Origin of the sequence: Halocatena halophila, from assembly GCA_027563145.1 — an archaeon.
Lineage (GTDB): Archaea > Halobacteriota > Halobacteria > Halobacteriales > Haloarculaceae > Halocatena > Halocatena halophila.
In genome coordinates, this window is sequence record CP071306.1 from 170457 (window position 1) to 227368 (window position 56912).

The window sequence follows — 56912 nt, forward strand, 5'->3', positions numbered from 1 at the left end:
GGCGATCGTTTCGATGATTCGTCGAACACCGGCTTTGGCGGCCCGATATGGGCCATCGCCCTCTCCACCCTCTAGCGAGGCGCGCGCAGAGACGGCAACGATCGACCCGTTCGTCCGTTGTAAACTCGGAATGGCGTGTTTTGCCGCCAGAAACAGCGTCCTCAGGTTGACGGCGAACAGTTGTTCGAAGGTGTCGATACTGGTTTCCTGAATTGGTGTTCCTCCCTGCCACATGCCAGCGATCGAACAGAGTGCGTCGAACTCGCCGTGGTCATCTTTCATTGTTTCGTACGCCTGAACAACGGATGATTCGTCAGTAAAATCGGCCTGGTAGAACTGCGCGCGCTTTGGAAGCGCATCAACGTCATTCTCCTCAACGATGTCGGTTGCACAAACAGTCGCACCAGCAGCCGTAAACTGCTCGACAACGGCCGTTCCGAGGGTGCCAGCCGCTCCTGTGACGACCACCACTTCGTCGGTGAAATCCAATTCGACGGATCGCGCCATATGTTTCTCTCAATCTATCGCAGAATAAATCTAGGGCGACAATGAACTGTTTGTGAGTCCGTAGCGCTGTGGATCGAGCGCTTCGATCGGCCCGAGCGTTCGCAATCGCGGGTGTCCAGCCCAGAGCACTGCGAGTCCAATCATTGCGATTCCTCCACCTGCGATGACGGTCTGGACGCCCCAGAGTTCACCGAGAAGGCCCCCACTAAGCGAGCCGATCGGCATCGCTATCACAGAGGCCGATCCCATGATCGAACTCACGCGACCGACCAACGGTTCGGGGACGTGCGTCTGGACGATAGCGCTGAGAAGCACGTTGGTGATGCCGGCCGGCACCAGCGAACAACAAAAGAGCACCACCGTCGCTGGCAGCCAGTGGATCGCAACGCCGGCCAGCCAGCAACAGCCCCCGAACGTGAATCCGACGACGATCAGTCGCGAGAGCGAGAACCGTTTCGCCGGTTCAGCGGACAGCGCACCGAGCAATAGCCCACTGGTGAGCCCAGCGAGCAATAGCCCGTACGCGCTCGATCCACCAACGCCGTCGGCGAACGCTGGCAGGACGGCCATCGCGGCCGCTAACAGACCGTTGACGAACGCTGCAACCCCAATGAACGCCACGAGCACCGTTCCCCGCACGTAGTTCAACCCGTCCAACAGGCGGGTCCGATACGACGGCTGTTCGCCGGTGCTCGAAGGGGCCTCGTCCGCGGGTGGGATCGAAAGCGAGCCGAACAGCAGGCCAGTTCCGAGAAACGAGAGCACGTCGAAGACGAACGCCGTGATCGGTGAAAAAATCGCGATCAGCACGCCGCCAAGCGCAGAGAACGCTGCGTCCGTCCCCTGGTAGGCCGTCGAAAACGCCGAGTTTGCGCTGACGAGCTCATCTTCGGCGACAATCCGTGGGAGTGCAGCGCTCTGTGCGGGATACACGAACTGACTCGCCATCGCCACGATCGGCATTACCACCAGCACCACCGTAATCGTCAGCTGGCCGGTCCAGTACACGATCGGAATCACCAGCACGACGAGCCCCTGGAACAGCTGGCTCCAAACGAGCACCCGACGAAGCGACCACCGATCCACCAGCGGCCCGGTCAGAAACTGCAGTGCCTGTGGAAACAGCGTCAAAAACCCCGCCAGGCCGGTGTACACCACAGAGCCGCCGAGATCATACACCAACGCCATCGCTCCAATGTAGTAGAGGCTGTCGCCCGCGTTCGATAGCAATCGACCGATGAACAGCCGCCGGAACGTCACGTTCTGAAACAGAGCTCGCATATGCCGACGGTCAGTCCACAGCGCAAAAGATGTTAGCAGAATATCATTTCTGTAATAGACTAGACCGAACCATGCTTCTGTTGGATTTGTTGGGTATTCCTGTGGGTCACTCGGCGTGAGTCGTCCCGTCGGCCTCGATCGTGACGTCGAGTTGCTCGTCCGCGATGGCAAATCGAGTCCGAGCAGTCAGTGGATCGGTCTCGACGATCGTCGTGGTGGTGTCACAGACCAGTGGGAGCTCAATCAATGGTGTTCGAACGAGATCGACCCCGTGGTCGTGGAAGAATCCGACGACGGCTGGTTCGAATACGAGAAATTCGCTGATCGACGTGAGGAGCGTGCGCCCACACCGATCGCAGCGACACTCGACGAACGGCCCCTCGAAATCGACGAGGGTGGTGTCGTTCGTGAGTGCAACGGTGAGCGTTCCCGCACAGTTCAGACAGAGCGAGCCAACGGCCGCACGGAGCTGTGCACGCAGCCAGCCGTCGATGCCGTTGAGCAGCTCGTCATCATCGCGCACGCGTAGCATTCCCGGCGGTAGCGGGAATGTGATCTCTGCTGTGAACGACTCACACTCCGGACAGCCGATCGAGAGCTGCTCATCGTCATAAATAACCGGAATCGATCCGCCACAGTCCGGACACGGCGCGTTGAGTGTGAACTCGCGGCGTCCGCCCCGATCGTGGTAGACGCCACGCAAAACCGCACCGACCAATCGATTGCCTGCGGTCGTGAGTGAGTACGTGCCCCCGTTGGACTTTCTGATGAAGGTGCCGACGAGACGTTTTAGATGGTAGTTGAACTGGCCGCTGTCGGCCACGTCCACGCGCGCTCTGAGCTCGCCGAAGCTGAGCCCATCCCCCCCAGTGTCAGAAAGCACTTGGAGGATCGAAAGGCGGGTTCCGTCGCTCACCAGCGCGAACGCCTCATCTGCATCCATGGCCGTCTGAGTCATTTCACGGGACAAGCACGAGCTTGCCGAGGAAACTTTCTTCGAGCACGTCTCGCTGGGCGGCATCTGCATCCTCGAACGTGTAGCTCCGCTCGATCTGTGGAACCACATCGCCACTGTCGAGCAGTGCCGCCACCCGTTCGAGGATCGCACTCATATCGGGCGCGTTGAACAGCGTCATGAACTGATATCGAACGTCCTTGTTCTTTGCCGTGTTAACCGATGTGAGCGAGGCTTCGTTGGTAGCATTGCCGATGCAGACCACGCGAACGCCGTTTGCACCAACGTCGGCATCGAACTGGAGATACTCGTCGACGAACGTCTCTAGAATCACATCTGGCGCGCCAACGTCGGTGATCGCGCCGGCGAGATCGTCGCGGTCGTAACTGAACACGTGATCGGCTCCGAGCGATTCGAGTCGATCGTGATACGGTTCACGCGCGGTCGCGAGCACGCGAGCGCCCATCGACGCCGCAAGCTGCACCGCAACATGACCGACGCCACCATTTGCTCCCTGGATCAACACCGTTTCAGTCGCCGTGAGCGCCGCGTGATCGACGAGTGCACGCCAGGCCGTTCCGACGACGACGCCGGCAGCAGCCCCCGTCTCGAAGGAGACGCCATCCGGCAACATTGCCACCTGATCGACTGGCACAACGACTTCCTCGGCGTAGCTTCCGGATCCATCACCACCGAGTCCGGTGGCAAACACGCGATCGCCGGACTCGAACGCCGTTACCCCCGCTCCGACCGCAACAACCTCGCCGGCAAGATCTGTGCCAGGAATTGCCGGCAACTCCGGAACCGCGTACTCCCCGCTCCGGAAGTAGGTGTCGACCGGATTGACGCCGGCCGCACGGACCGACACCAGCACCGTTCCGGCCGAGGGCGTCGGTGACTCGATCGACTCACACTGTAACACCGATGGACTGCCGTGCTCGTGAAATTGAACTGCACGCATACTCGGACAATCGGCTGCTACGATATAACAAATTGGGACAGATCCAACTGCATTCACAGCGAACAAACCGACGATCGACCGGGTAGCGAGTTCCTTCCCAGGAAGGCGTCGAATCCTTCATGAAAAAACACCATGTCCAACGACAAATGGACTGGATTTATGCACACGACGACCGACCCAGTATATGATGAAGCTTCATGAGCATCAGGCGAAGGGAGTGTTCGCAGAAGCGGGCATTCCGACGCCGTCCTCACAGCTCGCAACGAGCGTCGAGGAAGCCGTCGATGCGGCCGATTCGATCGGATATCCCGTCGCCATCAAAGCGCAGGTCCACGTCGGTGGACGCGGAAAAGCAGGCGGGATCAAACTCGCAGAAGACGAAGCCGAGGCCCGTTCGGCGGCAGATGCGATTCTCGGAATGGATCTGAAGGGACTCACTGTCGAGTCCGTACTAATTGAAGAAGCCGTTGATTTCACCAACGAACTGTATGTTGGCGTCACGATGGACCGGTCCGCTGGAAAGCCAGTGGCAATGGTGTCGGCCCGGGGCGGCGTTGACATCGAGGAGGTCGCTGCGGAAGCCCCCGAGGCGATCGTTCGCGAACACATCGATCCGGCGTTTGGCATGCATCCGTATCAAGCACGCCAGGCGGCGTTCAAGGCCGGACTTGGCGAGGTAGCAACCGACGTTGCGCGCGTCCTTTCGACGCTGTACGATCTCTGGGCTGCAAAAGACGCAACCTCGATTGAGGTCAACCCGCTGATGGTCACGGCGGATAACGAGATTATTGCTGCAGACGCCGTGATGAATATTGACGACGACGCGCTCTTCCGACACGACGATCTCGAAGCGATGGAAGACGAGGCCGCTAACGACGATCTCGAACGGAAGGCCAACCAGTACGGCTTCGATTACGTTCGACTGTCGGGTAACGTGGGCATCATCGGCAACGGTGCCGGCCTCGTGATGACCACACTCGACATCGTGGATTACTACGGTGGTGCGCCGGCAAACTTCCTCGACATCGGCGGTGGCGCGAAAGCAGAGCGAGTTGCCAACGCGCTCGACATGGTGTTCTCCGATGAGAACGTCGATTCTATCGTCTTCAACATCTTCGGTGGCATCACTCGCGGCGACGAGGTGGCCAAAGGAATCAACGAAGCGCTCGAACAGTTCGAGACGATTCCAAAGCCTGTCACCGTACGACTTGCGGGCACCAACGCCAGCGAAGGCAGAGAAATCCTGAACACGGAACTGGTCACCGTCGAGGAAACGCTCGAATCGGCCGTCCAGGACGCCGTCGAAAACGCAGAGGGGACAAACTAATGAGTGTACTCGTAGACGATGACACGCGCGTCGTAGTACAGGGAATCACCGGTGGGGAAGGAAGTTTCCACGCCCAGCAGATGATCGAGTACGGCACGAACGTCGTGGCAGGAGCGGTCCCAGGCCGCGGCGGTGAGACCGTCCATGACGTGCCAGTGTACGACACGCTCGAAACTGCAACGACCGAACACGACGCCAACGCTGTCGTCGTGTTCGTTCCACCCGCCTTTGCTGGGGATGCGATGTTCGAAGCGCTTGACACTGACGTTGATCTTGTCGTCTCCATCACTGAAGGTGTTCCACAACAGGACATGGCACGGGTCTACCGCCGCCTTGGCGAGACTGATACCCGACTCATCGGCCCGAACTGTCCGGGGATCATTACGCCTGGACAGGCTAAACTCGGCATTCTTCCGGGCAACATCTTCGAATCGGGCAACGTTGGACTCGTCTCGCGCTCGGGGACGCTCACCTACCAGGTTGTCGATAATCTCACTCAGCGTGGGATCGGGCAGTCGACCGCCATTGGTATTGGTGGCGACCCGATCATCGGCACGGATTTCATCGACGCGCTGGCGTTGTTCGAGAACGATCCCGCCACGGACGCCATCGTGATGTGTGGCGAGATCGGCGGCGAAGACGAAGAAGCAGCCGCTTCGTACATCGATAAAAACGTTTCCACCCCGGTTGTCGGCTTCATTGCCGGTCGAACCGCACCGCCTGGCAAACGGATGGGCCACGCCGGAGCGATCGTCAGCGGCTCTGGAACGGGCACAGCAGAAAGCAAAATTGCGGCACTCGACGACGCTGGCGTTCCCGTCGGCGATACGCCGTCCGCTGTGGCTGATTTCGTCGAAGAAACGCTTTGAGCCGACGCTATTATTTTGTCTGTCGTACTGTTGGTGTGCGATTTAGTCCGCAATAATCGTCGTTCAAATATCCTCTCCTCTCCGACAGGCGGTCGTATCGAACGGAACAGGAGCCTACGTGCTCGTTGGCCGATGGATAATGTGTGGCTCGGTGACAGTCTCCGGTTCGGGGTCGTCCGCACTTATGACAATCGCAACGTCGACTTCAGTGGAGACCTCCCGGTCGGTATCGACGTGCTCTGCGTGGCAAGTGAGATACACCTCGGCAATCTCACCGTCGTCGATTTCTGTCTCCCAGTCGAGATCGTACTCGCCGCTCCCCTCAATGAACTGCTGTGGGGACAGAGTCTCGTGAAAATCGCTGATATCATCGATGTCGGCGAGGTTGTCGACGTGAACGTGGTCGACCACCGTCGATCCAACAACCTGGTTGAGACAGGTCTCGGCCAGATCGTCGACCGTTTCGAGAAACCCGGTCACCCGGTCTTCCCAGAGCCACTCTGCCGACTCTTTGTCGCCCGATTCCTGCTCGTCCGTATCATACCCGTCTGCCTCCGTCGATTGCATGCGTACACTCACCCCGAGAGCCGTACTCGAATCGCAGTCGAGGTAGCTAACACTCGTGTGTGACTCTCGTGGTATATTCCATGAACCCATTGCATAAATACCTGCCTTTCTGAACAAAATAATCGTATAGTCGAGAATGATGTCCAGAATCGACAGATGGCAACGCCTTCCTACTAGTTGGTTATATGATGTTTGACGACGATTCCCACGATTTTTCCCAGGTGTTGTGGGTTAGCTGTCCTCAAAGGGTGAACGGACGGCGTCCGGTTCGTTGCCAGCGAGGCTGATGATGTTCTCGCGGCCGACCCGAAGTTTGCTGATCTTATCGTCCTCGTCCATATCGGAAAGTAGCATGCTCACTTTTGATTTCGACCAGTTTGTGGCTTCAACGATCTGCACCTGTTTCATTCTGCCACCGTTTTCTTTGAGCAGCGCTACGACTCGATCCTCGTCGGTCATGAGATCGGCGTCGGTGATCGATGACTCGGACTCGTGTCGAGCAGGCGGCGCTTTTTCGCCCTCGGATTCGGTATGTCTACGCTGGAGCAGATCTGTGCGACGGACAGCTATCACTGCTGCCAGCAGGAGAAATCCGACCGCACCACCGATGAGCTCCCATGGAAGGCCATCGTTCGTGGTGCCTTTCACATACTGACCCTGTGTTCCAGCACGCACAAAAACGATCTTCGGCCGTTTATCGTAGAACACACGGCCTCCACTCGTTCCCGTATACGTGATTGTATCTGTAGAACGCTCATCGGGCTTTGGAGTGACTGATTTGACCGTAAGATTCTCACTCCAGGTGAGTTCGAACCGTTGGTCCTGTCCGAGAAACAGCCCACTGTCGAACACGTCGCTGACGGTGTGTTCATTTCCCTGCTGTTGTGTGAAGTTCGTCCAGACGAACGAAAGCTCGACGACCCCTGAGTTGTTGAGCCGACCGAGGTGTGCGTCATACTGAAATTCTGTGGCGTTCATCGTCCGCCCGGTCAGATTACTGTTCGTTTGCGTCAACTCCCGTGCGTTGGTCGTGAACTGGCGCTTTAGTTCGTTGTTTGGCGCGTTGTTGAACTGCTCTGCGAAGGCCAGAAACTGCTCGCGCTCATCGCCAGACGGTAGATCGCGTCGATACAGGTGTGTCCAGCGCGCCGATCCGTTCTCATAGACGTGTACGGAGAACGTTTTCCGACCGAACTCTTCGTCTTCGAGAAGCGAGGGATCGTCGAAACTCGGCGACTGGTGAGCGACCGGTCGGGTGTCGGCGACCGGTGACACACCCATCGCAGTGATCACGAGGGCCACTGCGGCGACCAACCGTAGCATCGTTCGTTACTCTTCACGTGGGGATATAAAACAGGTGTGACTTGTCGATGGCCTGCGCTCAGTACCGTTCGGACAACGAACATATTCGCCCTCGTAAAATTTTGCTTTCGAACGCCAGATTGGGACGCTCACGGGGCGAGTCTATTCTTCCGTCCTTTCATTTCGGACTCGTAGTGCTCGAACGTGATTGGACACCAGTCAGCGGCGAGATCAAGCACCTGTTCGGTGAGTTCTCGGATCTCCCACTGACTGTCGGCCGCTGCTCGCATATCCGCGACGTGCATGAGCATTCGTGCGTTCATCGTCATCACCACGTTGACCTTGCTCCCGATCGGCAGGACGAATCTGGCGTCCTCGGGGGGCAAGCCGAGATCGAGCAGCGTTTGGTATGATTCGACGGCGTTCGCGACCGTTTCTTTGAACACCGCGGTTCGCTGGTCGATGGTCTCTGAATCTGTCGTGCCGCCCTGTTGATTTCGACCGATCCAGTCGGGATCACTGACAGATGGTGGCATCACCACTAGCTCACCATCACGAACGTCCGCTGGATCGACATCGTCGAACGACACGTAGCGCTGGCTCTGTACGTCGAACGACACGTGACGGTGGCGGGTGAGCTGTGCCATACACGACCGGCTGATCCCTTTGACGGCAAACGTAGCGTGGGCGTGCTCGAACGGTCCAAAGTGACCGTGTTTGAGTAACCGACTGATCAGCGAGTGCTTTTTATCCTCGATCGTCTCGCCGTTAATCGGTTCCATCGTCGTCGCAAACGACTGCTCACCCACGAACGCACTCGAATAATCGTTTCTTGCGGCCGTGCAGATGACCCGTTCTGGCTCCGGTGTAGACTCAAGAAGCTGAACATCCATTGGTGAGCGATGGTTTGCGATACGTCGTTAAGTGTGGTTTGGGTCGTCCTCACCGACCGCGCTGCTCAGATTGAATCAACGAAATCAGACGGTGAAACGACCTCTACATCTGCTTTTTCGACGTGATTAACAACCTGCTTGAACCCTTCCATTGAGGTCGGTGCGTCCGCACCAATGTGGTGATACTGGATGATTACGAGCTGATTGTGCTTTGCAGCGAGATCGACCAGATCCACTACCTCATCCGGAGATTTTCCCATCACACGGGGGATCGTATACATGTTGGAGGGCCGCTTTGCATTCGCTGGACAGCCACCAAACATGTAGTTTGCCAGATGGTTGTTGGAGATCTGCTCGATCGTCGTCTCATCGACTCGTCCGTTCGGTGCAACGAAGTGGCGTGCTCCCTTTTCGAACCCGTTCGAAGTGAGATATGCCTTCGATTCTTCGATTGCTGATTTCTGTTCCTGTTCCGGTCGTGTCGGGAGTTTATCGATGCTCGTATGACTCATCATGTCCCAGCCGGCCTCAGCCATCTCTTGCATATTTTCCAGCGAGAGTCGGCCTTCTTTGCCTGTGACTTCGGGCATGACAGCTATGCCCCCAGACCAGCCACGTTTTTTGAGCTCCGGAAATGCCTTCTCGTACGCATCTGCGACGGAGTCATCGAACTGGAACATAACTTTGCCAGTGTCTGCTTTTGGAATCTTTCGCAGTTCGTCGATGCCAACAGTGATTGATTGGCCCCCCTCGGTGTGAACTGCAACGACGATTTCGGTAATCGAATCAAGCGATGGGGAACCGGATTCGCCCGTATATCCGAAATCTAGCTGCGTCCAGCCGTCCAGTTCTTTTGGGAGATATCGCTTGGCGACGATCTCTGTACCGTCGATCGACCGGGCGTGTATCTGAATCTTTCCGCGGGTAGGTTCCTCGAACCTGACCGCCATCGAAAGATCGTGTGCAGAGAGATCGACCCCACTATCTGACTCGTCGTCTGAGAAAAATGATTGTGTAAGTTGTACCTGTTCAGTTCCTTCGAGGACCAGTGCCTGTGATCCTTTCGCAGGTGAATTGCTGTCGACACGCATAGATCCGGCAACCGCTTCCCACCGGTCGGAGACCGAGTTCTCGAAATCATCGATCACGTCGCCGACCGGTCCATCTGGAATTGAAGTTTGTGTCGAAGGGTCCGCAGGGTTGGCGCCGTTCGACGATCCATCTCCGTTCGATTCGGTGCGGTCTGCCGTGTTACCCGAATCCGGGCCCGTATTGAGGACCCCCGAACATCCGGCGACCGAAAACGTTCCAGCAGCTCCTATCGTCGCAAGTAACCGACGACGACTGAGTGGGCGACTCATCGATCGTACACTCACCCAACAGGGACAAAACACTTTATAATCCAACTGCTGGATGCTGGTTCTGTTCGCAATCTTCCCATGATTATGAAATTGAAAAATTTCATCAACAAGAATGCAATCCCGAATACTGTTAGAAGATACCACATATCAAAACGGAAGTAGAACACAAACTTAATTTTCGACTGGAAGTTTCATCAGGAACATGGATTGGACCCGTCGGAAGTTTCTCGTGAGCACTGCTGCCCTGTCTGCGCTTGCTGGCTGTCAAACCATATATTCTAACGCGTCTTCGGGGGACACTCAGACGCCGACCAGCGAAACGGCGACCCGTCATCCGACGGACGCACCGACGCCAGGAACGTCTACTGCATCTCCGCTGGGACCTGGAGAGCCCACGGCCAACGATACTGCAGTACCTGTCGATTCGGAGACGGACACTGCCACATCGACGGCAGCTGATTCGCCGACCGAGACGGCCACAGCCACGGAACCGGGGAGCAATCCTCAGCCATCAGGATCGTTGTATCGTGGCCGGACGATCCCACAGACACCGCATGCACCCGGGAGTGTGACGCCACCAACCGGCGTCCGATTTTCACCGTCGGATGCGACGCCAGTGCTCGAAGCAAGCGACGTAACCGATTACGGGAACGTCGATTACGTGGCGGATCCGTTTTTGTTCGTTGAGGACGGCACCTGGCATATGTTCTTTGAGATCCTCAATTCGAGTCGGTATAAGGACGCGCCGATCGGTCACGCGAGAAGCCCGGACGGCCTTGAGTGGACCTACAATCAGGTTGTGATGTCGAATCGAAAGCATCTGTCGTTTCCTCTGATGTGGAAACACCGCGGGGAGTACTACACCTGTCCCCCCAACGGCAAGCGCGTCGAGCTGTATCGTGCAACGAACTTTCCGACCGACTGGGAACATCTCGGAAAGGCGATTGACGTGGATTACTACCCGCACGACCCCACGTTCGTCAACTACAACGGTCGCTGGTGGCTGTTCACCGATCGAGGCAACGACTCCATTATGGTCTACTACAACGACTCGCTCAGCGTGGATGGATGGACGCCACATCCACAGAATCCGGTAGTGACGGGTCGGGTCGAGGCTGCCCGACAGGGCGGCCGGCCGATCGTTGCGGGGGGCCGGCTGTTTCTCTACTTCCAGGACCTTGCGGCACACTACGGCGATAAGATCCGCTGTTATGAGGTGTCCAGGCTGACGCCCCGGTCATACGCCGACCGGGAGGTCCGGGGATCGCCCACGCTCGAAGAATTTTCCGCGTCGTGGGCAAACCGAGGGATGCACACGTTCGATCCATGGTGGCTTGGCCCCAACAAGGGCTGGCGCTGTGCCGTCGACGGCATCAACAGCGCCACAGAAAACTGGACGATTGGAATTGTAGACGTTCCACCCCAGTAACTCAGACGCTGGACTCGGCAACGTCGAGATACCGATCCAGGAACGCCTGCTCTACGGTTTCTGGTGTGAACGTCTTGAGCTGGTCGGGGATCGCCGCGTAATGGTCTGTGTAGTCGCTGATGAGTCGTTCGAAGGCGTCTGCCAGCGAGCGTGCCGACCCTGCCTCGAACAGCTGGCCGGCCGCACCAACGATGTAGTCGGTGCTCCCCACGTTGCTCGCAAGGATCGGCGTGCGAGTCGACAACGCTTCGAGCAGTACGCGACCGAACGGTTCGTCGAGCAACCCTGGGTATACGAACACGTCGGCATGGTCGTACACGTCCGGTAACATGTCGTGATCGACGTAGCCAAGCCATTTCACCGCACCATCGTCAGCGAGTTCGAGTTCGTCGGCGAGTTCGTGCAACCGGTTTTCGAGCGGTCCCGTCCCGGCAATCTCGAGGCGAACGTCGTGTCCGCGATCGACGAGGGTGCGCACTCCACGGAGCAGCCCATCAACCCCTTTGATATCCTGGAGTGCGCCCACGTACAACAACCGGATGGGTCCCTCCGTTTCGTTCGGGTTGGGGACGCTGGCGGGCTGTGTATCGATGGTCGCAAACGATTCATCGTAAAAGTGAGGGATCACTTCGATTCGATCCTGGGGAAACGAAAGCGCTCCGTAATCTGCAACCATATGCGGCGAAAGCGCGTGATACGCATCGACATCGTCGGCGTGGGCGATCGAATCGCGAACGAAGCTGATCTGCCCGAATGAGACGTAACTCGAGCGCAACTCGGCGTCGAGTCCCTGTCGGCGCTTGAGCGCCGTAATCGGAATGCAACTCGCACACTTTCGGAGCGCTGGTCCGGAACATTTCGTTTCGCCGTGATACATCATATCGGCCTTCGGACAAACCGGGAGATACGAATTGAGCGTCGAGAGTGTGGGCGTCTCGAGCTGGGCAAGAATCGGAATGAACGCCGAGGAGTACGAGTGCACGAGGTCGTGGCGTTCCATCGCATCGATCTCCGTCTGCAGGGTGTCAATCTTCTCGTGGAGAGGGTGTGGAAGCCTACTGAGCGAGTCGTGAACGACGTACTCAACTCGGTCGGTGGCGGGAAGGACCGCGTCGCTGGCGTCCATCTGACTCGAAATGTAGACGGTGAGATCGTGATACGCAGAGAGTCGCTGAATGAGCAGGCGAGACGTGCGGACTGCGCCCGTTCCAGAGGCCCCCGGAACCTCCGCAGGAACGAATCCAACATCGAGTCGTCGCCCGCCCGCCGTCCGGTCGTCAGGTGCCATAGCTGGGCTCACCGCTCGGTGCTCTTGACACCTTTGGGTTCGATATCATCGTGAATGGAGACAGATATCATCATCATGAGTAGTGATAGATACCATTCTTGGCGGGAATGGTACGTGCGACCATAAAGCATGTACGTATTGCTGTGGTACGGGCAAATCGAGGGGTATCACGGCTCCACTCCCGAAAGATGTCCGTCACGCGTCTGTCGTTCGAACTAGAAACGATAATAAGACTGTAGCAGACTACGCATCTAGTAAGACCGGGTCTCCGGGTTTAGGGGGTGGAGTTGACTATCCCTTCTCATCACACAGGAGACGAGAGAGTAGACACGCGATATATGTACCACGAACACACGATCGGCGTCGTCATACCGGCGTACAACGAAGAAGGCTATGTAGGTGAGGTGATTGAGACGTTACCCTCATTTGTAGATCGAGCGTATGTCATTGACGACGGTTCGACTGACGACACGTGGCTTGAGATAACCGAGTATGCAAAGCAGTACAACGCTGAGCACTCGGCGACGAACGGTTACGATGCCCGCGTCGTTCCGATTCAGCACACGGTGAATCGGGGCGTCGGAGGGGCAATTAAAACCGGCTACCTCCAGGCGCTGGAGGACGGTATCGACGTGACGGCCGTCATGGGGGGTGACGGTCAGATGGATCCGGACGTGCTGACGAAGTTCATCGATCCAGTGGTCGAAGGGAAAGCCCACTACGCAAAGGGCAATCGGTTTATGAAATTCGAAACGCTTGATGCGATGCCGCGCCTGCGGCTGGTCGGCAACACCATCCTTTCGTTACTCACGAAAATTTCCAGCGGCTACTGGAACATTTCCGATCCACAGAACGGTTACACAGCCATCTCACAGGAGGCACTCCAGCGAGTGGACATCGATGGCATGTACGAGTATTATGGCTACTGCAACGATCTGCTGGTCCGACTCAATCTGGCAGACTGTCGCGTTGCTGATGTCGTCCACTCGGCCGAAACGGTCTACGATGACGACTGGAAAAGCCACATCAATTACACGGAGTACGTGCCCAAGGTATCGTTCATGCTGTTGCACCGATTCCTGTGGCGAGTGAACCAGAAGTACATCCTCAAAGACTTCCGGCCGTTCGCAGCGGCGTACTACCTCGGTGCGGGCGTTATGGGTCTTGGAGCGGGAAAACTCGTCTCCAGAATTACCCGCCGGCGTGAGGAGTCCAACAACTGGTTTTTCACTATGCTGTCGGGAATCGTCTTGCTCCTCTCGGCGATGGTGCTTGACCGCAACGAGAACGAAGACAAAGGGGTCCAGGTCCGAGAATCCCCAACCTCCCTGCCGACAACCTCGACGGTGTCGAAAAACGGTCGGACCGAGTCGAAAGCCATTCCTGCCGACGACGATTGATCGGTAATCGATGAGTACTCGACCAGGTCTCATCGGGATGGCTCGGAACGGCCGTCTCGATATCATTGCCGGTTTGCTTGGACTACTGGCAGCGCTTGCTCTGTTGCCAGTGCAGTTGTTCCTCGACGATGTGTACGTCCGGACCCTTCCAGCCGTGCTTCTTACCGCGTCGCTGTTGTATCTGATCGCAGCGCGGTCTGAGTTTCCCGGCGAACTTCCCGTGCTATCACCACGGATGTCTCGGCTGTTGCCGTCGGCGATCGTCGTCGGCTGTGCGGTGTTGCTCGCGCTTGCTGGCCTGATGGGCGGCCGTGGGATGATTTTCTACTACATTGCCGCCGTGGTCGGTGCGGGCCTGTTAGTGTTGATACTGTTCGTTGATGAGGAGTATTTCTCGCCAACGCTGTTGTTGTTTCTGATTATTCTGTTCGGTGTCGTCGTTCGGTTCAGCGCGCTCTACACCACCCCGGGATACATCGGAATCGACATCTGGTCCCACGCGGCCGACTGGTCGACCGCCATACGCGAGGCGGGTTCGCTCGCGCCGATCGACGACAGAAAGTATTACGCTGCACCCCTCTATCACCTGCTTGTGGTCGGTTCGAGCCTGTTGCTCGACGTGCCGATCAAAACCGCACTTTATCTCGTGCTGGGGGTTGCAATGCCGCTGTCAGTGGTGTTGATCTACTCGACTGCGACCTTTTTCGTCGAAAAACGCTGGGCAGTGTTCGCCACTGCGATTTATGCGATGAGCGCGACGGTGATTGAGTGGGGTATTCACATCATCCCGACGAGTCTCGGGCTGGTGTTCTTCCTGGCGATCTTCTACGCACTCGATCGAATGCTGCGGATCGATTATCGCCCACGAGATTTCCTTCTCGTCGTGTTTTTCAGCGTGGCCGTCATTCTCACCCACCAGATCTCTTCGTTCATTATGGTGGTGTTCACCGGCTCTGGGTTGATTGCGTATTTCCTCATCAGCCTCGGTGTATTTGATATCGGTCAAGGAACCTGGAAACGGTCGTCGACGCGTGAGTCGGTGAATCTCACGGGGCTCATGGTGTTCGACCTGGGGTTGATGACGTTCATGTGGTCGTTGACACCACAGAGTGGGAATTCGTTCCTCGTGGTGATGATGAGCTATCTTGAGGAGGCAGTTGAGGCAGGTGATACTGGAACTGTTTCACAGGGCAACATCCCTGAATCCGTGCTTCCAGCGCCAACGATGATGGAGACGTTCGTCGAGTATCTCGACGTGCTTGGCTTTCTGCTCGTGCTCATGCTGACGATCGTTGGTTGCTATTACATTATTCGACAGGAAAATATCTCACACGCGACGTTCACGGCGGTGGTCGCCACGGTGGCGATGCTCATCTTCGTGTTTGTCTTTCCGATGCTCGGAATTCGGACGTTCGTTCCGGGCCGGTGGTTCCCCTTCGTTGCTGCTCCGATGGCTGTCATTGGTGCGATTGGGCTCGCCTATCTCGTGGATAACACGAAGCCATCGATCGTACTCACGGTACTGCTGGTGTTCATCCTCATATTCCCCGCTGCATCGATGTTTTCGAGCGACAGCACACTAGAGAGTCCGCCGTTCGAAGGGACCCAACCCCGGTACAGCTACACGAACGCCGAGCTCGCAGCGGTCGATGCAATGTCACAGTACACCGCCCCACGCGATGAGAACAACACGATGTACTGGGCCACCGATCACCCATATCAGACGGTGTTCGACCGAACACTGTACTGGAGATCGATTTCGTCCACAGAGGGACATGGTGTTCCGATTGGGCTGTACGATAACAGCAACGGCTTCGTCTCCGGGCGTGTTGGTGAAAACAGCGAGGGACTGGAGGTGAAAAACAACTCGGATGGATTCATCTATCGCGAGTACGAGCAAAGTGGGGCAACCGTCTTCCAGCTGTTGTACAACCACACGTCGACGGGACAGAGCCCACAGGTCCGCCCGGAACAGGTCTGTGGCGGCAACCGTGATGTCGTGTACACCAACGAGGAAGTTACAGTGTGCACACAACCTGGCGCGTAATTCGGGCGCGCCATCGTCGCAATGAAGGAATGAATAAGTGTCCGCAGGGCGTTTCGAAACAACAATGAGAACCCTATGGATGTCAGTCACATCAAGATTATATCACGCGATTCTAAAACGGATGATTCATACGCAAACGACCACTGAATATCAGACGACGATGCGGGTAGAGGGTGAGATTCGATGACCGACCACAAGATGAAGGCGTTGTTGATTGGGATCGATGCTGGATGTCTGCCGGTCTTCGATCGATTGATCGAAGACGATGTTATTCCAAACATCCAGTCAATTTGTGAGAACGGTGCCGTCGGACCGTTGTCTTCACAGATTCCACCGTGGACGCCGAGTGCCTGGCCCTCGATGTACACGGGCGTCAATCCTGGCAAACACGGAACATTTGGCTTCGTCGATTACGATGGCTACGACTGGCACGTCGTGAGCGCAGACCACGTTCGCGAACACGCGATGTGGACGCTTCTTGAGGAACACGACCTCTCGAGCGTCGTCGTCAACGTCCCAGTGACACATCCGCCGGACGAAATCGACGGTGCAATCATTCCAGGGTTCATTGGACCGGAGCATCCCGATTCACATCCGACTGGCATCCTTGAGGACGTGATGGACGAGATCGGTGAGTATCGTGTCTATCCGAAGTACGAACGCGACGACCAGGAGTGGACGGACAGCGAGAAAATGGACGAGTACACGTCGCTCGTTCGAATGCATGGAGAGGCCTTCCGGTATCTCGAGGGGGAGTTCGAGCCGGATTTCGGATTCGTGCAGTTCCAGAAGACGGACACGGTGTTTCACGAATTCCTGGGCGACTGGGAGAAAGTAAAACAGGTGTATGCGGAAACCGACCGCCAGGTCGGAAAACTGCTTGAGGAGTGCGACGCCGAACAGGTGTTTTTGGCCAGCGACCATGGGATGGGTCCCTACGACAAACAGGAGTTCCGGGTCAACGAGTTCCTCCACGATGAGGGCTACGTCGAGACGACACAGGGTGGAAAGGGGATGCCGTCCTGGAATCCGATCCGGAGCCAGCTTCGTGAGGGAGAAAACGAGGAAACGTGGGAGCCAAACATCTTTGAGCGATTCGCCGCAACGATCGCAAAACACGGGTTCACTGCCTCTCGCGTTGGTAAGTCGCTGCGCTCAATTGGACTCGATTCGCTCATCAAGCCCTACGTTCCGGACAACGTCGCCAGAACGGCGAGCGAGCAGGTCGATTTTCCGGCCTCAACGGCGTATATGCGTGCCCGGGTTGAACTCGGCGTCCGGATCAACCTCAAAGGACGTGAACCCGAGGGGGTCGTTCCCAAATCGGAGTACGAAGACGTTCGCTCCGAGCTCATCGATCTACTAAAAGGCGTCCAGACTCCCGAAGGCGAGCCGATGTTCGAGACGGTTGCACCCAGAGAGGAGTATTACAACGGCGAATTCACCGAAAGCGCCGTTGATATCGTCACTGTGCCAAAGGATTTCGAGTATTTCATCTCTGCACAGCTACTGGGTGAACAGTTCGGCCCACCAACCGAGCCGTGGAACCACAAGCTCGACGGTGTGTTCGCAGCCATGGGCGAAGGAATTGATGAGACCGCCTCGCTCGAGGACGCCCATCTGTACGACGTTGCCCCGACGATCATGGCCGCGATGGGGATTCAGTACAGCGACCGGATGGATGGTCGCGTGCTGCCGGTTGTTGATGATATCGGCGCAACATCCTATCCCGAGTACGGTGACGAACTCGAACGCAACGTCTCCGATGAGGAAGTCGAGAGTCGACTGGCGGATCTGGGCTATCTCTAGTCGCCGACGGTTGTCAGTATGTCTTTTCTTCTTTGCTCCCCCGTCACTCGAAAAAATCGTAGGTGAGTGGGTAGTCGTATACTTCGTATTCGCTTGCCTTGTACGCTCCAATACCCACAAGGATTAGCCACGCTAACACCCCAACTGGGAAAAGAAACAAACCAATCCCGATAAAAATCGACGCCAGCGCCATCACGAGTCCGATCGTCCAGGTGATCTGGAAGTTTACCGCATTTCGTCCGTTTTGATCGAGAAATTCGCTTTCTTCTTTTTTCAACAGCCAGAGAACGAACGGACAGATCACGTTCACGAACGGGATCAAAACAAGACCAGCATAGCCACTGGCGTGGAGCAAAATTGCCCACTGGCGTTCGTCAGTGCTGATGGATTCGGCTCCGTCGCTCGTTCCCTGTGAAGTGGTGTCTGTTGGTGATGCCATACCACTGATCAGCCAGCTGTGGACGAAAGCCTGACGCTCACTCGCGTCCGATCGAGTAAAACTCCTCGTTCGGTCGCATGTCGGCAACGATCGCCAATCGATTCGAGAGATTGTAGAACGCAACGACGCTTGCAATGTCCCAGATCGCCTCCTCACTGAAGCCGTTGTTCCGCAGGACCAGCAGATCCTCTCTCGTAACGGACCCGGGGCTGTTCGTGAGCTTCACCGCAAAGTCCAACATTGCGCGGTGATTCGGTCCAAGATCGGCGGCCCGATGATTCGTGGCCAGCTGATCAGCTAGCTGTGGATCCTCGGCATACACCCTGCAGAGCGCGCCGTGTGCAACGACACAGTAGAGACAGTCGTTGGCACCGCTGACGGTCACCACGATCATCTCGATTTCCTCCCGTTCTAGCGCACTGTCTTCAACGAGCGCGTCGTGGTAGTCGAAAAACGACCAGAAGTGGCTGGGTTTGTACGCCATTGCCCTGAACACGTTTGGCGTGAATCCCGCATCCTCAGTCTCCTTTTCAATCCGCTCCTGGATGTCTTCTGGGAGCGCATCGATTTCGGGCACTTCGAAATTGGTCATAGGGTCGGCCATAGACCAGTTACAGCTGGTATCCACTTACCGGTGATCCTTCTGTGATCTGGTGTTAAAATACCAGATATCACCGGAGTTAATGGTAAATACACATGATTTAAAATTATTGTTCGGGATGAAAAGACGGACGTTTCTTCGATCAACTGGGGCCACCCTCGGGAGTGCACTGCTTGGACAGACCGCGCTCGGGGTACCGGGAGGTTCGACCGCGACGATTTTGACGAACGCCCACGGCGTGAGTCATATCTACGCCGACGATCGGTACTCCCTGGTGTTTGCCAACGGCTACGTCCAGGCTCGCGATCGGCTGTTTCAGATGGACGTGCTCAGACACATTGGCTACGGAAACAGCGCTGAGGTGCTCGGACCGGGACAGCTCTCCTCCGACATCGAAGTTCGCCGGGATCTCTACACGAAAGAGGAACTTCAGGCACAATACGACGCCGCCTCCGATCAAACGAAAGAACTGCTTACGGGGTTCGCTGACGGCGTCAACAAGCAGATGACCGAGATGGCGGCCGAAAACCGGCTTCCTGGAACGTTCACCGCACTCACCCACTCGCCGGACCCCTGGGAGCCTGTCGATTCGATCGCCGTGTTGAGCTATCTCATCGGTTATTTCGGACTCGGTGGGGGTAACGAACTCGGTAATGCCCGCGAGCTAGCCGTGCTAACCGACACGCTCGGTGATAGAGCGTCTGCGTACGAGGCGTTTGGTGATCGCAACTGGCTCCGCGTTGGGGAGGATCATCCGGCGTCGCTCAACCCGGAGGAACTGACAGTCGAAGGCACCGAGACGGTCCCATCGTTCGAGAACGTACCGGACGAACAGCTCTCGTATGTCGATGCCACGCTCGATGCCGAGCCCTGGGGCATCGAGTCGCAGTTTTCGCTCTCGGAATTTCTCAGCGGGGTCGGCAAAGGGCTGATGGAGGGGTTCAAATTCGGCTCGAATGCGCTCATCGTTGGTGGCGAACACACCGAAACCGGTGCCCCAATGCTTGGTGGTGGACCACAGATGGGCTATTTCAAACCCCCTGTGATTCACCAGGTAGGTCTCCACGGCGCAGGCTTCGACGTTACGGGCATTGGAACTGTCGGCGCGCCAGGGGTGATCATTGGCCGTACGCCCGAGTTTGCCTGGACCGTCACGAGCGGCCGCGATGACCAGACCGACACCATCGCCGTCGATCTCCATCCGGACGACGATCATCGCTACGAGTGGAACGGCGAGTATCACGAGATGGAAACGCACACGATCGTTCACACGCCGTCGGTCGTTGGATCGATCATTGAGGGCGACCCGGACATACAGCGCGTCGAACAGGAAATTGCACGGATCGAAGAAGATGGCACAATCATGCCAGTAGTCGCCTGGAACCCTGACGAACGCGTCGCCTGGTGTCAGCGAACGACGACGAGAATGCAAGAACTCGAAGGCGCGCTGATGTGGGCACATGTTGGAACTGAAACTGATTTCACAGGCTTCAAAGAGCGCCTTGCCGACTTCCCGTTCACATTCAACTTCCATTATGTCGATGAGAACGATATCGCATTCGTCCACACCGGCGCGGTTCCGGACCGTAATTCGGAACTCGACCACCGACTCCCCGCTCCGGCGTCGCTCCACGAGTGGGACGAAATCACCACCGGAACGGATCTCGGCATTCACACGAAAAATCCCAGCAGTGGCTACGTCGTCAACTGGAACAACGCGCCAGTTGTTGGCTGGCGCGCCGGCGACGCTCCCCAGCAGTGGGGTGGCCCCAATCGGGTTGTGCTCCTCGATGAACTGACAGCGTCGGCGATCGAGGATGGACCTCTGTCGCTCGAGGATGTAAAAGGGATAATTGAGGACGCAGCGACACACGACGCTGCTGCAGGCTACACAGTACCGGCGATGATCGACGCTGCAAGAGCCGCTGATGACTCACAGCTTCAGGCGATGGCTGACGAACTCGATCTGTGGCGATCGCGTGGCTATCGATGGCGTGATACGAACGATGACGGCGCGTATGATTCGGGCGGAATGGCGATTTACGAAGCGACGCGTCGGGAACTCCAGACGATCGTGTTTGACGACGATATCAGGGCAGAGACGCCCGGACTCGCGTTCGATCCTCCACTCACAAGACATGCAGCCGATCACGGCCGCGCACAACAGGAGACGACGATCGTCGGGGCGCTTTCGGGCGAGACAGCCCACGACTGGCTGAACGGCGATGATCCCACCGTAGTCTTACAGCAAGCGCTCACAGCGGCCGCCTCAACGCTTGAGGAGCGATACGAGACCGCCACGCCGAGTGAGTGGCAGTTGTCGGTTCGCCAATCGACGTTTCGATCGCTGGGAGCCAGCAACCAGACCGCGATCGAGATGGTCAATCGCGCGACGTACAATCAGGCGGTCGCAATGGGGACTGGACTGGAGGGTTCCCAGCACATTCTCACACCAGCAAACAGCGGCCACATGACGCTTGGAGAACTCACACTGGTGCAGCTTGGCTTTCCTGAGCCGGCGCGACTCACCGATCAACTGGAGGAGTATACGAATTTCGAGTACATACCGAACGCGTACACGAGAGCGCAGGTAGAGTCGATTGCGACCGACGAACGCACACTGTGACGACACTCAGGGACGAACGGCCGTCCCCGTCACCCAGAACGCAAGCGCGAGGGCACCGACAGTTTCGGGCAGCGCAAGTCCTGGAACTGATTCGCGCAGTCTCAGCCCCCACACGATCCACCCACCGAGATTCACGATTCCAAGCGCGATTGTGAGATAGCCCCTTCGTCGTCGACCATCGAGAACGTTACCGATCCCGTACAGCCACAACGACCCCGAAAGCAACAGATAGAACGACACTGCTACGGGAATGTGGAGCGACGATCCCATAGGAAACAGTCCGATCGCTGCCATCGCAGCTGCGGTGAGCCAGAACGAGCAGACGCCCATCCGTTCGAGCCGATTTTGTGCCCTGGTGAGAAGCCAGAGGCCAAACGGGACTGCGATCACACCACCGGCGATTACCCCGCCGTTGAAGAGAATTGATACGATTCCCCCTGTCACGCCGAGATCACTGAGCGCGCTGTCCGTCCACGAGAACGGCTGTGATATTGTGGTTGCCAGCCCAATTGCGCCCAGCGCGACGACCGGCGATGCAATGCCGGATATCGGTCCGATACGATCGACTGTCTCATCCATTGGACCTCATCGTGAGGCCATCCATATCAATCGATTGGACGACCAGCGACTGACTACGCTGATCGACAACTGTGGGACAGTGTCGCGTTCTTGACGACATTTTAGTGCTAATGCACAATTATTCACCATCAATTATGGATAATCGTTAAAAACTGGTCTAGGTGGTCGCAATATTTATCAGTATTGCTGACCAACGCTATGATAGTTAGTAACAAACAACTAGCAAACACGTATGTGGGTGACATAAGTGAGTGTGAATTCGAAAAGAACTGACGGACCGGATGTAGAGACGACAGAGTGGATGTTATCGGTGGATGATCAGCTGTTGGACCACTTCGCATCGGCCGGGCCAGGGCTGTGTCCTGAGGCCGCGGGTCGGCTGGGGTTGCACGTTTCGTTCGCCAAAAAGCGGTGCGAGACGCTCTGTGAACACGGCCTCTTGTACGAGAGCGACACGGTATACGACATCACGGAGCTGGGTGAAACATATCTCGAAACGCGGGAGTAGATCACTGGTGACCGGAGACTTCGACCGGCTGGTACGGGGCTTCTAGAAACTCGACGTCGCTATCCGACAACGAAATATCAAGTGCGGCGACGGCTGCTTCGAGGTGTTCGATGCTCGTTGTTCCGACGATCGGAGCAGTGACGACATCCTTGGAGAGTACCCAGGCGAGTGCAATCTGGGCCATCGATGCCCCATAGTCTTCTGCGAGCTGCTGGACGCGTTCGTTGATCACACGGCCGCTCCCCGACAGATACGGGTGATCGTGGGCGTACTCGTCGGTTTGTCCCCGCGTAGTTGACTCCATTTTCTCGTGTGGACGGGCCAAGACGCCCCGTGCGAGCGGGCTCCACGGAATGACGGCCATTCCCTCGCGGTCGCAGTAGGGAAGCATCTCGCGCTCTTCTTCGCGGTAGCACAGGTTGTAGTGGTTCTGCATCGTCTCGAAGGAGTTCAGTCCCAGTCGGTTGCTGGTTTCCATCGCTTCTGCGAGCTGATGGGTCCACATTGAGCTCGCGCCAATGTGTCTGACGTGGCCGCGACGAACGGCGTCGTCGAGCGCGCGCATGGTGGTCTCGATCGGCGTTTCATCATCCCAGCGGTGAATCTGATAGAGATCGATCGTTTCGACGCCCAGGCGCTCACGGCTGGCTGCGAGCTGTTGCTCGATTGCCTTGCGCGAGAGCCCGCCGGAGTTCGGATCGTCGTCGTCCATCTGGAAGTAGCATTTCGTGGCGATCACTTGCTCATCCGCACGATCACCGAGCGTTTCGCCGAGGATGCGCTCGGATTCGCCGCGGGAGTAGATGTTTGCCGTATCGAAGAAGTTGATCCCAAGATCGAGCGCGCGTTCGATCAGCTCCTGTCCTTCGGATTCGTCCAGCACCCACTCGCGCCAGTCGCTGTTGCCAAAGCTCATGCAACCGAGACAGAGCTTGCTCACTGTCAGCCCAGTGTTGCCGAGCGTCGTATACTCCATACTCACCCTTTGGTTGAGTATCCGAAATATCATTCGGTGCTGGTGGTTCCCACGAATTCGATTCGCTGATCCAGCGAATCAGCCAACCGTTGATTGTAGTCGAATGCATTCGTTGTGCTATGACCGAAAAGCAGCCACTCCGTTCGAGACTGGTGGAAGAGCTTACGGCCGACGTGACCGTTGGCGTCGTCGCAGCGATAGGGGCTGTCGTGGTGGCAGCCATCTATTATTGGCTCGGCGTTTCGTTTGTAGGATCATTTTTGGCCATGATCACAATCGGCGTTGAACTTCCCCACGCGTATGATCGACACTGGCCGATCACGTACGCGAGCCGACCAGCAGTTGTGTGGACAGTCGCAGCAACGCTGGTGACGGCCGGCGTATTTCTTGGTGTTTATCAGCTTGCCGCCCTGCTGGGATCTGGGATGACGGTTCCAATTACGGCATTTTTCGTGACAGCACTACTTCAGTACGTAATGGCAATGGTGTTCGGACGCGCTTACAGACAGGGCTAATGGAAATCACACATGCCCCATCACCGTACGTCATTCGATCGCTACACCACGCTCCATTGTCCATCCGTGACAGACAGCGATAGCGAGATCCTTGATCTGCTCTCCGATGAATACGCACAGATGATACTGCAACAGACACACGACGAACCCTTATCAGCGAGCGAACTCAGTGATCGGTGTGGAATCTCCATCTCCACGGTGTATCGCCGGACTGAGCGACTAGTGGCGTGTGGATTGCTCGCCGATCGACAGATAGCGCAATCGGACGGCAGCCACTATACCATTTATCAGGCACAGCTAGATGAACTCACAGTTCGGCTCACGGAGGATGGGTTGACTGTTCCAACAATTAAAAAACAAGCCGTCGATCTGGCCGACCGCTTTACCGACCTGTGGGGCAGACTCTGATGGAACCAAACCAACCACTGGCCGTCTCGTCGCTGCTCGTGGTCGCCACGACACTGATCGCACTCGGGCTATCGGTGTTTCTGGTCTTTCACGCATACCGTGGGTACCGACGCCACAGGAGCCGCCGAATGTTCTACCTCGCGGTGGGGCTGGGGATGCTCACGATCGTTCCGATGGTTGCCGCAATCGGTGTTGTTGGGTTCGACGGTCCTGCTCACGTTCGATCAGTATCGCTTTCACTCATAGAACGGATGAGTCAAATTGTCGGCCTCTGCTCGATTCTTTATTCCCTTCTTATTCCACCTGCGGAATCTACTTCCAAATAGCAGTCTCCGGCAAACGAGAGTTTTTGACCGTCCGAGACCGCTTTTTCGTTGTTTACTCAGCGGATTTTGGCTGTCCCCAGAACTCCTCGTGGTGTGGACGATCGCTGATAGCCTGCACGTCGAGATCGTCATCTTTCGCCTCGATCGCTTCGAGTGCGGCGTTTGCACTCGCTTCGGTCGAGAAGTACGTGACCGACTCCTCAACGGCGACCTCAAGTGGCTCGCGTTCACGGGAAATAATCAGGTCGATCTCGCCGTCACGAATCGCCTCCGCAAATGCCTCGGTGTCCTCGAACTCGACGATATCGAAATACTCCTCGAAGCCGTCCACATCGAGTGTCACCACGGCCGTCCCCTCGGTGGGAACTGGCTTGCCGGTGGCATCCTGGGCCTTATCATACGCCTTGCCAAAGGAGGTTGCAGTGCCCATGATCTCGCCGGTCGATTTCATTTCCGGTCCAAGCCGTGGATCGCTGCCCGGCAGCCGATCGAACGGCAAGACGACCTCCTTGACGCTCGTGTGCGTCGGCACCATCTCGGTCACGTCCATCTCCGAGAGCGTCTCGCCAGCCATCACCTTGGCGGCGAGCTTTGCGATCGGCACACCAGTGGCCTTCGAGACGAATGGCACGGTCCGGGAGGCCCGTGGATTTGCCTCAAGTACGTACACCTCGCCGTCTTGCACGGCGAGCTGGACGTTCAACAACCCAACCGTCGAGAGCTCGATTGCAATGTCCTCGACGACTTCACGCACCCGACGATTCACGTCACGACCTAGCGAACGGGGTGGGATCATACAGGCCGAATCGCCCGAGTGGACGCCAGCGCTTTCGACGTGTTCCATAATACCACCGATCAGTACGTCCTCGCCGTCGGAGACGGCATCAACGTCGAGCTCGACGGCATCCTCAAGGAACCGATCGATGAGGATCGGTTTTTCGGGACTGACGCGAACCGCCTCGTCGATGTACTGTTCGAGCTCGTCATCGTTGTGGACGACCCGCATTGCCCGACCACCGAGCACGTAGGACGGCCGCACGAGCACCGGATAACCGATGTCGTGTGCCAGCGCAAGCGCCTCGTCTTCGCTCCGTGCAGCCCCACCCTCGGGCTGGGCGATATCAAGCGACTCCATCAGGGCGTTGAATCGATCGCGGTCTTCTGCAAGATCCATCGCCTCGACCGACGTGCCCAGAACGGCACAGTCGAGTCCACGGCGCTCGAGTTCGGCTTCGAGTGGCGTTCCCACGTTAACGGAGGTCTGGCCACCGAACTGAACCATCACACCGTCAGCGTTCGTCCGCTCGATCACGTCAGCGAGCTCCTCGGCAGTGATTGGCTCGAAAAAGAGCCCATCTGAGGTGTCATAGTCTGTACTGACGGTCTCTGGATTGTTGTTCACCACGTGCGCGTCAATATCGAGGTCGCCAAGCGCCTGCACGGCATGAACTGCACAGTAGTCGAACTCCACACCCTGTCCGATGCGGATCGGACCACCACCAACGACGACCACACTGTCAACGTGGGTGTCGACTTTCACTTCCGAATGCGTGCTGTCGATGTCGGCGACGGGATCCCGAGCCGAGTAGTAATACGGCGTCGAGGCGGCGAACTCCCCGGCGCACGTATCGACCTGCTTGAACTGCCGATCAGTCGCCGTCGCCTCGACCGTCTCGACCGAGTCGGCCGACGCAGAGGCGGTGTAGCCGGCCGCCGCTGCTGTCGCGTTCGCGTGTGTCTCATCGTCGGCCGGACCTGCCTCGGTCAGACTCGCTACCTGCTCGTTGGTGAATCCCGCGTCGGCGGCGAGCTCAAGCTCACCAAACTGTGCGTTCTGTGCCACGTGGGCGATCCGTCCGAACCGCTCGACGTACCACTCCTCGATGTCGGTCAGCTCGACGACTTCTTCGGTGGTGTAGCCGCGATCGAACGCCTCGAAGATGGCGTACGGGCGATCCGGAGAGGGCCGCTCGAGATACCGCTCTTCGAGCGTCGCATCGCTGACCGTCTCCCAGTCGACGCTTGGCTCGTACTCACTCGATCGCAACGCCTTGAGCAGGCTCTCTTCGAACGTCCGACCGATAGCCATCGCCTCGCCGGTGGATTTCATCGCCGTGGTGAGCGTAAAGTCCACGTCATCGAACTTATCCTGTGGCCAGCGTGGCACCTTCGTCACCACGTAGTCGATCGCCGGCTCGAACGCAGCCGTCGTCTCGCCGGTGATCTCGTTTTTGATCTCGTGGAGGCGCTTTCCGAGTGCGACCTTCGCGGTCACGCGCGCAATTGGATAGCCAGTTGCCTTCGATGCGAGTGCCGAAGAGCGCGACACGCGAGGGTTGACCTCGACAACGCGATACTCGCCCGAGGGCGTTCCGTCGTCACGCCAGGCGAACTGAATATTACAGCCACCCTGAATTCCGAGCTCTCGAATCACGTCGAGTGCGGCCGTCCGCATCACCTGGTGTCCATCGTCCGGAATCACCTGGCTCGGCGTGACGACCGTGGACTCGCCCGTGTGAATGCCCATCGGATCGATGTTCTCCATGTTACAGATGATGATACACGAGTCGGACTCATCGCGCATCACCTCGTATTCGAGCTCAACCCAGCCAGATATCGATTCGGTGATCTGCACTTCGTGATTCCGGGAGAGCTGAAAGCCCTTGCGAACCCGCTCTTTGAGCTCGTCCATCTCCTCGACAACACCACTCCCGCTACCACCGAGCGTGTACGCCGTCCGCATGATCACTGGCAGTCCCCCAACCGCCTCAACGGCGTCCTCGACCTCATCCATCGCCGTGACGGTTTCGGACCGACAGACGGGCTGATCGATCGATTTCATCCGCTCGCGGAACAGATCCCGATCTTCGGTCGCGTAGATCGTATCCAGGGGCGTGCCCATGATCTCGACATCGTACTCTTCGAGGACGCCCTGTTCGGCGAGCTCTGCTGTCACGTTCAGTCCAGTCTGTCCGCCGAGCCCCGCGATCACACCGTCTGGATTCTCGGTGCGAACGATCTCTGCGATTGCCTCGGTGGTAATCGGTTCGATATACACCTTATCGGCCATCTCCGGATCTGTCATGATCGTCGCTGGATTCGAATTGACGAGCACGACTCGTGCGCCTTCCTCCTGGAGCGCGCGACAGGCCTGTGCGCCTGAATAGTCGAATTCGGCGGCCTGACCGATCTGTATCGGTCCACTTCCGATCAACAAAATCGTCCGGTCCTCATCACTCATTACTCGATACCATTCGCTCATCGTAATAAGCTCGGCGAAATTCTACGAAAGTCGGAACTCAATTACGAAATTCGGAACCACCGCGAGACCGGTCACACCAAAAGCCTATCGAACCATTTGCAATTGCGACAGTCGACGGGCTCTGTTTCGTTTACAGCACGCGGATCCGATACCGATACGGTTGTTCTTCGATCACCTCAACTGCACCATCCGATTGGCGACCTAGAATGGTCGCGATCTGGTGTGAGCTATCGAACGCCTCGCCATGTTCGTCGAGCAGTTCGTAGATCTCGCGGGCCGTCAGTGGTTGTTCCGGGTCGATTTCCCCCAGTACCTGTCGTATCCGTTCGAACTCTCCCCGGTGGACGGACATACCAGTAGGAACGATTCCGAGCCCAATAAAGCCAGTACCCAGGTTCTTGGTGGTTTGTTACTGGATGGCTCACGCTGGACTGTCGTGTTCGTCGGTGAACTCCCTTGCATCGCGATACTGTTCAACAAACGCACTCACGTCAAACTCGTGCATTTGCCGTTCAAACGTACTCATTGCCTCGCTATCCTCGGCGTGGCTGATGGCGTGTTCCATCAGTTCGACGATGAGTTCGACGACGATTTCGTGGAGGCGTCTCGCATCGAACTGGGCGATCCAGACCATCGAATAGCCGACGGTTCCATCCTCGCCCACGGATTCGCTCACGATCGATTCGGGAAACTCCTCGCGGACGATGCCCATGAGATGGAGGGTTGAAAATGGGGATCCGTCGGTGGTTTCGACGACCTCGTTCAACACGGCCACGAGATCTTCGGGAACGAACCGGCTCAACGGATGTACATCCTGAACGACTGCATGGCGATCACCACACGAACACGACAGCTCACGCAGTCCCATATCGAGCGTGTGGTAATCGATTGTCTCCCCACACGGGAGCGAAAGGTCTGATTCGTCCTCTCCAGGGACGCGTGGTTCTGCCATACGCGACCGTACTTGCGGGCGACGGTTAAATATCGCGCTCTGTGTCGTCTGCTGTTTGGTCCGTATCGGCTTCTGCTGTGCCCGCAACGTCTACCTCGACTTCGATTTCGATTTCGAGCCCGTCAACCTCAAGCTCTGCCTCGGCAGTTCGTGTATCACCGACTTCGATTTCGAGTTCGTTCTCATCGACTTCAACCTCTACTTCCACGTCGACCGCAACGTCGTTTGCATCAGTCATCCGATGTAGCTACTGGTTTGAACGGTAAAGTCACTACGGCCAGTCGTCGCGATCAGTTTCGACCGTCGATTCGGTCGTCTCACCATCAGTGAGCTCCCAGCCTGCAGCATCAGCCGCGTCTTCGAGCCCGAGATATTCCCAGTCGGTTTCTCCGGCGAGCGTCCGATCGTCATCATTTGTTCCGATGAACACGTGTCGGTCGGTGTCGAACTGTCCTTTGACGTTCTCTAGGCTCTCGCGCTTCCCTCGTGGCCCGGAAAAGAAGTCCTGTCGAATCCGTTTTTTCCGCGTAAAATTCGTGACGACGTAGGTCGGCTTTTCCGAAACGACACCGATGTAGCTCGTCCACTGGCGTGCGTCGGAAAACACCACGTCGGGCTGTGCAAGCCGTTTGAGCGCCTCCAGCTCGAAGGCAAGCGTCATTTCGCTGCTCCCACTGGTTTGCATACCAAAAGATACGTCGTCCGAGTCAAAACGACTTCGGAGTGGGCCTACTGCTCGGCTTCTTGCGGAGTGAACTGCTCCATCGAAATCGACTCCTCGAGAAGTGCCTCTTTACGGTCGCTCACGTCGATCTGCTGGCGGGCAAGTCGTTTGAGCGTCGTCTGTGGGGCCAGATCGCCTATGAGCACGCCACCGATTACTTTGCCGTCTTTCAACACGACGCGACGCCACTCGGAGTCGGAGTATTTGCGTTCGACGGCGTCATCGCCGATTGTCGGGTGACCAAACGAAAGAAATGGGAAATCAAAGTGTGTGATCGAGTAGGACGACACCCAGTGGAAGGTAGCCTCATCAACGTCACTGCCAGTGTCACGTACCATGTTCGTCCCGGCGATCGAGCCCTGCTCTTTTGCGCTTCCCCAGGCACCGTTTTGGGCCTGCTCGCCGAGAATCTGATCGTAGAAATACGTCACGTCGCCGGCCGCATAGACGTTGTCGACGTTCGTTCGCATCTGTTCGTCAACGACGATTGAGCCATCATCGGTGAGCTCAATTCCACTTCCGCGAAGAAATTCCGTGTTGAAGTTCAGCCCAATCGCAATGCCGACGAAATCGGTCTCGTATCGCTCGCCATTCGGGTCGATGACCGCACTCACGTGACCAGAATCGTCCACTTCGAACCGTTCGACACCGCTTTCGAACACGGGCGTCACGTCGCGTTTGCGCATTGCCTCGTGCATGATCTCTGCGCCTTCCTCATCGAGCGCGTATCGCCACCAGGCGTTGCCCCGCATCAGGTAGTCGGCGCGAACGTCCTGTGCGCCACAGATCGCCGCCAGATCGATACCAAGCAGTCCTGCCCCGATGATCACGCCGTTTTCGGCACGATCTGCGTGTTCTTCGATTGCACGTGCGTCCTCAAACGTCCAGAAGTGATGAATCCCGTCGGCGTCGCTGTTCTCGACGGGCAACTGCGCCGGCGTTCCCCCGGTCGCTAACAACAGAGAATCGTACTCAATCGACTCGCCCGAGTGCGTGTGAATGATCTGGGCGTTCGTGTCGATCTGCGTCACCATCGTGTTCAGTTTGAGCTCAATGTCCCGCTCGTCGTACCACTCCGGCTGGTGGATCGATATGGGACCCTCGGGCATTTTCCCCTTGGCAAACTCTTTGATTAGAATTCTGTTGTAAAGTGCCTCACCCTCGTCGGTGAGTACAGTGATCTCGGCAGCGGGGTCAGCTTCACGAATCGTTTCCGCGGCTGAACTCCCCGCGATGCCGTCGCCAATAATTACGTGCGACGTGCCCATGCAGAGACGATACGGAGCCGCGCTTAATGTGGATTGCTATCTCGATTATTCACCATATTTGTTCATACCGGCCACCCAGACACGCTTCTCACCAACTCTCGATGCAGAAAACGGTTGATAAACGGCATCATGACACGAATAAGTTTATTTTCATTATTCGTGTAGAATACGACCGTACCCGTCGATCAACATTCTTGTGACTCTATCGAGTAGTGGTACTACATGAAGATCAAACAAACCGCCCGTCACTGGGCCACCAAACAGGCGCTGACCGTTCCGGGGGTCCGATCGGTCACGCGATCGGGGCTTGTCTATCTCCACACCCGAATCTTCCTCTCGAAGGCCGACCCTTCCCATCGAGATGAGCGCACAGACCATCTGGATGCGCTCTTTGAGGGGACGATCGATGCGTACACTGCTGGACTAACGGCGGGGTATACTGAGGCAGAGGCACGTGAAATCACACACATTCAGGCCAATTTCGACTTCTACAATCACGGCTGGGTCGAGATGATGGAGATTCCGGTGAGCGAAATCGAGACGCATTACGATCGGTATCGAGAGTTCTTCGAGGCCCACGACATCACGATCGAGCAACCACTCGGGGAATTTCGACCAACCACAGTGCCAACAGCACCCAAAACGCCGGACAAACTCGAGTCACTCGATCCAGAACGTGATCAACCGAACGCAGAAGGCGGATACGCAGACGACGTGTACGTCGAAGATGAGTCTGGAAACGTCCAGGTTGGTGACACCGAGCAACCAGACGATGTTGATCTCTCCGATGCCGTTGGTTCACCGGACGATCCGTGAATAGCTACTGGGGCGTTGGCGTGGACACGTCGGTCTCGTTGGCTGGTTCTATCTGTTCTGTGATCAAATCGGCACACGAATAGCCGGCTTCGATAGCACCGTTGAGACTTCGTTCTGGATACTGAGCGTTGCTGGCCATGCCGGCGTAGTAGAGCCCCTCGGCCACGTCGTCAGCGAGATCGTACGGGACAACCATATCGAGATAGCCACGCTCGTAAATCGGAGCCGTACGTGGATTCCGAGCAATTCGAACGTTCGAGACCACGTCCCGATCGAATGACGGGAACAGCGATTCGATTCCCGAGAGCCAGTGCTCGGTGAGTTCATCGTCATCGAACTGCCAGAGCTGTTCGGATTCATCCTGAACGTAGCTGGCAACATAAAGGAGATGATCTCCACCGTATCGGTCCGTTGGAATGAAGTTCGTGTGCTCGATCAACGCCCCGAACGGTGCCTCGTCGGCGACGTTGAGCCAGTAGGTGTCCATCAGCGATTCCTCCATCTCGATGACGGCACACACGGAGGCCTGAAAGTCAATTTCACATGGATGGCCCGTGAGCGACTCGAGCACGTTCGGCATCGTCGCAACAACGACTCCATCTACATCGTAGTCGGTCGTTCCGTCGGCAGTTTCGACAGTCATCGATTCGACTCGATCGTCAAATCCCAGCTCTGTTACCCGAGCGTCTGTGGTGATATTCTTTGCTCCAACTGCCGAAATCAGCGCATCGAGGAACACGCCAAAGCCACCGTCGATGTATCCCAGAATCTCTCCGTTGAGAAGGTCGCGCTCTCCACGGAATTTGACACGACCCAGCAGCCAGGCAGCACTCACGTCCTCTTTTCGGCTCCCGAATTTGGCGTCGAGTAGTGGTTCGAAAAACGTCTCATACACCGTTTCGGTCGTGTGGTCGATGGCAAACTCTTTGACCGACGTTTCTTCGAAATCGGAGAGCCGCTCGTAGGTGTCGAACGACGGAATGCCACCACGCACGTCGATGTCGAGTGTCAACATCCCGAGTCTGAATTTATCGTACAGACTCCAGTGTGGAAAGGTGAGAATTTCCCACGGCGTATCCATCGGATGGATCTCACCATCAACGTAGTAGGCGTTTTTCCCCACGTGCCACTCGACGCGATCGCCGATGCCAAGCTCCTCTGCCAGTTCGACGATCGTTTGCTCGGATTTAGAAAGGTGGTGATAGAATGCTTCAATGCGGTCTCCGGCCGTGGGATACGTTCGGGCGAGTCCACCAACGTCGCTGCTCGCCTCGAACACCTGTACGTCGTAGCCAGCCTGCTGGAGGCGATACGCTCCAGCGAGTCCCGCGATTCCCCCACCAACGATCCCGATCATAGCTGTGGTAGGGCCAGCCGTCCGTAAGTTTGTTGTCATCGATCATCGCTCGTGCAGTCTATTCGGGTACATTTATCCGATCGCTCGGTTAACCAGATGACATGGTTACCGTCCGGGCCCCCGCGACCAGTGCGAATCTCGGGAGCGGGTTCGACGTGTTCGGCGTTGCTCTCGAGCACCCGGCGGATGTCGTGCAAGTGGAGAAAGCCCCTGAAACAACGATTGACGTGACCGGTGCTGGCAGCCAGTATATCCCAGAAGACCCGGAGAAAAACACCGTGGGTGCGGTGGCCCGGGCGCTCGAAGCGCCGGCGCACATATCGATCGATAAAGGCATTCGTCCGTCCTCTGGGTTGGGTTCATCGGCTGCAAGTGCAGCCGGCGCGGCAGTCGCGCTCAATGAGCTGTACGACCGCGGGTATTCTCCCAAAGAGCTGGTTCCAATCGCAGCGAAAGGCGAAGCCGTCGTTTCGGGAACACCACACGCAGACAATGTTGCACCGGCGATACTCGGTGGTTTTACGATCGCGACCGACCAGGGATTCACACAGATCGAAGCCGACATCTCTCTGGTCGTCTGTCTTCCCGATCTCGTCGTCTCTACGCGCAAAGCACGGTCGGTGTTGCCATCACAAGCCCCCCTTGACGATGTCGTCGACACCGTGGGCAGGGCCACAACACTGACTGCAGGCATGTGTCGGAGCGATCCAGTGCTCGTCGGTAACGGCCTCGACGACCGGATTGTCACACCAGTTCGTGCAGAACTCATCGATGGCTACGATTCAGTCCGTAACGCAGCCCTCGAGGCAGGCGCACACGGTGTGACGATCAGTGGTGCTGGCCCAGGAATTCTTGGCGTCTGTCCCCCGGAAGATCAGCGCTCGGTCGCAAATGCAATGATCGACGCGTTCGACGATAACGGCGTCATGGCTCGTGCCTTCCAGACTGGCATTGGCAACGGCGCAGAGCTGTGTTCGTGGTAAGGCTACTCGGCGACGACTTTCTGTGGCGTTCGGGCGGTCGACTCGAACGGGTTGGGGCCGATCACTCCCGGCGTGTCAGCCACAAGCACCTCCTCTGCTGTGGTACAAAACTGTGATAATGCATCGTCACAGAGCGGGAATTTCCAGTGGATCACTTCGTTTTCGGACGCGTTGGACCGGTCACTGAGCGATTGCATTCTCTCAAGTCGAGTTGCATCGATCAGAATTCCGAGCGAGCAGTCCGTTTTTTCGCTACTGTACGATATTCCTCCCACGATACTGCCACTTTCGTTCGCGTCGATCGATCGCATGATGGAGAGTAACCGCTCATGGGTGGCCCCACCCAGTCGCAGTTCCACTTTGAACCGACCGAGATCGTATGATTGGCGACGGTATTGCTCCGCGCGATCGAGTTGTTCTCGAAGTGCAGATGCTGGGAGCCCCACACGTATGAGGCCGAGAACCTTTTCATCACTATTGACTGGGAGGTGACACTCCGGGAGGTGTGGAGTGTACGTCCCACCGATCAGTGGGTGGACAACAGACTGCTGACGGAGAGCCCCTGCAACCACCGACTGAGATGCAATTGCCCCTGCCCGATCTTCGGATAGCTCCTCGATTTCGTACTCTCGATACGGACTATGATCGAGCACCAACTCGACGCGCGTGTGGGCTGATTCTCGAGAGTCTGCCACCACACAGATTACACACTCGCGTCGGCGTTCGTATTGGTCTCCGTGGTCGTGTATCGACTCCGAACGTTCGAACACGTCGAGAAAGACGCCAGCCGCACGGGGTGTCCACTCACCCCAGTCGGTCGAGTGATGAGAAATCCGCCGCCGAGCGCGAATGGCCCACGGATTGATCGCAGTGGGAACCAGCCCTGTCGATCTGTACGGCTCCCGACTGACCACGAGGTCAGCGTGATACCAGAATCGTTCGTCGGTGCTCGATCCAACGACGTTTGTTCGCATACGGGTCACTACCGTCCCGTTTGTTGTTAAATTTCATTGGTGTTATCTGACGTTATTTGTTAGAAGGGAATACGCTCGGACAACGTAACAGGACTTACACGCCGCGGTCCTGGAGTCGATCCTCGTCGGCCATCTGGACGTTTGATTGTCCTTTCATGCCACTACCGATATCCGAGGCAATCTCGGCGAGTCGTTCGGGGTCGTCCCAGTTGTTGACGGCTTCGACGATCGCCCGTCCCATTGCTGTTGGCTCTTCTGCGCCGAAGATGCCTGAGCCGACGAAGATGCCATCACAGCCCAGCGACATCATCAGCGCAGCATCAGCGGGCGTTGCGATTCCTCCAGCGGCGAAGTTGACAACCGGAAGCCGGCCGCGTTCGGCGGTGTCGTGAACAAGTGCTGCTGGCGCTTCGTGTTCGCGAGCCCAGCGCTCGCGTTCTTCGTGGGTTTTCCCTTCGATCTCCCGGATTGCGCTCTTGATCGCTCGCTGGTGGGTAACAGCCTGATTAACGTCACCCGTTCCTGCTTCACCTTTCGTTCGGATCATCGCTGCTCCTTCGTCGATTCGGCGCAACGCTTCCGGCAGTGAGCGTGCTCCACAGACGAATGGTGACGTGAACGCTTCCTTCTCAATGTGGTAGTCGTTGTCGGCCGGGGTGAGTACCTCGCTTTCGTCGATCATGTCCGCACCGGTAGCTTCGAGAATCTGCGCTTCGGTGGTGTGACCGATCCGGCATTTGCCCATCACTGGGATCGACACCTCATCGATGATTTCTGTGAGCGCGCCTGGATCTGCCATCCGGGCGACCCCGCCGCGTTTGCGGATATCTGCAGGAACTGCTTCGAGCGACATCACTGCGACTGCGCCGGCGTCTTCGGCCACGCGGGCTTGCTCGCGGGTAACGACGTCCATGATGACGCCGCCCTTTTGCATTTTCGCGAAGCCGCGTTTGACCAGCTCCGTCCCACGCTTCAGTTCCTCAATGTCTGTTGAACTGCTCATAGCAGAACACAGTCGTGGATACACTTAACCGGCGTGTCTGGGTGTTGTGCCACATCCCCGCAGAGATGGCTCACGATTTGCGGTTTTCCCACACGAGATAGCCCGCCGCAAAGAGTGCGGCACCCAGATAAGCGATCCAGTCCGAGCCAGGAATCGGGAACGCTACCATGAGAAGAATCACCACCAGGAACCCAATCAGTGCCAGTCCAAACGTGTTCAGCAGTACGAGCCATCCTGGTCGCGCGCCACCAGTCTCGTCCATGCCGGACCGATGGGGATCGAACATTTATATCTTGTCTGCGAAATACTGAAAAATAATTTGTTGCGATCGGTGTCAACGGACACAGGTATGGTTTTGCACACACGTGATCAGGTATGTCCGATGAGTTACCGTGGTATGTGGCTCCGTTGCCCGACGCACTCGAGGAGTTTGGTCTCAGGTTTGCGTGGATTGTCGTCGCGATCAATCTTCTCGGAACGGGGTTTGGCTTCTGGTACTATCGGTGGCAGTTCACCCAGACGCCGGTCGTGATGTGGCCATTCGTGCCCGACAGCCCGATGGCGACGCTGTTGATTGCTCTTGCGATCGCGTGCTGGAAGCTCGGACGATCGAACGAGTATTTAAACGCGCTGGCATTTTTCGGGTGTATCAAGCTCGGACTCTGGACGCCCTACGTTTTGCTCGCCTTTTTTCCGTTCTACGGCACCCAGCACCCGGCGATGTACAACTTCCTCTTTTGGAGCCATCTGGCAATGGTCGTCCAGGCGTTCGTCATCCATCGGTTCAGCGATTTTCCCGTGCGGGCAATTGCGCTCGCGACGGGATGGTACACGTTCGATCTTATCGTAGATTACTTCTATCCGATCATCGGTGAGCCACACCACACGGTGTTGCCGGTCGGCGATTACGAGTTCTATCTTGGCGTCCCTGCGCTCCACATCGCTGCCGCAGGGGCGGTGGTGTTGACGATCGTTCCGGTGTTTCTCGCGCTCACAACCCGAGTAAAAACGCTCGAACGCGGACACACGCTTTGAATCTGCCACAAATTCTGAAGTTGTTCGTGGGGGCAAACCTGTGGCCACGACCACTAGTCCCCTGCAGAAACCCGGACTCAATTCTATCGGTCTGTTACTGACGCTCAAACTGTATTCCAATAGGTATTAAGAGTGAGCCATCAACAATGGAGTATATATGAGTGACACCGGGAATTCGCATCTGACCCGACGCCACGCCCTCCAGATGTTAGGGGTCGGATCGGTAGGTCTCGCAGCCGGGACCGGAATGTCGGCTGGTGCCACTGACTCTGCCGGCAAAGTCGTATTTATGTACGACGATGGGATGGCGAAAGATTATACCAAGACATTTCCCGCCCATCAAGAGATGGATGCAGTCGGTTGTATCGCCGCTACCCCCGGCAAGCTCGGCTCGAGCAGATTCCTCACCGAGTCACAGCTCCGAGAAATTGCCGACGCCGGCTGGGAGATTCTCTCGCATACGGTCCATCACCGACCCGTCGGCACGTTTGAGCTCGTCCGAGACGCCAACGCGGGTGATAAGCGGATCTTTCCGTTGGTACACAATCACGGGCTGATCTCTGGTGATCGAATCCGTATTTTCGATGAGAATCACAGTGAGATAGCAACCGTAGCGGATTATGGCTGGGTCAGTTCACGAGACGAAGAAGACGAGTACATCACGCTCGAAGAACCACTCAGCGCTTCGTTTGCGACTGGTTCGAAGGTTGGTTTCACCAGGGATATTCTCCACGAGGCATTCGCTGACTCGAAAGCCCAGCTCGAATCGATGGGATTTGCGGTGTCGAACTTCGTCTATCCGTACGGAAACACGAGTTCGATGTCTCGAGAGATGGTTCCGAGCTACTACGATGCGGTAGCGAACGGCGAGTGGGGTGACGGCCTGAACGAAATCCAGGACCTCAATCCCCATCGGCTCCACCGTCAGTACTACCGGACCAACAAGATGTCCGAATCGGAGCTACAGACCTACTTCGACCGACTCGTTCGGAAAGATGCGATCGGAATCCTCGCCGGCCATAGCTATCAGGATGATCTCACCAAAGATCGGATACAGCTTGCCATCCAGATGGCCAGAGACCGCAACATCGAGATCGTCACCCTACGAGAAGCACTCACCGACGTTCCGGGAATAGATCTTGCACGGAGCACAACGGGGGTATCGAACACGCTCGCGACCGGCCAGACAGACACTTCACAGTGGCATCGTGAGCTATTCTCCCGAAACTATGACAATCCGGTTGTAGTCGTCGGACCGGTCTCCGAGAATGGCAACCATCCGGCCCACGTGCGGATTCGTGACGTAGCTGGGTGGGGATTCGAATTCCAGCTCGAGGAATGGGCCTATCTCGACGGTGGTCATACCACTGAGGATCTCAGCTATCTCGCGATTTCGAGGGGTCGAGACTCGTTCGATGATGGCACGCAGATCGAAGTTGGTCAGGTTGAGACGGATCATACGTTCACGTCAGTTTCATTTGATCAGTCGTTTTCCACAACGCCGGTTGTCCTCACGCAATCACAAACACAGAACGGATTGAATCCAATCGTCACCCGCCAACGCAACGTTTCGCAATCGGGATTGGACGTTCGTCTCCAAGAAGAAGAAGCGAACGGTCCTCACAAAACGGAGTCTGTCGGATACATTGCACTCGAACCGACCACCGGACAGTTCGATGGAAAGCATTTCGAGGCCGGACGAACTGGCGACGTGGTAACGAACAGATGGCACCGTCTCAATTTCCAACGCTCCTACACCAATCCCCAGTTCGTGGCGACCATTCAGACCACTGATGGTCCAGATACAGCAGGAGTTCGGTATCGCAATCTCACGAATGATGGCGTCGATGTCCGAATCGAAGAGGCACAGAGCTACGACAGTGAAACGTATCACACGACAGAACGTCTTGGGTACTTCGTCGCCGGGACTGGAGTTACCCACGGTGAGATGGGGAGCGTTTCGACGAGTCAGCCGAACAGAGAGACGTGGCACACCATCTCACTTACACGGCAGTACGACGAACCAGTTGTGGTAGCAGGACCGCCAAGTTTCAACGGGATAAACCCGATGCACCCCCGAATCCGTCGCGTTACTGGCGATGAGTTCGACTGCCAGCTTGAGGAGTGGCGCTATCTCGACGGTATCCACACCTCCGAGCGGTTCGACTTCTTTGCGCTAGAAACGGGGATCGAGCAGTTTGGTGGCGTTCCTGTTGAGGTTGGGCGGGTTGAGACTGATGAGACGTTCACCGCCGTGTCGTTTGATCAGTCGTTTTCCACAACACCGGTTGCGTTCACCCAATCGCTGACAAACCACGGTTTGAATCCGGTCGTCACCCGCCAACGCAACGTTTCCACAGCGGGAATGGATGTTCGCCTTCAGGAAGAAGAAATGGATGGCCCACATTTCACCGAGACCGTCGGCTACGCCGCCTTTACGCCCGGAACCGGCTCTCTCGATGGAACACCGTTCGAGGTGTCTCATACGAAAAATATCGTCACCAACGACTGGCAGCAGATCAATTTCGAACGATCGTACACCGACCCCCGATTCATTGCGTCGATACAAACCGACGATGGACCTGACACAGCAGGAATACGATATCGCAACCTCACAGCTAACAGCGTCGAACTACGGATCGAAGAGGAACAGAGTGCAGATACCGAGCGCTACCACACCACCGAACGTATTGGATATCTCGTGAGTGAGTGAGTGCGATACCACCAACTGAAAACACGTCTGTGGATGTTACCGTTCCAGATTTGACGCTGTTCGGGACCGCCACTGCCAGGATAATCCACATCACTCACCGGTCGTCGGCGTGTGATCGCACCCACAGCTCGCCAATTCGCGACAGCCGGGTTCGGTAGGACTTGCCCTGTTCGTCCTGTTCGATGTAGCCTTTCCCTCCCGGACCGAGCCGGTCGACGTTGTAGATCACTTTCGAACGGAAGCTGTTGGTGTACTCCTCGCTGAGCTCCCGTGCCAGCGTCTGGGCGAGCTCAGAGACGCTCTGAAACTCCTCGTGTTCTCCCAGTGTAAAGAGGATCAGCTCTTCGAACGGCTTGACGTTCGAAAACGACGCCACTGGCAGCTCGATGATGTGACTCGCTCCAACCTGCTTTGCGCCGATCGTAGTGCCCCGTTCGTCGAATTCGTTGAGCATTGCCCTCGCATCATCCATCCAGGCCTGTACGCGATCGGTGTCAACGCCGTCGCTTTGGACGTCGCCCAGCAGATCAAGCGCGCTCCTGAGCTGTTCGGCGAGCTCGGTCTCGAGATACTTCTCGGGAACCGTATAATAGGTGTGAATCCGATCGCGATCGCTTTGGCGTTCAACCATAATCGAATGGGCCGCAGTAGCAAATGCAAAACTCACCGTTCGGGGCATCGATGAAACATTCACCCAGACCTCATTTCCTTCGTCTCGGTCGACGTGAATGCCGTCAAGCTCCGCATTGATGAGCTCATAGGCCTGCTCGAACGCCGCATCGTAATCGTACACGTCCGCGATCACGAATCGCTCCGTTGTTGCACCCAACAAATTCCGAAAATCCGTCTCTAGCTTCTCTGCGAGGCGTTGTGAGTACTCTACGTTCGCCTCACTGCCGACAGCGCCCTCGAGCAGAATCACTCGATCTACGTCGAGCTGATCGCGGACGAGTGGCGCAATGAGCCGATCGTAATCGAACCCGACCGGAACGATGTGTGTCTGCATAGAGTTCGTTTCTTTCGTTGGCGAGTTAAACGTTCAGTCATCCCGGTACGCTGACTGGGTGATCTCTCCAACGTGATTTTGCGATCTGTTTCGATGGATGCCATTCAATAGAGGCTTCTTCCACGAACGAACTCATCCAGGATGTTAGTAGAAAATTATATCTAGGCGATCGTACAGTATCGTGAAGAGAGAGACCAGATGGGGGTCGGCGGGGGATGGCCTAAGCGTTCGAAAGCGTAACTGGGCTATCTTTTGGCTCACGGTGCATTCCCGCTCGACATCACATTTAATGTCCAACTCCTGTAAAAATCTTTCTATTCGGATGGAATTGTCTGACAAGCATGTATCTATTGACACCCATCGAACAGACAGGGCTGACTCAATACAATTTGGTCCAGTAATCGACTGGGAGATGCACACTCCGGTTCCAATACGGCATAAATACCAGAATTGTATCATACAAGGCCTATCGATGTATTTCGGAAGGGATATTAGTTGGGGATAGAATGTGCTATACATGCCATCGCACCTCCGTCCTCTACTCCCTCTCGACGTATTATGTCTATCGAGTGGACTATTTTTCTTATCTATCGGATTACTGATGGAGTGGGCCCGTGCTCGTCACCGGCGATACGCAGTTAGTGGGCTAATCAGTTCGGCCTGTTTCGTCGGTACGGCCGCAAATGTCATTGACATACAACTTGTCGCAAAATTTGGCCTCTTCATTTGTCAATTATTCGGACTGTATTGTATTTTTCTGCTCATTCGCCATCACCAGCGGTCCTCCACTCCAACGATTCGGTGAACAATCGCTGGAAGGAGACGATCAAACAACAAATTGATCCATCAAAAAGATCATAGAAGGTGACGATATACAGTAAACTGATGAGTTTGTTGCCGCTACGAGGGGAGTCACAGTCAACCCCGAACGAACCTCGTGTACTGGGCCTCGACAACGAGGCAGCTGACGAGGCGTTCGAGACCCTGACGGCTTCGACCACACGAACGGTGCTGTCGATCATCTACGAACAGCCCTCCACACCAACGGAGATCCGGGATGAGATCGACACGTCGCTACAGAACGTGCACTATCATCTCGGAAAGCTCGAAGATGCAGGGTTGATCGAACCGTCAGGGGTTGGCTACTCGGAGAAAGGAACTGAAATGACGGTGTACGCACCGGCGAACGAAGCGGTCGTGTTGTTCGCTGGTCGCCAATCGGACCACCGGCGGCTCCGGGATTTTCTTCGGCGAACGCTCGGGGCTGTGATTGTCTTTTCGGGTGTGACAGCGGCGTATGGTTTTCTCTGGAGGGTGACGATGGCAGGAGCGGGAATGTTCTGGTTCGATTCGATGATTCCGTTTTTCGTCGGTGGAATCATCGCCCTGTGTATCCTCGGTGTGATCTGGCATTTCGATCCTCGATCGTGAACTGTGTCAGTTCAGATCCGTGGTCCGTTCGTCGATCGTCGTTACAGAGGGCGTCTTCGTGACTGGGTTTTGATGGACATGGACGTCCATCGACTCGCCATAGGCCGTTTCGATCGTCGATGGGGTCACCACAGCTGCTGGCGGACCACTGTCGAGAATGGTTCCACCGGAGAGGATGGCCACAACATCACAGTATCGAGCCGCGAGGTCCAGGTCGTGAATCGCAGCGACTGCGGCTTTTCCCTCGTTTACGAGTGACTGGACGAGCTCAAGCGTTCGTACCTGATGGGCAATGTCAAGACTCGCGGTTGGTTCATCAAGCACGAGTGCTGGCGTTTCCTGTGCAACCGCACGGGCAATACGCACGCGCTGGCGTTCGCCACCGCTGAGCGTGTCGATAGTCCTGTCGGCGAGCGCTACGGTTTCCGTTCGCTCCATTGCGCGAGTTATCGCTGTTTGTGGATCACTCCGATCGAATCGAGATCGGTGTGGATGGCGTCCCATCGCGACGACATCCCGAACCGGGAACGAAAACCCACTCGGAGCCTCCTGTGGAACGGTCCCGACGCGCTGGGCGATTTCGCGGGCTGACGCTTTTTGGACTGACTTTCCCTGAATGGTGACGGTGCCATCATCGGGCGCTGTGACGCCATTAATTGTCTGGAGGAGTGTTGTTTTACCAGCTCCGTTGGGGCCAACGATGCCGACGAACGTTCCCGCATCGACCGTCAACGAAACGTTTTCTAACACCGTCCGTTCGTCGTAGCTGACACGGACTCCATCGACCGTGATGACTGGATCGTTCACAGCTGATGCACCTCCCGATTGCGAAGCAGATAGAGGAAAAACGGCGCGCCCAGGGCAGCCGTCACGATCCCCACTGGAAGCTGTGCTGGGCCACTGCGAGCAAGTGTGTCGGTTGCGACCAGAAAGATCGCACCGGAGAGCGCACTCGTCGGCAGCAAAATCCGGTGGTCCGGTCCAACGACGAGCCGAAGCATGTGCGGAACGATTAGTCCAACGAACCCAATGACACCAGCAACCGCCACGGCAGCAGCAGTAGCGAGGCTCGCAAGTCCCAGCAACACCTGTTTGGTCCGCTCAACATCGATGCCGAGCGTGATCGCCTGTTCTTCGCCTAGCAACAACACGTTCAGATCTCGACTGTAGCCCACGAGGACACAGAACGCTGTCCCCGAGCCGATCGCAGCGACCACAACATCGCTCCAGGTCGCCGCAGCAAGATCTCCCATCAACCAGTGTAACACCGTTTCAACGCTCTCTCCCGCATGGAGGAGCAGATATGACACCACAGCGCCCAGAAACGTCTGTACGGCGACGCCCGCGAGCAACAACGTTGCGACCGGCGTTCGACCGTCGCTACTCGCCAGGAGATAGACGCCAAAAGCGGTGACAATCGCCCCGAGAAACGCAATCAGTGGCACTCCAAACGGCAACGCAATCGGGAGAACGAGCATTGCAACCGCGCCAACGGCCGCTCCCGAGGAGACGCCAATGATCGATGGGTCGGCCATGGGATTTCGGAACAGTCCCTGCATCACTGTCCCGGCCGTGGCCAGCCCAAACCCGACGGTGGCTGCCAGCGCGATCCGTGGGAGACGGATCCGGGTAACGATCACCCGATCCGATTGACTGACCGCGAACGAAAATGGGTGGACGAATCCAAGATCAATGCCAGGAACACTCAGTGCTGTGCCACCCACGCTTGTAGAGTGCACGCCAATGGATGTCGGAATCCCAATCGCGTTAAGGAGTATCTTACACACCGTGAGCGGGTCGATCGAGACCGGACCAACGGTGACACTCCAGACAACCGTTGCAACGAACGCCAGGAGCAACCAGAGGATCCACCAGCCAGTCCGTTTCCATCGACCCATGTTCACAACCTCGTTTGGATTAGCCAAATATTTATTGCAACCGAATCCTCCACTCTGGTGATGAAACGACTAGTTGGACTGTTGATCGTTCTCGTTGTTGCAACAATCGCTCCGGCCACAGCGCTCCCAACGGAAGTGGCCGCACAAACCGACGAGCCGACGTGTGCCATGCCATTTACCGCGACGGACGGAACTGGAACCGAGGTGACGATTGAGGCCGCCCCCGAACGGGTCGTGGCGCTGCAACCAAGTGCGGCCCAGACCATGTGGGAGATCGGATCACAGGAGAAAGTGGTAGGAATGCCCGTTGGTTCGACCACGTCGTATCTCGAGGGAAGTGATTCGAAGACCGACATCACCGGAAGCGATGGCTACAGCACGTCGGTAGAGAAGGTTGTAGCACAGGAGCCAGATCTCGTGTTGGCTCCGAGCGCGGTTCCCAACGAGACGGTGTCGAAACTTCGCAGCGCTGGGCTAACGGTGTATAAGTTCGGCTTTGCGGCCTCAATCGACGACGTCGTCTCGAAAACCCTGCGCACGGGACAGCTCGTCGGCAACTGTTCGGGCGCAGCCGACCGAGTCGATGCCATGAACGAGACCGTTGAATCGATCGAAACAGCCGTAAGCGACACTGAGCAACCGCGCGTTCTCTTCATGATGAGTGGCGGTTACACCCCTGGTAAGGGAACGTTCATCCATCAGCTCATCACCACAGCTGGTGGGACAAACGTCGCTGCAGACGCGAACATAACTGGATATCAACAGATCAACCCGGAGACGGTCGTTGCGGAGGATCCCGAGTGGATCGTCACCCAGAGCCACATGGAGTCCGTTCCGAACGGCACGGAGCTGTCAGCAACGACGGCAATGAAAGAAGAGCAGATCGTGACTGTCGATTCGAACTTTGTCAGTCAGCCGGCACCACGCGTTGTGCAGCCCCTCTCGACGATGGCGAATGCGTTCCATCCCGATGCGGTTGAATCATCGACCGGGACGGAGTCGGGTGCAGATAGCCAGACTCCAGCAACCGAGACGACCGAGACGAATGGGCCCGGATTTGGTGTTGTCGCCACGGTACTGGCCGTCCTCGCGCTGCTCGGTGGGCTGTTCACCCGCGCGAACTGACCAAGCCGAAAGATTGGTTTTCTGGCGACTGGTAGCCCATATATGGTCGAAAACGTGATCTGGCCGGCGGCGCTTGACGCAACCTGTTCCCGGAGTGACGGGCGTCGCGTGCCAACTGATCTCGCAGTCGAACGGCCGACCGTGGACGAAATCGCCTCTGCCGTCCAGCAGATCGGCTACGACGCGGTGATCGAACGTGATGTCACCTATCCCCGCGAGTACGAACCCCGGGGCCGTGTACTAATCAAAAACGCCGACGACGCGAGCAAGAGCGATCTATTGCAGGCAGTCGGCGCGTACGTTCAGGCGATTCGTGGATGAAGGCTTCCATTCAGCGTCTCGGTACCGTCGTCAACACTGCACAGAACCTCGTCGTCGTCAGAGCTCCTGAATCTGCCTCGCCGTCGATCGGCACTGTGGTGATCGACGAATCACTCGATGACGTTGGCCGGATTGTTGACGTGTTTGGCCCAGTTGATCGGCCCTACGTTGCTGTCGATCCCCGCAGTGATACGCAGGTGGTGGGACTGCTAGGCACTACGGTGTATGCCCGCCCCTGAGATTTCGAACGCCGACGTTTAACTGGGCTGGGCGTGATTGGTGCGCTGTGAACCGACGTGTCGTACCGTCCGTTATCGGGACGGTTGTGTTGTTTCTTCTCGTTCAGCTGGGCGCTATCGCGCTCGTCGCGCCATTTCGGTCCGCTGGCTACCAGCCGGTGTCGAATCCTTCGGATCCGACGAACTCGCTGTTGTATCTGGCAGGAGTTCTCGTCGCGACGGGGGTAATGCTCGCGGCGATTCGGTTCGAACTCCGATCGCTGGTCCGACTGTTCATCATCGGGGCGAGTGTCTTCCTGTGTTACTATGTGTTTTCGGTGTTCGTTCCACCGTTCATTGCTCCCGGTGGGGTTCATGCCCTGGCAATTGCACTCGCAGGAGGCTGTGGGATCGTGCTCTGGGTGCATCCAGAGTGGTACGTGATTGACGCCATCGGTGCAGTCATCGGAATGGCTGCCGCCGGGCTGTTTGGCATCAGTTTGGGCATCGTTCCTGCTCTGTTGTTGCTCTGTGTACTCGCGGTGTACGATGCGATCAGCGTCTACAAAACCGAGCACATGCTCACGCTCGCCGAGGGGCTAATGGCCCTGAAGATCCCGATCGTGCTGGTGATCCCGCTCACTCGGTCCTACTCGTTTTTGACGGCTGAAGACGAGGATCAACCGGACCGCGATGCCCTCTATATCGGACTCGGTGATGCGGTGATGCCATCGATTCTGGTCGCCAGCTCGATTGCATTCTTACCAGTAGCGCCGATCATCGACGGACTGGTGCTGACAGTTCCTGCACTCTTTGCCATGGGAGGGACGATAGCTGGACTGCTCGTGTTGATCAAACTCGTGCTCGCTGGTCGGGCTCACGCCGGACTTCCGCTACTGAATGGGTGTACGATCGTGGGATATTTTGTCGGTGCGCTCATCAGCGGCGTCTCGCTGCTCGAAGCCGCTGGCGTGTGACTCGCTCAGCGGCCATCGAGCGCATCACTGGCCGCAGAAATCTCGATCTCGGTTCCGAGACCCTCCTCTTGAGCACGGTCGTACAACATCGAGGCGACCGCGACCGTTTCGACGCCCGTTCCCCCGCTGTCGAACACTGTGATCTCTTCGGGGGACGTTCGCCCATCCACTGCTCCCGACAGCACTGCCCCGAGATCGCCGTGGAGATGTGATTCGTCGATCGCATCCTCCTCGATCGCCTGGAGAAACGCACCAGCATCGTTCGTTGCTCTCTCTTCGAGATCGGTCACGTATTTTGCGCGCGCAACGGTAGTGGTGTCGATCTCGCGGACCCCCCGGTCGTACTGACCCATCGCCGTTACGTGCGTGCCAGGCTCGAGCCCCTCGCCGTCGAACACCGGCTCGGTGGCGTTCGTGGCAGTGATCACAACGTCGGCTCCACGAACTGCTGTTTCGCTCGATTCGACTGGCTCGACGGAAACACCAATTCGATCGGACATTTCAGCGGCGAACGCTTTACGGTTGGCTGCAGTGGGAGAATAGACCCGCACGGTGTCGAACGATCGGACTGTGGCCGTCGAGGCGACCTGCCCTCGGGCCTGTGGCCCGCTTCCGATGACAGCCAGCGTTGAGACATCCTTTCGAGCAAGCGCGTCGACGCCAACTGCTCCGACGGCACCCGTCTTGTACGGATTCATGCTCGCACCGTCAAGCAACGCGAGCAATTGACCACTTTCTCCATCGAACAACGGCAACAGAAACTGCGCATCCTCGGCTTCGAATCCGGCAGCGTAGATGTATCCTCCCATTCGTCCCGTTTCAGGGAGCATCGAGAGATAGCTCGTGAGCATTCCGCGTGGTGCATCTGACACCAGTTTTGTCCGCGGTTTTGCTGGCCCACGCTGTTGGTATCCCGAACGAACAGCCTCGATGCAGTCCTCAACTGAGAGCAACGCTCTAAGCTCGTCGCTGTGCAGTAGTACAACAGTGGACATGTGCCAGAAAGGAGTCCACGGCTCTTAGTTCTGCGGGAAAGCCTAATCCGAATTGACTGGGTTCGTCTCGACGCGAGACGATGGTGGAGGTGACTGACTGGAATCCGTTTCGGTCCGAACTGTGCCTGTGGGTGTCCGGACGAACAGCGCGTGTCCCATACAACCGATCGCGATCGTTCCTGCAACGAAGATCGCGTGGTTCATCTCAAATCCTGCGACGGTCAACACTCCCGATACGCCGAACAGGGACAGGGGGATGAGTCCCAGTATAATATCGTAGTATCCAGTCATAGTCTACCATAACGTAGTGCATACTTCTGTAATAAGCCTTTCGCCGTCACCCACCTGTACCTTAGAACATAGCCATCGTATACCCACAATGAAACGATAGCAAAACCCTTTCATAACTTATGGAGAGGTTAATGTCCAAATCAGTCCTCTATCGGGCGGTTTTGAGAATATATAAATATTACGGCCATATTCAGTGACAGCGCTCTGTCTAATGACGATTATACCCATACGAATTGATTGCTTTCAGACCTTATCCACCGCCTCGACTCATGCCGATTCCAGACCGTGTTGTTCACGCAGCACGGTAACATACTCCGTAATCCCGGCCTCGAGATCGTATGCCGGTTCGTAGCCCATATCGTTCTGTATCGCACTCATATCGAGCTGTTGTGTCCACGGGAGCTCTCCCGAATCAGAAACCTCGATCGTCGCGTCCGGGACGACGGATTCGACGGTTTCTGCCGCTTTGCGTATCGTGGCACACTCTCCTCGAACATTGTACACCGCCTGTGTGAGGTCACTCTCATCAGTGAGCGTGGCCAACCGGAACGCCGTGGCGATATCTTTGACGTACTGCCAGTCGATGATCTGATCACCGTATTCGACGCTGAACGACTCATCAAGCGCTGGTCGTTCGATGAGTTCGGTGAGAAAGGCCGACCCACCGGTCTCACGGTACGGTCCATACGCAACCGTTGGTCGGAGTCCGACCAGCGAGCAGCCGTACTCACTGCTGTAGAGCCGAGCCTGGTGTTCGTTGTACGCCTTTGTGGCCCCATACAACGTCTCGGGATAGATCAGGTCATCTTCATCGACCCAGTCGTCGTATCGATCCGGTGGTGCGTATACCGCTGCGCTCGAGGCCCACGCAACCCGCGCAATCTGCTCATCACAGATCCGCGCAGCCTCGAACACGGCGTTCGTTCCCCCAATGTTCACCTCCTGGGCAAGTCGCGGATTCTTTTGAGCGCCGTTCGTCAACAACGCTGCCAGATGAACGATGTGTGTCGTGTCCGTCTCCCTGATCGCTCGAAGCACTGCTGTGGGATCGGTCACGTCCCCGCGTCGAATCGTCACTGCATCACCGATGCCGAGTCGGTCGAGAATTTTCCTGCCTGGGGAAACGTCGAACGCTACGACGTCGTGACCATCCTGTTCGAATGCCGCACCAACGTACGATCCGATGAACCCTGTCCCACCGGTGATGAGTACCGTAGCCATACCACTCGATTCAGCAAGCCAGTTGAAAACAATGCCGAATGCGTTTCATTTTTTATCCAGAGTAACTATATCAATTCCTCCAGGTTATTCGTGGAGTCCACCAACACGCTCGTAGAATGAGGAGGCAAGCAGATCGCTCATCTGGACGGACGGGTCGATTGGAATGTCGACCACGACCGGACTGGAACGTTCGATTGCATCGCCGAGTGTCGATTTGAGCGTTGCTGTGCTTTCGATACGGATCCCGTCGGCACCAAACGCATCAGCAATGGCCACGAAGTCCGTCTCTGGGAATGTGACGCCGGGAATCGCCTCGTCCATCTGGCGGACCATGCCGAGTCCAGTATCGTTTAAGATGACGAACGTCGGTGAGAGGTCGTATTCGACGGCCGTTTCGACGGCGGTCATCGTCATCGCAAATCCACCATCGCCAGTGACGCAGACAACGTCGTTCTGAGTGGTGAGCGCCGCGCTGAGTGCTGCCGGTGGTGCCCATCCCATTCCGCCGACGCCACCACTGCCGAAATACGTCCCCGGCGCTGCGGTCTGGAGATACTGCAAGAGCCAGAACCTGTTGTTCCCGGAGTCGGCCGTGACGATCGTCTCCGAATCAATCACTTCGGAGATGGCCATTGCGGCGTGCTGTGGCGCAACGGTATCACCGTCGTTTGCGTACTCCGTGGGCGTGAACGCAGATCGAGCTTCGCGCGCACGATCGAGTGCCCAATCGTTCGTTCCACCGTCGTGCTCTGCCAGCGCCAAAAGCGTCTCTGCCGCATCTCCAATCAGCCCGACCGAGGCCGGATAGACCCACCCGGCGTTGCGTGGATCCACGTCGGCGTGAATGAGCGTCTGCTCGTCCGGTCGAATGAATCCGTCGGCCAGCCAGTTCGTGTCCATGGGGTTCAACCGAGAGCCAACGACCAGTAGCACATCTGCCTCACTCACGATCGTGTTGGCCGGTTCGTGACCGAACGAGCCGATAACGCCGGCTGCTCGTTCGTGATTTTCTGCGATCGTGGATTTGCCCAGATACGATGTGGTAACGACCGCGTCGAACGTTTCGGCCACCGCCAGGAGCTCCTCGTATGCGTCAGCTGCGTGGACACCATTGCCAGCAACGATCACTGGACGGTCGGCCGCTGCGAGTTCGGCTCCAGCCTGCTCGAGATCGTCGATTGCGGGTCCAGCATGCCACGTGCGTGCCTGTGCCCTGGCTTCCCACACTGGTGGCGTCGGATTGCTTGGATACTCCGCCGTGATCGCGTCGCCGTCGAAAACGACGGCTGTTGGCCCTGGTCGACCAGCCCTCGCGTGTTTGAACGCCAACTGCACCGCGCGGACGGTTTCGGCCGGCGTTCCTGGCTGCCACTGTTCTGTGGTGATCCCCTCAAGGACCGAACCAATGTCGAGCCCGCCGTACTCGCCGCTCGCCTGTTGATACGGCGCTAGCTGTGCGTACTCTCCGCGCTCAGAAGCCTCGGTTAGCACCACCATCGGTGAAGATCCGAGCCGGGCTTCCATCTGCCCGATCGCACCGATGCTGGCGATCCAGGGTCCCTGGCCGGCGAGCACTCCTGGCTTTCCGGTTCGTCGGCCGTACAGCTCAGCCATCACGCTTGCCTGTCGCTCGTCTCGCGGGCGAATCACCTCGATCGGAGAATCAGCCAGCGCTTCGAACAGCTCTATCACGCGACCGCCCGGATAGCCAAAGACGTACTCGACAGAGAGCGCTTCTAGCGCCTCGACAACCGCCTCGACGGTTTTCATGGCTGTCTCCTGTGTGGTGATTCATTGCTCAGAGTCAGTTTCGGGACCATCCTGTCCCTAGGCGTCGTGATGGAATATTGTTCTAGGGGTATCGGAACGAAAATATCGATCCGACTGATTCGCGTTAGCCTCCGCTCACGGGTGGAAATAGCGCCAGTTCGTCATCAGGACCAACGTCAGCATCGAAGCCATCACCGGTCAAAAATGGATCGTCGCCGTTCTGGAGCAGTCGAATATGGTTGTACAGTTCACCCTGTGGTGAAAACAGCTCGTCTTCGAGTTCGGGATGGTTCTGTAACAGCGCGTCCAGTGCATCTCGAATCGTTGCGTCCTCCTCGATCTCGACTGCCACCTCCTGGTGGCCAGTGGCCTCTCGGAGTGTGGCAAACAGCTTCCAGTGCATATCCAGCACTTTCGGTTACAGATACAAGAGCCTAGCCGTCCGCCCGTCAAATTCTGAAGTTTCGATCGAGAATGGCAACATCAGTGTCGAGGGTATCGATTCGGTTGAACGTCGGTGGTGCGACGAACCGTGAGGCTGCGCTCCGATCCTGACTTGCTCCGACGATGACGAGATCGTAACTGTGAACGTAGGTGTCGAGGAAATCCTCGATCGATGTGAGTGCAACGCGGGTTTCGACCATGGCCTCGATTGTTTCCGTGAGATGGGCAAGCATCTCTTCGGCCGTGCGACGGTGTCGTTCGTCACCGATGCAATGGGCCACCGAAACTCCGCCAGTGTGACCGACGAGACGAACGGCAAAATCGAGCATGCTGTGGGCCACGTCACTTTCTCGACGTACCGTCACCATCACGCGATCCCAGCTCGTTCGATCGTCGGCGGACCGGTGGACGAGAACGTCGGTGTCGCCGTTGAACAGCTCTCTGATGAACGGCGAGAGCGACCCGTATCTCGTCTCGAACGGGACGGCTATGAGATCACAGTTCGTCTCGTGTGCCGTGTGGATTACCGTTCGGGCAGGGCTTGTCCCCGCACTCGCCACGACCACCTCACAGGGAACCCCAATTTTCGTCCGGATCTTGCTTGCTCGGTCTTCGAGGTCGGCCGCATACGCACTCACGACGCGCTCCTGGGCGGATTTTTTATCGCCATTTTCCTCTGTGCTGTTTTCGATCGCTTCGTCGTCGGAGAGCTTCAGCAACACCACCTTACCAGCGTCGTGTGCGCTTGCCAGGCGGGCACCGAGCATCGCCGTCGCGTTGGCGTGGGGGCCACGCATTGGTATCAGAACGTGGTCGTCGCCCTTCGTCGACTGGTAGAGGTACTGGGCGCGTTCAGCGTACACCTTGCGACGCCAGAAGTAAAACACCACTGCGACCAGCACGCTCGAAACAGCAATACTCAATACGTAAATACCGGCGTCGTCCGGCGTGTTGGTCAACAACACCAGCAGAGCGGTCGAAAACCCAGCTGAGAGTTCAACGTCCAGCAACCACGTGAACACGCCCGTCATAAAGATTGAGAGTGCAGCGCCAATCGGCGACACGGTTGCAACGTCGTTTGCAACCGGTAGCCACCCCAGATGACGAATCACGAGCGTCAGCCAGCCACACAGCGCACCGATGGTCAATCCACCAATGAGATTCACTGGGGTCGAATACTTCCCTTTCGGATCGGAAAACAGGGTGTGTGTCCCCGAGGCCAGCGGGGGAAACAGCAAAAACGAGAGTGCGGGGTTAACGTGTGAGAGAAATGTCACGAGCGCAAGGAGGAGCGGAATGACAAGCAAACTCGTGAGTCGAATCAGATTCCGCGTCGTCTCGATCCAGGCACGGAACTCCTGGAGCTCACGACGCTCAAAGCGGCGAGCACGACGAAAAAGCGACAGCACAGAGTGCAACAAACGCATACCAGTTCATTCGGCGTGCGCCCGAAAATCCGTTTTGCTATTTATAGTGTCGTAACGGCATCAAGTGTGAGCTGAATGGCTCGGCCGACGTTGTTTTTCGCCTTTTCTGGCAGCTCATCCTCCTCGGTCTCACCCTTTTGTGTTCCTTCGACGAGATTGCCGTCGACAGTACAGATCGCGCCCGCCGAGAGTCCCTTTCGGCGGGCAAGCGTGAACAGCGCTGCCGCCTCCATTTCGACGGCGAGCAATCCTGCGCGCTCCCAGGCAGAGACGTGTTCGTCAGTTTCTGCGTAGAATGCGTCATCAGTCACGATTGCACCGGTGTGAATCGTCTCGTCGTTATCGCTGGCCGCGCGCTGGAGCGCGTCCACAACGGTGAAATCGGCAACGGCAGGAATCGTTGGATCCTCATACCGTTTGGTCGTTCCCTCAGCCTTCGTGGCTGCGGTAGCGACGATCATGTCTCCGATTTCGATATCGGACTGAAGCGCGCCGATCGTGCCGACACGAACGAACGTTTCGACACCAACAGCCGCGAGCTCTTCGATGGCGATCGTTGCGGATGGCGAACCGATGCCCGTCGAGCAGATCGTGAGCTGTCGGCCCTCGTAGGTTGCGTTGACGATGCGATACTCCCTGTTTTCTGCCACTGTTTCAGTGTTGTCACAGTAGCTTGCGATCCGGTCGACGCGACCGGGATCGCCAGGAACGAGTGCGATATCAGCTACGTCTCCAGGTTCGACCAACAGATGTGGCTGCTTTGCGCCAGTCATACGACGTGTTGTGGACCACTGGGAAAACGGTTGTCGAATTCAGCCATCGAGTTCGGCCGTCGAATCGTGCGTGCAATCGTCGGCACGAACGGGCTGTTCGTCCGTGCTACGCTGTATCGATTCGAGCAGCTCCCAGCTCAGGGTCGCTCTCGTTCCGGAGTGCTGGGCCGTGAGCGCACCACAGGCGTTTGCCACCTGTAGTGCGCCCTCAAACCCCCGATCGGGTGCTGTGAGCCTACTCACCACGAATCCGGCTGCAAATGCGTCTCCAGCACCGGTCGAATCGACGGCATCGACGGCGTAGCCAGGATGTGTGACGGTTCGGTCGCCAGTTTCGACGGTGGCACCCCCCTCGCCAAAAGTCCGTACCACGACACAGTCGTCGGGCACGTTGATCTGCTTGCCCTCATGCCGATTCAAAAACAGCAGATCAGTGTGTTCGAGGGTGCGCTCGTATGGTCGACCGGATGATCGCCGTCCCGGATCGAAGCTCACGGTGAGCCCGTGCTCAGTTGCGAGTTCAGCGAGCACGGCAGCCGTCTGTGGGTCCTGGCCGGTGAGATGGAGATGTTCGGCACTGGTAACGGTGTCGGCCGTGATGGCGGCCGGATCGAACGCTTCGTTGACGCCGTTCGTGCCGAGCACGAACGCTTCGCCATCAGGTGCGACCACGAGATACTTCACAGCCGTCTGGCCGTCGATGATCTGCAGGCTGGTGGTATCGACGTCATGGGCACTGAGTTCGTCCTGTGCAGCACGGCCGTTTGGATCTGTACCAACACTCCCAACTATCGCTGAATCAGCCCCGAGTTTCGCGAATGCCACTGCTGCGTTCGCTGCGCTCCCGCCACCGCCACTGTTGCGCGATCGAATGTGTGCCTCACTGTCAGCAGATGGAAGATGATCAACGTGGAGTGTTACGTCCCAATTGACGTGGCCAGCACAGATGACGCGCATACGTTGAGAATTGCCGACCACGGACAAAAACCTCGTCTTTGAATCGTCTACCAGCCTCAGGGTGCGATCGAAAACAGGACGATGTTATGGATCCCTGGCCCGAGACCGACGGCAGCGACGACGGCGAGCAAGAGATTTCCCTCCGACGGCGATTCTCTGACGTACTCGGCGAGCACCCAGATAACAAATACCGCCAGCAACAGTTTCACGCCAACGAACAGCCAGACGCCCCCGAGATCGATCAGCAGCCGCGAGAGTGGTGTCTGTTCGCCAAAGCCCAGCTGTGTCATTCCGACTGCGGTTGAGACCCCGTCAAGGAGGTGGCCAACCACAACGAGGAGCCCAGGACCGCCAGTAACCCTGACAATGTCGGGTGCCACCTGCCAAATGGTTGCCCAGACCGCTGCGCTCGCAAGAATTGTCCCAGCGACGGCCATTGCAGGCCACACGATCGTAACCGGCGGATGGGCAAGCGCGGCCTGGACGGCGAGTACGCCGACACAACCCAGGACGAACAGTCCGGTCAGTCCGATCACACCGGGCGTACTCCGAATGGAGTACGCTTTGGGGTCTCGATCGCCAACTAGCACCAACAGGCCACCAACCACGGCGAATACGGTGAGATACACGATAGGGGCGGTGGTGAACGGTCGAACCGCCGCCGGGAGCCACTGTACCTGCGAGAGCGCATACAGCGTTGCGCCGGTGGCCATCCATGGCGTGAGCGCGACGACGAGTGGTTGCGTGATCGCCGGCGATCGCTTGAAGAGTCCCCACAACACACAGAGTCCTGCTCCGACCACGACGAGCAGATACTCGGGCGGCGGCAGCTCGAAGCCTGCTGGCAGTAACAGCGGTTCCATCACTCGTGTGATCAGTGTCGCCAAAGAAATGGGTACCGACATCTGCCGAGCGATGGACGTAACTCAGTCGCTCCATTCAGTGTTCCCATGACTGCATTTCCCGAGCGGATCGATCACACCGTTCTCGGTGTTGAAACGACTCGTAACGATGCGATAGCCGTCGTTGAGCAAGCCCAGGATTACGGCATGAACGCCTGTATTCCGCCCTGTTTCGTGGAGTCGATACAGACCGATGTGACGCTTGCGACGGTCATTGGCTTTCCTCACGGACAGCACACGACACACACCAAACGCGTTGAGGCGATCGAAGCCTACGAAAACGGCTGTGATGAACTTGATATGGTACTCAATGTCGGTGCGCTGCGGGCGAATGAGTGGAGCACGGTCGAACGCGACATTGGAGCTGTCGTTTCTGCGGTTCCGGTTCCAGTGAAGGTCATTATCGAAACTGCAGTGCTCTCCGATGACCAAAAGCGACGGGCCTGCTCGATCGCAGCCGATTCTGGTGCGGCGTACGTGAAGACCTCCACCGGCTTTGCAGACCACGGCGCGAAAATCGACGATGTCGAACTCATGAGCGAGTATCTCCCCGTAAAAGCCAGCGGCGGGATCGGGTCGTATGAGCGGGCAACGGCGATGCTTGATGCCGGGGCCGAACGCATCGGTGCCTCGAGTGGCGTAAAAATCGTTGAGGAATATCTGGCAACCGTTCAGGAGTGAGAGTCAAGGGAGTTGGCACCGACGACTGCAGTATGAAGATCTACACCGGAAGAGGTGACGACGGACTGACTGATCTGCGCGACATGACCCGGGTTTCGAAGACGAACCCACGAATTGCAGCCTACGGGACGGTCGATGAAGCAAACGCCCTCATTGGAACGCTCATCCCGACGGAGTACGACGATATCAATGAACAGCTACTGTCCGTCCAAAACCACCTTCATATCGTGCAGGCAGATTTTGCAGATCCGAACGAACAAAGCGACGGTCCACGACTTGAAGAGGGACAGGTCGAAACGATCGAGTCGTGGATCGATGAGTACGATGAGGAACTCGAGCCACTGGAGTCGTTCATTCTTCCTGGCGGCAGTGATCGCGGAAGCAGGCTTCACCACGCCCGCACGGTCGTCCGCC

57 protein-coding genes (2 of these 57 cut by a window edge) are annotated in these 56912 nt (G+C 57.1%); 22 read left to right on the forward strand and 35 right to left on the reverse strand.

Annotation, left to right across the window (positions count from 1 at the left end; genetic code table 11):
• The 4 genes from JXQ78_RS00875 to JXQ78_RS00890 form a co-directional block, all read right to left on the reverse strand.
• Nucleotides 1–507, reverse strand: partial view of an SDR family oxidoreductase gene (locus tag JXQ78_RS00875; protein WP_330631588.1) — the 5' portion only. 201 nt of this gene lie to the left of the window's left edge; only the first 507 of its 708 coding nucleotides appear in the window; the start codon lies at nucleotides 505–507; its stop codon lies beyond the left edge, outside the window.
• Between the two features lie 30 nt (nucleotides 508–537).
• On the reverse strand, nucleotides 538–1788 hold the full coding sequence (locus tag JXQ78_RS00880; protein WP_330631589.1) for an MFS transporter: 1251 nt from the start codon (nucleotides 1786–1788) through the stop codon (nucleotides 538–540).
• 106 nt (nucleotides 1789–1894) lie between these two features.
• On the reverse strand, nucleotides 1895–2746 hold the full coding sequence (locus JXQ78_RS00885; RefSeq protein ID WP_330631590.1) for a winged helix-turn-helix domain-containing protein: 852 nt from the start codon (nucleotides 2744–2746) through the stop codon (nucleotides 1895–1897).
• A gap of 1 nt (nucleotide 2747) precedes the next feature.
• On the reverse strand, nucleotides 2748–3704 hold the full coding sequence (locus JXQ78_RS00890; protein ID WP_330631591.1) for an NADPH:quinone reductase: 957 nt from the start codon (nucleotides 3702–3704) through the stop codon (nucleotides 2748–2750).
• 187 nt (nucleotides 3705–3891) lie between these two features.
• Here JXQ78_RS00890 and sucC point away from each other — a divergent pair, with 187 nt between their 5' ends.
• Both sucC and sucD read left to right on the forward strand, forming a co-directional pair.
• The gene (gene sucC / locus JXQ78_RS00895) at nucleotides 3892–5031 is read left to right on the forward strand and encodes an ADP-forming succinate--CoA ligase subunit beta (protein WP_330631592.1); all 1140 of its coding nucleotides are present in this window, start codon (nucleotides 3892–3894) and stop codon (nucleotides 5029–5031) included.
• A complete protein-coding gene (sucD, locus tag JXQ78_RS00900) occupies nucleotides 5031–5900 on the forward strand; it encodes a succinate--CoA ligase subunit alpha (RefSeq protein WP_330631593.1) in 870 nt (289 codons plus the stop codon). The genes sucC and sucD overlap by 1 nt, the downstream gene beginning before the upstream one ends.
• A gap of 114 nt (nucleotides 5901–6014) precedes the next feature.
• Here sucD and JXQ78_RS00905 read toward each other — a convergent pair whose 3' ends face one another.
• The 4 genes from JXQ78_RS00905 to JXQ78_RS00920 all read right to left on the reverse strand — a co-directional run bounded on the left by JXQ78_RS00905 (nucleotide 6015) and on the right by JXQ78_RS00920 (nucleotide 10023).
• Nucleotides 6015–6467, reverse strand: coding sequence for a hypothetical protein (locus tag JXQ78_RS00905; protein WP_330631594.1), 453 nt, complete (start codon nucleotides 6465–6467; stop codon nucleotides 6015–6017).
• A gap of 231 nt (nucleotides 6468–6698) precedes the next feature.
• On the reverse strand, nucleotides 6699–7790 hold the full coding sequence (locus JXQ78_RS00910) for a helix-turn-helix transcriptional regulator (RefSeq protein WP_330631595.1): 1092 nt from the start codon (nucleotides 7788–7790) through the stop codon (nucleotides 6699–6701).
• Nucleotides 7791–7918: 128 nt separating this feature from the next.
• Nucleotides 7919–8662, reverse strand: coding sequence for an FAD-dependent thymidylate synthase (thyX, locus tag JXQ78_RS00915; protein WP_330631596.1), 744 nt, complete (start codon nucleotides 8660–8662; stop codon nucleotides 7919–7921).
• 65 nt (nucleotides 8663–8727) lie between these two features.
• Entirely contained in the window at nucleotides 8728–10023 is a 1296-nt protein-coding gene (locus JXQ78_RS00920; protein WP_330631597.1) for a polysaccharide deacetylase family protein, read from the reverse strand.
• A 202-nt stretch (nucleotides 10024–10225) separates the two neighbouring features.
• On the opposite strand from JXQ78_RS00920, the gene JXQ78_RS00925 reads away from it, so the two are divergent.
• Nucleotides 10226–11452: a glucosamine inositolphosphorylceramide transferase family protein gene (locus JXQ78_RS00925; RefSeq protein WP_330631598.1), complete on the forward strand. Its 1227-nt coding sequence runs from the start codon at nucleotides 10226–10228 to the stop codon at nucleotides 11450–11452.
• Between the two features lies 1 nt (nucleotide 11453).
• Here the strand turns inward: JXQ78_RS00925 and JXQ78_RS00930 are convergent, their stop codons facing one another.
• The gene (locus tag JXQ78_RS00930) at nucleotides 11454–12740 is read right to left on the reverse strand and encodes a glycosyltransferase (protein WP_330631599.1); all 1287 of its coding nucleotides are present in this window, start codon (nucleotides 12738–12740) and stop codon (nucleotides 11454–11456) included.
• Nucleotides 12741–13078: 338 nt separating this feature from the next.
• Between JXQ78_RS00930 and JXQ78_RS00935 the strand changes: the two genes are divergently transcribed.
• The 3 genes from JXQ78_RS00935 (at nucleotide 13079) to JXQ78_RS00945 (ending at nucleotide 17996) form a co-directional block, all read left to right on the forward strand.
• Nucleotides 13079–14140, forward strand: a complete 1062-nt coding sequence (locus tag JXQ78_RS00935) for a glycosyltransferase family 2 protein (protein WP_330631600.1) — start codon at nucleotides 13079–13081, stop codon at nucleotides 14138–14140.
• Nucleotides 14141–14150: 10 nt separating this feature from the next.
• A complete protein-coding gene (locus JXQ78_RS00940) occupies nucleotides 14151–16187 on the forward strand; it encodes a hypothetical protein (protein ID WP_330631601.1) in 2037 nt (678 codons plus the stop codon).
• Between the two features lie 183 nt (nucleotides 16188–16370).
• Nucleotides 16371–17996, forward strand: coding sequence for an alkaline phosphatase family protein (locus tag JXQ78_RS00945; protein WP_330631602.1), 1626 nt, complete (start codon nucleotides 16371–16373; stop codon nucleotides 17994–17996).
• 43 nt (nucleotides 17997–18039) lie between these two features.
• Here JXQ78_RS00945 and JXQ78_RS00950 read toward each other — a convergent pair whose 3' ends face one another.
• Nucleotides 18040–18435, reverse strand: a complete 396-nt coding sequence (locus JXQ78_RS00950; protein WP_330631603.1) for a DUF4870 domain-containing protein — start codon at nucleotides 18433–18435, stop codon at nucleotides 18040–18042.
• A gap of 37 nt (nucleotides 18436–18472) precedes the next feature.
• Nucleotides 18473–19027 (reverse strand): peroxidase-related enzyme, encoded by a 555-nt coding sequence (locus JXQ78_RS00955; RefSeq protein ID WP_407934029.1) that lies wholly within the window; start codon nucleotides 19025–19027, stop codon nucleotides 18473–18475.
• Between the two features lie 127 nt (nucleotides 19028–19154).
• On the opposite strand from JXQ78_RS00955, the gene JXQ78_RS00960 reads away from it, so the two are divergent.
• The gene (locus JXQ78_RS00960; RefSeq protein WP_330631605.1) at nucleotides 19155–21662 is read left to right on the forward strand and encodes a penicillin acylase family protein; all 2508 of its coding nucleotides are present in this window, start codon (nucleotides 19155–19157) and stop codon (nucleotides 21660–21662) included.
• Between the two features lie 6 nt (nucleotides 21663–21668).
• Here the strand turns inward: JXQ78_RS00960 and JXQ78_RS00965 are convergent, their stop codons facing one another.
• The gene (locus JXQ78_RS00965) at nucleotides 21669–22241 is read right to left on the reverse strand and encodes a DUF998 domain-containing protein (RefSeq protein ID WP_330631606.1); all 573 of its coding nucleotides are present in this window, start codon (nucleotides 22239–22241) and stop codon (nucleotides 21669–21671) included.
• 253 nt (nucleotides 22242–22494) lie between these two features.
• On the opposite strand from JXQ78_RS00965, the gene JXQ78_RS00970 reads away from it, so the two are divergent.
• Nucleotides 22495–22749 (forward strand): hypothetical protein, encoded by a 255-nt coding sequence (locus tag JXQ78_RS00970; protein WP_330631607.1) that lies wholly within the window; start codon nucleotides 22495–22497, stop codon nucleotides 22747–22749.
• A gap of 1 nt (nucleotide 22750) precedes the next feature.
• Here the strand turns inward: JXQ78_RS00970 and JXQ78_RS00975 are convergent, their stop codons facing one another.
• On the reverse strand, nucleotides 22751–23725 hold the full coding sequence (locus tag JXQ78_RS00975; protein ID WP_330631608.1) for an aldo/keto reductase: 975 nt from the start codon (nucleotides 23723–23725) through the stop codon (nucleotides 22751–22753).
• Between the two features lie 119 nt (nucleotides 23726–23844).
• On the opposite strand from JXQ78_RS00975, the gene JXQ78_RS00980 reads away from it, so the two are divergent.
• The 3 genes from JXQ78_RS00980 to JXQ78_RS00990 are packed head-to-tail and all read left to right on the forward strand — an operon-like array spanning nucleotide 23845 to nucleotide 24974.
• The gene (locus JXQ78_RS00980) at nucleotides 23845–24240 is read left to right on the forward strand and encodes a hypothetical protein (RefSeq protein WP_330631609.1); all 396 of its coding nucleotides are present in this window, start codon (nucleotides 23845–23847) and stop codon (nucleotides 24238–24240) included.
• 12 nt (nucleotides 24241–24252) lie between these two features.
• Nucleotides 24253–24648, forward strand: coding sequence for a winged helix-turn-helix domain-containing protein (locus JXQ78_RS00985; RefSeq protein ID WP_330631610.1), 396 nt, complete (start codon nucleotides 24253–24255; stop codon nucleotides 24646–24648).
• The gene (locus JXQ78_RS00990) at nucleotides 24648–24974 is read left to right on the forward strand and encodes a DUF7521 family protein (RefSeq protein ID WP_330631611.1); all 327 of its coding nucleotides are present in this window, start codon (nucleotides 24648–24650) and stop codon (nucleotides 24972–24974) included. The genes JXQ78_RS00985 and JXQ78_RS00990 overlap by 1 nt, the downstream gene beginning before the upstream one ends.
• Before the next feature lie 52 nt (nucleotides 24975–25026).
• On the opposite strand, the gene carB is transcribed toward JXQ78_RS00990, so the two are convergent.
• The 6 genes from carB to JXQ78_RS01020 form a co-directional block, all read right to left on the reverse strand.
• A complete protein-coding gene (gene carB, locus JXQ78_RS00995) occupies nucleotides 25027–28215 on the reverse strand; it encodes a carbamoyl-phosphate synthase large subunit (RefSeq protein WP_330631612.1) in 3189 nt (1062 codons plus the stop codon).
• Nucleotides 28216–28366: 151 nt separating this feature from the next.
• Nucleotides 28367–28588 (reverse strand): hypothetical protein, encoded by a 222-nt coding sequence (locus JXQ78_RS01000; RefSeq protein WP_330631613.1) that lies wholly within the window; start codon nucleotides 28586–28588, stop codon nucleotides 28367–28369.
• A gap of 69 nt (nucleotides 28589–28657) precedes the next feature.
• Nucleotides 28658–29188, reverse strand: coding sequence for a DUF5815 family protein (locus tag JXQ78_RS01005; protein ID WP_330631614.1), 531 nt, complete (start codon nucleotides 29186–29188; stop codon nucleotides 28658–28660).
• A 25-nt stretch (nucleotides 29189–29213) separates the two neighbouring features.
• A complete protein-coding gene (locus tag JXQ78_RS01010; protein ID WP_330631615.1) occupies nucleotides 29214–29426 on the reverse strand; it encodes a hypothetical protein in 213 nt (70 codons plus the stop codon).
• Nucleotides 29427–29459: 33 nt separating this feature from the next.
• Entirely contained in the window at nucleotides 29460–29873 is a 414-nt protein-coding gene (locus JXQ78_RS01015; RefSeq protein ID WP_330631616.1) for a DUF7124 domain-containing protein, read from the reverse strand.
• Nucleotides 29874–29917: 44 nt separating this feature from the next.
• Complete coding sequence (locus JXQ78_RS01020; RefSeq protein WP_330631617.1) at nucleotides 29918–31180, reverse strand: NAD(P)/FAD-dependent oxidoreductase; 1263 nt, start codon at nucleotides 31178–31180, stop codon at nucleotides 29918–29920.
• Nucleotides 31181–31402: 222 nt separating this feature from the next.
• Here JXQ78_RS01020 and JXQ78_RS01025 point away from each other — a divergent pair, with 222 nt between their 5' ends.
• Nucleotides 31403–31996 carry a DUF6149 family protein gene (locus JXQ78_RS01025; protein WP_330631618.1) on the forward strand — a complete coding sequence of 198 codons (594 nt, stop codon included), beginning with the start codon at nucleotides 31403–31405 and terminating at the stop codon, nucleotides 31994–31996.
• 4 nt (nucleotides 31997–32000) lie between these two features.
• Here JXQ78_RS01025 and JXQ78_RS01030 read toward each other — a convergent pair whose 3' ends face one another.
• Nucleotides 32001–33353, reverse strand: a complete 1353-nt coding sequence (locus tag JXQ78_RS01030) for an NAD(P)/FAD-dependent oxidoreductase (RefSeq protein WP_330631619.1) — start codon at nucleotides 33351–33353, stop codon at nucleotides 32001–32003.
• Nucleotides 33354–33454: 101 nt separating this feature from the next.
• Here JXQ78_RS01030 and JXQ78_RS01035 point away from each other — a divergent pair, with 101 nt between their 5' ends.
• Nucleotides 33455–34336, forward strand: a complete 882-nt coding sequence (locus JXQ78_RS01035; protein ID WP_330631620.1) for a homoserine kinase — start codon at nucleotides 33455–33457, stop codon at nucleotides 34334–34336.
• A 2-nt stretch (nucleotides 34337–34338) separates the two neighbouring features.
• On the opposite strand, the gene JXQ78_RS01040 is transcribed toward JXQ78_RS01035, so the two are convergent.
• The 3 genes from JXQ78_RS01040 to JXQ78_RS01050 all read right to left on the reverse strand — a co-directional run bounded on the left by JXQ78_RS01040 (nucleotide 34339) and on the right by JXQ78_RS01050 (nucleotide 36575).
• On the reverse strand, nucleotides 34339–35310 hold the full coding sequence (locus JXQ78_RS01040; protein WP_330631621.1) for a hypothetical protein: 972 nt from the start codon (nucleotides 35308–35310) through the stop codon (nucleotides 34339–34341).
• 94 nt (nucleotides 35311–35404) lie between these two features.
• A complete protein-coding gene (gene pdxS, locus JXQ78_RS01045; RefSeq protein ID WP_330631622.1) occupies nucleotides 35405–36313 on the reverse strand; it encodes a pyridoxal 5'-phosphate synthase lyase subunit PdxS in 909 nt (302 codons plus the stop codon).
• 70 nt (nucleotides 36314–36383) lie between these two features.
• On the reverse strand, nucleotides 36384–36575 hold the full coding sequence (locus tag JXQ78_RS01050; RefSeq protein WP_330631623.1) for a hypothetical protein: 192 nt from the start codon (nucleotides 36573–36575) through the stop codon (nucleotides 36384–36386).
• Nucleotides 36576–36688: 113 nt separating this feature from the next.
• On the opposite strand from JXQ78_RS01050, the gene JXQ78_RS01055 reads away from it, so the two are divergent.
• Both JXQ78_RS01055 and JXQ78_RS01060 read left to right on the forward strand, forming a co-directional pair.
• Nucleotides 36689–37348, forward strand: coding sequence for a DUF1405 domain-containing protein (locus tag JXQ78_RS01055; RefSeq protein ID WP_330631624.1), 660 nt, complete (start codon nucleotides 36689–36691; stop codon nucleotides 37346–37348).
• A gap of 157 nt (nucleotides 37349–37505) precedes the next feature.
• Nucleotides 37506–40061, forward strand: coding sequence for a polysaccharide deacetylase family protein (locus tag JXQ78_RS01060; protein WP_330631625.1), 2556 nt, complete (start codon nucleotides 37506–37508; stop codon nucleotides 40059–40061).
• A 94-nt stretch (nucleotides 40062–40155) separates the two neighbouring features.
• On the opposite strand, the gene JXQ78_RS01065 is transcribed toward JXQ78_RS01060, so the two are convergent.
• Entirely contained in the window at nucleotides 40156–41067 is a 912-nt protein-coding gene (locus JXQ78_RS01065) for an HFX_2341 family transcriptional regulator (RefSeq protein WP_330631626.1), read from the reverse strand.
• An 885-nt stretch (nucleotides 41068–41952) separates the two neighbouring features.
• Between JXQ78_RS01065 and JXQ78_RS01070 the strand changes: the two genes are divergently transcribed.
• The gene (locus JXQ78_RS01070) at nucleotides 41953–42498 is read left to right on the forward strand and encodes an ArsR/SmtB family transcription factor (protein ID WP_330631627.1); all 546 of its coding nucleotides are present in this window, start codon (nucleotides 41953–41955) and stop codon (nucleotides 42496–42498) included.
• A 6-nt stretch (nucleotides 42499–42504) separates the two neighbouring features.
• Here the strand turns inward: JXQ78_RS01070 and JXQ78_RS01075 are convergent, their stop codons facing one another.
• Together JXQ78_RS01075 and btuC are read right to left on the reverse strand one after the other, a co-directional pair.
• Nucleotides 42505–43305 (reverse strand): ABC transporter ATP-binding protein, encoded by an 801-nt coding sequence (locus JXQ78_RS01075; RefSeq protein ID WP_330631628.1) that lies wholly within the window; start codon nucleotides 43303–43305, stop codon nucleotides 42505–42507.
• Nucleotides 43302–44396, reverse strand: a complete 1095-nt coding sequence (btuC, locus tag JXQ78_RS01080) for a vitamin B12 ABC transporter permease BtuC (protein ID WP_330631629.1) — start codon at nucleotides 44394–44396, stop codon at nucleotides 43302–43304. The genes JXQ78_RS01075 and btuC overlap by 4 nt, the downstream gene beginning before the upstream one ends.
• A gap of 60 nt (nucleotides 44397–44456) precedes the next feature.
• On the opposite strand from btuC, the gene JXQ78_RS01085 reads away from it, so the two are divergent.
• The 4 genes from JXQ78_RS01085 to JXQ78_RS01100 are packed head-to-tail and all read left to right on the forward strand — an operon-like array spanning nucleotide 44457 to nucleotide 47037.
• On the forward strand, nucleotides 44457–45521 hold the full coding sequence (locus tag JXQ78_RS01085; RefSeq protein WP_330631630.1) for a PGF-CTERM-anchored ABC transporter substrate-binding protein: 1065 nt from the start codon (nucleotides 44457–44459) through the stop codon (nucleotides 45519–45521).
• Between the two features lie 42 nt (nucleotides 45522–45563).
• A complete protein-coding gene (gene srp19, locus JXQ78_RS01090; protein WP_330631631.1) occupies nucleotides 45564–45842 on the forward strand; it encodes a signal recognition particle subunit SRP19 in 279 nt (92 codons plus the stop codon).
• A gap of 8 nt (nucleotides 45843–45850) precedes the next feature.
• Entirely contained in the window at nucleotides 45851–46081 is a 231-nt protein-coding gene (locus tag JXQ78_RS01095; protein ID WP_330632839.1) for an H/ACA ribonucleoprotein complex subunit GAR1, read from the forward strand.
• A gap of 47 nt (nucleotides 46082–46128) precedes the next feature.
• Nucleotides 46129–47037 carry a presenilin family intramembrane aspartyl protease PSH gene (locus JXQ78_RS01100; RefSeq protein ID WP_330631632.1) on the forward strand — a complete coding sequence of 303 codons (909 nt, stop codon included), beginning with the start codon at nucleotides 46129–46131 and terminating at the stop codon, nucleotides 47035–47037.
• Nucleotides 47038–47042: 5 nt separating this feature from the next.
• On the opposite strand, the gene JXQ78_RS01105 is transcribed toward JXQ78_RS01100, so the two are convergent.
• The 9 genes from JXQ78_RS01105 to JXQ78_RS01145 form a co-directional block, all read right to left on the reverse strand.
• The gene (locus JXQ78_RS01105; protein WP_330631633.1) at nucleotides 47043–48032 is read right to left on the reverse strand and encodes an ornithine cyclodeaminase family protein; all 990 of its coding nucleotides are present in this window, start codon (nucleotides 48030–48032) and stop codon (nucleotides 47043–47045) included.
• A gap of 42 nt (nucleotides 48033–48074) precedes the next feature.
• Nucleotides 48075–48323, reverse strand: a complete 249-nt coding sequence (locus JXQ78_RS01110; protein ID WP_330631634.1) for a hypothetical protein — start codon at nucleotides 48321–48323, stop codon at nucleotides 48075–48077.
• Nucleotides 48324–48590: 267 nt separating this feature from the next.
• Nucleotides 48591–49544: an NAD-dependent epimerase/dehydratase family protein gene (locus tag JXQ78_RS01115; RefSeq protein ID WP_330631635.1), complete on the reverse strand. Its 954-nt coding sequence runs from the start codon at nucleotides 49542–49544 to the stop codon at nucleotides 48591–48593.
• An 84-nt stretch (nucleotides 49545–49628) separates the two neighbouring features.
• Nucleotides 49629–51314 carry a thiamine pyrophosphate-binding protein gene (locus JXQ78_RS01120; protein WP_330631636.1) on the reverse strand — a complete coding sequence of 562 codons (1686 nt, stop codon included), beginning with the start codon at nucleotides 51312–51314 and terminating at the stop codon, nucleotides 49629–49631.
• Nucleotides 51315–51438: 124 nt separating this feature from the next.
• Nucleotides 51439–51717 carry a ubiquitin-like small modifier protein 1 gene (locus JXQ78_RS01125; protein ID WP_330631637.1) on the reverse strand — a complete coding sequence of 93 codons (279 nt, stop codon included), beginning with the start codon at nucleotides 51715–51717 and terminating at the stop codon, nucleotides 51439–51441.
• A 46-nt stretch (nucleotides 51718–51763) separates the two neighbouring features.
• Entirely contained in the window at nucleotides 51764–53185 is a 1422-nt protein-coding gene (locus JXQ78_RS01130; protein ID WP_330631638.1) for an HPP family protein, read from the reverse strand.
• A 41-nt stretch (nucleotides 53186–53226) separates the two neighbouring features.
• The gene (locus JXQ78_RS01135; protein ID WP_330631639.1) at nucleotides 53227–53958 is read right to left on the reverse strand and encodes a nucleoside phosphorylase; all 732 of its coding nucleotides are present in this window, start codon (nucleotides 53956–53958) and stop codon (nucleotides 53227–53229) included.
• A gap of 39 nt (nucleotides 53959–53997) precedes the next feature.
• On the reverse strand, nucleotides 53998–54915 hold the full coding sequence (locus tag JXQ78_RS01140; RefSeq protein WP_330631640.1) for a carbohydrate kinase family protein: 918 nt from the start codon (nucleotides 54913–54915) through the stop codon (nucleotides 53998–54000).
• 56 nt (nucleotides 54916–54971) lie between these two features.
• Nucleotides 54972–55778, reverse strand: a complete 807-nt coding sequence (locus tag JXQ78_RS01145; protein ID WP_330631641.1) for a DUF63 family protein — start codon at nucleotides 55776–55778, stop codon at nucleotides 54972–54974.
• A gap of 87 nt (nucleotides 55779–55865) precedes the next feature.
• Between JXQ78_RS01145 and deoC the strand changes: the two genes are divergently transcribed.
• Nucleotides 55866–56498, forward strand: coding sequence for a deoxyribose-phosphate aldolase (deoC, locus tag JXQ78_RS01150; RefSeq protein ID WP_330631642.1), 633 nt, complete (start codon nucleotides 55866–55868; stop codon nucleotides 56496–56498).
• Between the two features lie 32 nt (nucleotides 56499–56530).
• Nucleotides 56531–56912, forward strand: partial view of a cob(I)yrinic acid a,c-diamide adenosyltransferase gene (locus JXQ78_RS01155; protein ID WP_330631643.1) — the 5' portion only. It continues 152 nt past the right edge of the window; only the first 382 of its 534 coding nucleotides appear in the window; it begins with the start codon at nucleotides 56531–56533; its stop codon lies off the right edge, out of view.

Coding starts and splice junctions, on each gene's coding strand:
- JXQ78_RS01020 (WP_330631617.1), bottom strand. CDS start 31,180: ATGGGCACGTCGCACGTAATTATTGGCGACGGCATCGCGGGGAGTTCA.
- JXQ78_RS01065 (WP_330631626.1), bottom strand. CDS start 41,067: ATGCAGACACACATCGTTCCGGTCGGGTTCGATTACGATCGGCTCATT.
- JXQ78_RS01000 (WP_330631613.1), bottom strand. CDS start 28,588: ATGTCCGTCCACCGGGGAGAGTTCGAACGGATACGACAGGTACTGGGG.
- JXQ78_RS00965 (WP_330631606.1), bottom strand. CDS start 22,241: ATGGATGAGACAGTCGATCGTATCGGACCGATATCCGGCATTGCATCG.
- JXQ78_RS01010 (WP_330631615.1), bottom strand. CDS start 29,426: ATGACTGATGCAAACGACGTTGCGGTCGACGTGGAAGTAGAGGTTGAA.
- thyX (WP_330631596.1), bottom strand. CDS start 8,662: ATGGATGTTCAGCTTCTTGAGTCTACACCGGAGCCAGAACGGGTCATC.
- JXQ78_RS00945 (WP_330631602.1), top strand. CDS start 16,371: ATGACCGACCACAAGATGAAGGCGTTGTTGATTGGGATCGATGCTGGA.
- JXQ78_RS00905 (WP_330631594.1), bottom strand. CDS start 6,467: ATGCAATCGACGGAGGCAGACGGGTATGATACGGACGAGCAGGAATCG.
- JXQ78_RS01130 (WP_330631638.1), bottom strand. CDS start 53,185: ATGCGTTTGTTGCACTCTGTGCTGTCGCTTTTTCGTCGTGCTCGCCGC.
- JXQ78_RS01125 (WP_330631637.1), bottom strand. CDS start 51,717: ATGCACTGGAAGCTGTTTGCCACACTCCGAGAGGCCACTGGCCACCAG.
- srp19 (WP_330631631.1), top strand. CDS start 45,564: ATGGTCGAAAACGTGATCTGGCCGGCGGCGCTTGACGCAACCTGTTCC.
- JXQ78_RS00890 (WP_330631591.1), bottom strand. CDS start 3,704: ATGCGTGCAGTTCAATTTCACGAGCACGGCAGTCCATCGGTGTTACAG.
- JXQ78_RS01030 (WP_330631619.1), bottom strand. CDS start 33,353: ATGATCGGGATCGTTGGTGGGGGAATCGCGGGACTCGCTGGAGCGTAT.
- JXQ78_RS01145 (WP_330631641.1), bottom strand. CDS start 55,778: ATGGAACCGCTGTTACTGCCAGCAGGCTTCGAGCTGCCGCCGCCCGAG.
- JXQ78_RS00880 (WP_330631589.1), bottom strand. CDS start 1,788: ATGCGAGCTCTGTTTCAGAACGTGACGTTCCGGCGGCTGTTCATCGGT.
- JXQ78_RS00910 (WP_330631595.1), bottom strand. CDS start 7,790: ATGCTACGGTTGGTCGCCGCAGTGGCCCTCGTGATCACTGCGATGGGT.
- JXQ78_RS00975 (WP_330631608.1), bottom strand. CDS start 23,725: ATGGAGTATACGACGCTCGGCAACACTGGGCTGACAGTGAGCAAGCTC.
- JXQ78_RS00925 (WP_330631598.1), top strand. CDS start 10,226: ATGGATTGGACCCGTCGGAAGTTTCTCGTGAGCACTGCTGCCCTGTCT.
- JXQ78_RS00980 (WP_330631609.1), top strand. CDS start 23,845: ATGACCGAAAAGCAGCCACTCCGTTCGAGACTGGTGGAAGAGCTTACG.
- JXQ78_RS01115 (WP_330631635.1), bottom strand. CDS start 49,544: ATGGCTACGGTACTCATCACCGGTGGGACAGGGTTCATCGGATCGTAC.
- JXQ78_RS01105 (WP_330631633.1), bottom strand. CDS start 48,032: ATGTCCACTGTTGTACTACTGCACAGCGACGAGCTTAGAGCGTTGCTC.
- JXQ78_RS00940 (WP_330631601.1), top strand. CDS start 14,151: ATGAGTACTCGACCAGGTCTCATCGGGATGGCTCGGAACGGCCGTCTC.
- JXQ78_RS01110 (WP_330631634.1), bottom strand. CDS start 48,323: ATGACTGGATACTACGATATTATACTGGGACTCATCCCCCTGTCCCTG.
- JXQ78_RS00960 (WP_330631605.1), top strand. CDS start 19,155: ATGAAAAGACGGACGTTTCTTCGATCAACTGGGGCCACCCTCGGGAGT.
- pdxS (WP_330631622.1), bottom strand. CDS start 36,313: ATGAGCAGTTCAACAGACATTGAGGAACTGAAGCGTGGGACGGAGCTG.
- deoC (WP_330631642.1), top strand. CDS start 55,866: ATGACTGCATTTCCCGAGCGGATCGATCACACCGTTCTCGGTGTTGAA.
- JXQ78_RS00950 (WP_330631603.1), bottom strand. CDS start 18,435: ATGGCATCACCAACAGACACCACTTCACAGGGAACGAGCGACGGAGCC.
- JXQ78_RS01040 (WP_330631621.1), bottom strand. CDS start 35,310: ATGCGAACAAACGTCGTTGGATCGAGCACCGACGAACGATTCTGGTAT.
- JXQ78_RS00935 (WP_330631600.1), top strand. CDS start 13,079: ATGTACCACGAACACACGATCGGCGTCGTCATACCGGCGTACAACGAA.
- JXQ78_RS01025 (WP_330631618.1), top strand. CDS start 31,403: ATGAAGATCAAACAAACCGCCCGTCACTGGGCCACCAAACAGGCGCTG.
- JXQ78_RS01070 (WP_330631627.1), top strand. CDS start 41,953: ATGAGTTTGTTGCCGCTACGAGGGGAGTCACAGTCAACCCCGAACGAA.
- JXQ78_RS01015 (WP_330631616.1), bottom strand. CDS start 29,873: ATGCAAACCAGTGGGAGCAGCGAAATGACGCTTGCCTTCGAGCTGGAG.
- JXQ78_RS00985 (WP_330631610.1), top strand. CDS start 24,253: ATGCCCCATCACCGTACGTCATTCGATCGCTACACCACGCTCCATTGT.
- JXQ78_RS01035 (WP_330631620.1), top strand. CDS start 33,455: ATGGTTACCGTCCGGGCCCCCGCGACCAGTGCGAATCTCGGGAGCGGG.
- JXQ78_RS00990 (WP_330631611.1), top strand. CDS start 24,648: ATGGAACCAAACCAACCACTGGCCGTCTCGTCGCTGCTCGTGGTCGCC.
- JXQ78_RS01050 (WP_330631623.1), bottom strand. CDS start 36,575: ATGGACGAGACTGGTGGCGCGCGACCAGGATGGCTCGTACTGCTGAAC.
- sucC (WP_330631592.1), top strand. CDS start 3,892: ATGAAGCTTCATGAGCATCAGGCGAAGGGAGTGTTCGCAGAAGCGGGC.
- btuC (WP_330631629.1), bottom strand. CDS start 44,396: ATGGGTCGATGGAAACGGACTGGCTGGTGGATCCTCTGGTTGCTCCTG.
- JXQ78_RS01140 (WP_330631640.1), bottom strand. CDS start 54,915: ATGCGCGTCATCTGTGCTGGCCACGTCAATTGGGACGTAACACTCCAC.
- JXQ78_RS01085 (WP_330631630.1), top strand. CDS start 44,457: ATGAAACGACTAGTTGGACTGTTGATCGTTCTCGTTGTTGCAACAATC.
- JXQ78_RS01005 (WP_330631614.1), bottom strand. CDS start 29,188: ATGGCAGAACCACGCGTCCCTGGAGAGGACGAATCAGACCTTTCGCTC.
- carB (WP_330631612.1), bottom strand. CDS start 28,215: ATGAGTGATGAGGACCGGACGATTTTGTTGATCGGAAGTGGACCGATA.
- JXQ78_RS01135 (WP_330631639.1), bottom strand. CDS start 53,958: ATGACTGGCGCAAAGCAGCCACATCTGTTGGTCGAACCTGGAGACGTA.
- JXQ78_RS00955 (WP_407934029.1), bottom strand. CDS start 19,027: ATGACCAATTTCGAAGTGCCCGAAATCGATGCGCTCCCAGAAGACATC.
- JXQ78_RS01055 (WP_330631624.1), top strand. CDS start 36,689: ATGTCCGATGAGTTACCGTGGTATGTGGCTCCGTTGCCCGACGCACTC.
- JXQ78_RS00920 (WP_330631597.1), bottom strand. CDS start 10,023: ATGAGTCGCCCACTCAGTCGTCGTCGGTTACTTGCGACGATAGGAGCT.
- JXQ78_RS00885 (WP_330631590.1), bottom strand. CDS start 2,746: ATGACTCAGACGGCCATGGATGCAGATGAGGCGTTCGCGCTGGTGAGC.
- JXQ78_RS00930 (WP_330631599.1), bottom strand. CDS start 12,740: ATGGCACCTGACGACCGGACGGCGGGCGGGCGACGACTCGATGTTGGA.
- sucD (WP_330631593.1), top strand. CDS start 5,031: ATGAGTGTACTCGTAGACGATGACACGCGCGTCGTAGTACAGGGAATC.
- JXQ78_RS01060 (WP_330631625.1), top strand. CDS start 37,506: ATGAGTGACACCGGGAATTCGCATCTGACCCGACGCCACGCCCTCCAG.
- JXQ78_RS01120 (WP_330631636.1), bottom strand. CDS start 51,314: ATGAAAACCGTCGAGGCGGTTGTCGAGGCGCTAGAAGCGCTCTCTGTC.